At 58.0% G+C, this 57,321-nt stretch carries 54 protein-coding genes and 6 pseudogenes (2 of these 60 only partly in view); 41 read left to right on the forward strand and 19 right to left on the reverse strand.

The genetic code is table 11. From position 1 onward, the window contains the following. Positions 1-367: pseudogene (locus CBP34_RS20405) on the forward strand (aldolase/citrate lyase family protein) (its annotated part extends 25 nt beyond the left edge of the window); the annotation flags it as partial. Positions 368-440: 73 nt separating this feature from the next. On the opposite strand, the gene CBP34_RS05050 reads toward CBP34_RS20405, so the two are convergent. After that, entirely contained in the window at positions 441-1,820 is a 1,380-nt protein-coding gene (locus CBP34_RS05050) for an IS4 family transposase (RefSeq protein ID WP_086911694.1), read from the reverse strand. A 158-nt stretch (positions 1,821-1,978) separates the two neighbouring features. Then, a complete protein-coding gene (locus CBP34_RS05055; RefSeq protein WP_086911695.1) occupies positions 1,979-2,887 on the reverse strand; it encodes a LysR substrate-binding domain-containing protein in 909 nt (302 codons plus the stop codon). Positions 2,888-3,023: 136 nt separating this feature from the next. On the opposite strand from CBP34_RS05055, the gene CBP34_RS05060 reads away from it, so the two are divergent. From CBP34_RS05060 to CBP34_RS05095, 8 genes are all read left to right on the forward strand, one after another. Further along, entirely contained in the window at positions 3,024-4,148 is a 1,125-nt protein-coding gene (locus CBP34_RS05060) for a 4-oxalomesaconate tautomerase (protein WP_086913975.1), read from the forward strand. A gap of 70 nt (positions 4,149-4,218) precedes the next feature. Next, on the forward strand, positions 4,219-5,250 hold the full coding sequence (locus CBP34_RS05065) for an amidohydrolase family protein (RefSeq protein WP_086911696.1): 1,032 nt from the start codon (positions 4,219-4,221) through the stop codon (positions 5,248-5,250). Continuing rightward, entirely contained in the window at positions 5,247-5,930 is a 684-nt protein-coding gene (gene ligK / locus CBP34_RS05070) for a 4-carboxy-4-hydroxy-2-oxoadipate aldolase/oxaloacetate decarboxylase (protein ID WP_086911697.1), read from the forward strand. Before CBP34_RS05065 ends, ligK begins: the two co-directional genes overlap by 4 nt. Before the next feature lie 118 nt (positions 5,931-6,048). Continuing rightward, entirely contained in the window at positions 6,049-6,975 is a 927-nt protein-coding gene (locus CBP34_RS05075; protein WP_086913976.1) for an NAD(P)-dependent oxidoreductase, read from the forward strand. Positions 6,976-6,978: 3 nt separating this feature from the next. Beyond that, complete coding sequence (locus tag CBP34_RS05080; protein ID WP_086911698.1) at positions 6,979-7,917, forward strand: amidohydrolase family protein; 939 nt, start codon at positions 6,979-6,981, stop codon at positions 7,915-7,917. 63 nt (positions 7,918-7,980) lie between these two features. Then, positions 7,981-8,424 (forward strand): protocatechuate 4,5-dioxygenase subunit alpha, encoded by a 444-nt coding sequence (gene ligA, locus CBP34_RS05085; protein ID WP_086911699.1) that lies wholly within the window; start codon positions 7,981-7,983, stop codon positions 8,422-8,424. A gap of 1 nt (position 8,425) precedes the next feature. Beyond that, entirely contained in the window at positions 8,426-9,292 is an 867-nt protein-coding gene (locus CBP34_RS05090; protein WP_086911700.1) for a class III extradiol dioxygenase subunit beta, read from the forward strand. After that, the gene (locus tag CBP34_RS05095) at positions 9,293-10,249 is read left to right on the forward strand and encodes a Gfo/Idh/MocA family oxidoreductase (RefSeq protein ID WP_086911701.1); all 957 of its coding nucleotides are present in this window, start codon (positions 9,293-9,295) and stop codon (positions 10,247-10,249) included. A 387-nt stretch (positions 10,250-10,636) separates the two neighbouring features. Here the strand turns inward: CBP34_RS05095 and CBP34_RS05100 are convergent. The 5 genes and pseudogenes from CBP34_RS05100 to CBP34_RS05115 form a co-directional block, all read right to left on the reverse strand. Continuing rightward, positions 10,637-11,152: pseudogene (locus CBP34_RS05100) on the reverse strand (hypothetical protein); the annotation flags it as partial. A gap of 260 nt (positions 11,153-11,412) precedes the next feature. Further along, complete coding sequence (locus tag CBP34_RS05105) at positions 11,413-12,186, reverse strand: hypothetical protein (protein ID WP_086911703.1); 774 nt, start codon at positions 12,184-12,186, stop codon at positions 11,413-11,415. 38 nt (positions 12,187-12,224) lie between these two features. Further along, entirely contained in the window at positions 12,225-12,554 is a 330-nt protein-coding gene (locus CBP34_RS19335) for a hypothetical protein (RefSeq protein ID WP_157896430.1), read from the reverse strand. 138 nt (positions 12,555-12,692) lie between these two features. After that, a pseudogene (locus tag CBP34_RS05110) lies at positions 12,693-13,544 on the reverse strand (IS5 family transposase); the annotation flags it as partial. Beyond that, positions 13,516-13,812: pseudogene (locus tag CBP34_RS05115) on the reverse strand (IS110 family transposase); the annotation flags it as partial. The pseudogenes CBP34_RS05110 and CBP34_RS05115, both read right to left, overlap by 29 nt. A gap of 78 nt (positions 13,813-13,890) precedes the next feature. On the opposite strand from CBP34_RS05115, the gene CBP34_RS19945 reads away from it, so the two are divergent. Together CBP34_RS19945 and CBP34_RS05125 are read left to right on the forward strand one after the other, a co-directional pair. After that, on the forward strand, positions 13,891-14,235 hold the full coding sequence (locus CBP34_RS19945; RefSeq protein WP_236748516.1) for an FAD-dependent monooxygenase: 345 nt from the start codon (positions 13,891-13,893) through the stop codon (positions 14,233-14,235). Between the two features lie 140 nt (positions 14,236-14,375). Continuing rightward, the gene (locus tag CBP34_RS05125) at positions 14,376-15,395 is read left to right on the forward strand and encodes a universal stress protein (protein WP_086911705.1); all 1,020 of its coding nucleotides are present in this window, start codon (positions 14,376-14,378) and stop codon (positions 15,393-15,395) included. On the opposite strand, the gene CBP34_RS19340 is transcribed toward CBP34_RS05125, so the two are convergent. Further along, a complete protein-coding gene (locus CBP34_RS19340) occupies positions 15,364-15,570 on the reverse strand; it encodes a hypothetical protein (RefSeq protein WP_157896431.1) in 207 nt (68 codons plus the stop codon). The two genes, CBP34_RS05125 and CBP34_RS19340, sit on opposite strands and share 32 nt — an antisense overlap. A 183-nt stretch (positions 15,571-15,753) precedes the next feature. Here CBP34_RS19340 and istA point away from each other — a divergent pair. The 14 genes and pseudogenes from istA to CBP34_RS05190 all read left to right on the forward strand — a co-directional run bounded on the left by istA (position 15,754) and on the right by CBP34_RS05190 (position 28,460). After that, a pseudogene (gene istA, locus CBP34_RS05130) lies at positions 15,754-17,284 on the forward strand (IS21 family transposase). Next, positions 17,274-17,618, forward strand: coding sequence for a hypothetical protein (locus CBP34_RS19720; protein ID WP_007179249.1), 345 nt, complete (start codon positions 17,274-17,276; stop codon positions 17,616-17,618). Before istA ends, CBP34_RS19720 begins: the two are co-directional and overlap by 11 nt. Before the next feature lie 274 nt (positions 17,619-17,892). Continuing rightward, positions 17,893-18,018 (forward strand): annotated as a pseudogene (locus tag CBP34_RS19350) (IS4 family transposase); the annotation flags it as partial. Positions 18,019-18,251: 233 nt separating this feature from the next. Continuing rightward, on the forward strand, positions 18,252-18,593 hold the full coding sequence (locus tag CBP34_RS05140; protein ID WP_086926838.1) for a non-heme iron oxygenase ferredoxin subunit: 342 nt from the start codon (positions 18,252-18,254) through the stop codon (positions 18,591-18,593). Positions 18,594-18,616: 23 nt separating this feature from the next. Next, the gene (locus tag CBP34_RS05145) at positions 18,617-19,645 is read left to right on the forward strand and encodes a 2Fe-2S iron-sulfur cluster-binding protein (protein WP_236748517.1); all 1,029 of its coding nucleotides are present in this window, start codon (positions 18,617-18,619) and stop codon (positions 19,643-19,645) included. Between the two features lie 98 nt (positions 19,646-19,743). Further along, positions 19,744-20,577, forward strand: a complete 834-nt coding sequence (gene hcaB / locus CBP34_RS05150; RefSeq protein WP_086926839.1) for a 3-(cis-5,6-dihydroxycyclohexa-1,3-dien-1-yl)propanoate dehydrogenase — start codon at positions 19,744-19,746, stop codon at positions 20,575-20,577. Between the two features lie 56 nt (positions 20,578-20,633). Further along, positions 20,634-21,992, forward strand: coding sequence for an aromatic ring-hydroxylating oxygenase subunit alpha (locus CBP34_RS05155; RefSeq protein ID WP_086928642.1), 1,359 nt, complete (start codon positions 20,634-20,636; stop codon positions 21,990-21,992). A 29-nt stretch (positions 21,993-22,021) separates the two neighbouring features. Further along, complete coding sequence (locus tag CBP34_RS05160) at positions 22,022-22,540, forward strand: aromatic-ring-hydroxylating dioxygenase subunit beta (RefSeq protein ID WP_086928643.1); 519 nt, start codon at positions 22,022-22,024, stop codon at positions 22,538-22,540. A 158-nt stretch (positions 22,541-22,698) separates the two neighbouring features. Further along, entirely contained in the window at positions 22,699-23,289 is a 591-nt protein-coding gene (locus CBP34_RS05165) for a 2-hydroxychromene-2-carboxylate isomerase (protein ID WP_086926840.1), read from the forward strand. A gap of 227 nt (positions 23,290-23,516) precedes the next feature. Further along, on the forward strand, positions 23,517-24,173 hold the full coding sequence (locus tag CBP34_RS05170; RefSeq protein ID WP_236748518.1) for a TetR/AcrR family transcriptional regulator: 657 nt from the start codon (positions 23,517-23,519) through the stop codon (positions 24,171-24,173). A 78-nt stretch (positions 24,174-24,251) separates the two neighbouring features. Continuing rightward, positions 24,252-24,866: a glutathione transferase GstA gene (gstA, locus tag CBP34_RS05175; RefSeq protein ID WP_086926842.1), complete on the forward strand. Its 615-nt coding sequence runs from the start codon at positions 24,252-24,254 to the stop codon at positions 24,864-24,866. Positions 24,867-24,943: 77 nt separating this feature from the next. Then, positions 24,944-25,906: a dihydrodipicolinate synthase family protein gene (locus CBP34_RS05180; protein WP_167372723.1), complete on the forward strand. Its 963-nt coding sequence runs from the start codon at positions 24,944-24,946 to the stop codon at positions 25,904-25,906. A gap of 45 nt (positions 25,907-25,951) precedes the next feature. Then, positions 25,952-26,995 (forward strand): cupin domain-containing protein, encoded by a 1,044-nt coding sequence (locus CBP34_RS05185; protein WP_013801312.1) that lies wholly within the window; start codon positions 25,952-25,954, stop codon positions 26,993-26,995. A gap of 4 nt (positions 26,996-26,999) precedes the next feature. Next, positions 27,000-28,460, forward strand: coding sequence for an aldehyde dehydrogenase family protein (locus CBP34_RS05190; protein ID WP_086911712.1), 1,461 nt, complete (start codon positions 27,000-27,002; stop codon positions 28,458-28,460). Between the two features lie 30 nt (positions 28,461-28,490). On the opposite strand, the gene CBP34_RS05195 is transcribed toward CBP34_RS05190, so the two are convergent. Continuing rightward, positions 28,491-29,081, reverse strand: a complete 591-nt coding sequence (locus tag CBP34_RS05195; protein ID WP_086911713.1) for a MarR family winged helix-turn-helix transcriptional regulator — start codon at positions 29,079-29,081, stop codon at positions 28,491-28,493. Positions 29,082-29,341: 260 nt separating this feature from the next. Between CBP34_RS05195 and CBP34_RS05200 the strand changes: the two genes are divergently transcribed. From CBP34_RS05200 to CBP34_RS20410, 10 genes are all read left to right on the forward strand, one after another. Then, positions 29,342-30,250 (forward strand): VOC family protein, encoded by a 909-nt coding sequence (locus CBP34_RS05200; RefSeq protein WP_086926843.1) that lies wholly within the window; start codon positions 29,342-29,344, stop codon positions 30,248-30,250. A 75-nt stretch (positions 30,251-30,325) separates the two neighbouring features. After that, entirely contained in the window at positions 30,326-31,861 is a 1,536-nt protein-coding gene (locus CBP34_RS05205; RefSeq protein ID WP_086926844.1) for an aldehyde dehydrogenase family protein, read from the forward strand. Between the two features lie 63 nt (positions 31,862-31,924). Continuing rightward, positions 31,925-33,637, forward strand: coding sequence for a DUF1302 domain-containing protein (locus CBP34_RS05210; RefSeq protein WP_236748519.1), 1,713 nt, complete (start codon positions 31,925-31,927; stop codon positions 33,635-33,637). A gap of 10 nt (positions 33,638-33,647) precedes the next feature. Further along, the gene (locus tag CBP34_RS05215; RefSeq protein WP_094097490.1) at positions 33,648-35,009 is read left to right on the forward strand and encodes a DUF1329 domain-containing protein; all 1,362 of its coding nucleotides are present in this window, start codon (positions 33,648-33,650) and stop codon (positions 35,007-35,009) included. A 135-nt stretch (positions 35,010-35,144) separates the two neighbouring features. Next, the gene (locus CBP34_RS05220; RefSeq protein WP_094097491.1) at positions 35,145-36,233 is read left to right on the forward strand and encodes a YCF48-related protein; all 1,089 of its coding nucleotides are present in this window, start codon (positions 35,145-35,147) and stop codon (positions 36,231-36,233) included. A gap of 5 nt (positions 36,234-36,238) precedes the next feature. Then, positions 36,239-38,632 (forward strand): efflux RND transporter permease subunit, encoded by a 2,394-nt coding sequence (locus CBP34_RS05225; RefSeq protein WP_094099072.1) that lies wholly within the window; start codon positions 36,239-36,241, stop codon positions 38,630-38,632. Between the two features lie 212 nt (positions 38,633-38,844). Further along, positions 38,845-39,843, forward strand: a complete 999-nt coding sequence (locus CBP34_RS05230; RefSeq protein WP_013801321.1) for a dihydrodipicolinate synthase family protein — start codon at positions 38,845-38,847, stop codon at positions 39,841-39,843. Positions 39,844-40,060: 217 nt separating this feature from the next. After that, complete coding sequence (locus CBP34_RS05235; protein WP_086913979.1) at positions 40,061-40,876, forward strand: sulfite exporter TauE/SafE family protein; 816 nt, start codon at positions 40,061-40,063, stop codon at positions 40,874-40,876. Between the two features lie 90 nt (positions 40,877-40,966). Then, positions 40,967-42,085, forward strand: a complete 1,119-nt coding sequence (locus tag CBP34_RS19355; protein ID WP_157896432.1) for an IS630 family transposase — start codon at positions 40,967-40,969, stop codon at positions 42,083-42,085. A gap of 94 nt (positions 42,086-42,179) precedes the next feature. Further along, entirely contained in the window at positions 42,180-42,422 is a 243-nt protein-coding gene (locus CBP34_RS20410) for a hypothetical protein (protein ID WP_418134717.1), read from the forward strand. Here the strand turns inward: CBP34_RS20410 and CBP34_RS05250 are convergent. The 10 genes from CBP34_RS05250 to CBP34_RS05295 form a co-directional block, all read right to left on the reverse strand. Further along, positions 42,317-43,909, reverse strand: coding sequence for a methyl-accepting chemotaxis protein (locus CBP34_RS05250; RefSeq protein WP_162290785.1), 1,593 nt, complete (start codon positions 43,907-43,909; stop codon positions 42,317-42,319). The genes CBP34_RS20410 and CBP34_RS05250 overlap by 106 nt on opposite strands. Before the next feature lie 5 nt (positions 43,910-43,914). Then, on the reverse strand, positions 43,915-44,256 hold the full coding sequence (locus CBP34_RS05255) for a DUF4405 domain-containing protein (protein ID WP_086911721.1): 342 nt from the start codon (positions 44,254-44,256) through the stop codon (positions 43,915-43,917). Between the two features lie 109 nt (positions 44,257-44,365). Continuing rightward, positions 44,366-45,421, reverse strand: a complete 1,056-nt coding sequence (gene dmpG, locus CBP34_RS05260) for a 4-hydroxy-2-oxovalerate aldolase (protein ID WP_086911722.1) — start codon at positions 45,419-45,421, stop codon at positions 44,366-44,368. Positions 45,422-45,434: 13 nt separating this feature from the next. Beyond that, positions 45,435-46,376, reverse strand: a complete 942-nt coding sequence (locus CBP34_RS05265; protein ID WP_086911723.1) for an acetaldehyde dehydrogenase (acetylating) — start codon at positions 46,374-46,376, stop codon at positions 45,435-45,437. Positions 46,377-46,387: 11 nt separating this feature from the next. Next, positions 46,388-47,179, reverse strand: coding sequence for a 2-keto-4-pentenoate hydratase (locus CBP34_RS05270; protein WP_086926850.1), 792 nt, complete (start codon positions 47,177-47,179; stop codon positions 46,388-46,390). Between the two features lie 38 nt (positions 47,180-47,217). Further along, positions 47,218-48,258: an amidohydrolase family protein gene (locus CBP34_RS05275; RefSeq protein WP_204247614.1), complete on the reverse strand. Its 1,041-nt coding sequence runs from the start codon at positions 48,256-48,258 to the stop codon at positions 47,218-47,220. Then, a complete protein-coding gene (locus CBP34_RS05280; protein WP_086926851.1) occupies positions 48,243-48,578 on the reverse strand; it encodes a non-heme iron oxygenase ferredoxin subunit in 336 nt (111 codons plus the stop codon). Before CBP34_RS05280 ends, CBP34_RS05275 begins: the two co-directional genes overlap by 16 nt. A gap of 23 nt (positions 48,579-48,601) precedes the next feature. Continuing rightward, entirely contained in the window at positions 48,602-49,822 is a 1,221-nt protein-coding gene (locus tag CBP34_RS05285; RefSeq protein ID WP_162290897.1) for an NAD(P)/FAD-dependent oxidoreductase, read from the reverse strand. An 8-nt stretch (positions 49,823-49,830) separates the two neighbouring features. Continuing rightward, on the reverse strand, positions 49,831-50,901 hold the full coding sequence (locus tag CBP34_RS05290) for a DODA-type extradiol aromatic ring-opening family dioxygenase (RefSeq protein WP_086926853.1): 1,071 nt from the start codon (positions 50,899-50,901) through the stop codon (positions 49,831-49,833). Positions 50,902-50,932: 31 nt separating this feature from the next. Then, positions 50,933-51,559 carry a MarR family winged helix-turn-helix transcriptional regulator gene (locus CBP34_RS05295; RefSeq protein WP_086926854.1) on the reverse strand — a complete coding sequence of 209 codons (627 nt, stop codon included), beginning with the start codon at positions 51,557-51,559 and terminating at the stop codon, positions 50,933-50,935. Positions 51,560-51,689: 130 nt separating this feature from the next. Here CBP34_RS05295 and CBP34_RS05300 point away from each other — a divergent pair, with 130 nt between their 5' ends. From CBP34_RS05300 to CBP34_RS05325, 6 genes are all read left to right on the forward strand, one after another. After that, positions 51,690-53,006 (forward strand): aromatic ring-hydroxylating oxygenase subunit alpha, encoded by a 1,317-nt coding sequence (locus tag CBP34_RS05300; protein WP_094097494.1) that lies wholly within the window; start codon positions 51,690-51,692, stop codon positions 53,004-53,006. An 11-nt stretch (positions 53,007-53,017) separates the two neighbouring features. Next, positions 53,018-53,515: an aromatic-ring-hydroxylating dioxygenase subunit beta gene (locus CBP34_RS05305; RefSeq protein WP_157896433.1), complete on the forward strand. Its 498-nt coding sequence runs from the start codon at positions 53,018-53,020 to the stop codon at positions 53,513-53,515. Between the two features lie 30 nt (positions 53,516-53,545). Then, positions 53,546-54,376: an alpha/beta fold hydrolase gene (locus tag CBP34_RS05310; protein WP_086911732.1), complete on the forward strand. Its 831-nt coding sequence runs from the start codon at positions 53,546-53,548 to the stop codon at positions 54,374-54,376. Between the two features lie 16 nt (positions 54,377-54,392). Beyond that, positions 54,393-55,376 (forward strand): PdxA family dehydrogenase, encoded by a 984-nt coding sequence (locus tag CBP34_RS05315; RefSeq protein WP_157896434.1) that lies wholly within the window; start codon positions 54,393-54,395, stop codon positions 55,374-55,376. A 106-nt stretch (positions 55,377-55,482) separates the two neighbouring features. Further along, entirely contained in the window at positions 55,483-56,820 is a 1,338-nt protein-coding gene (locus CBP34_RS05320; RefSeq protein WP_086910894.1) for an IS1182 family transposase, read from the forward strand. Between the two features lie 174 nt (positions 56,821-56,994). Next, positions 56,995-57,321 carry the 5' portion of a Bug family tripartite tricarboxylate transporter substrate binding protein gene (locus tag CBP34_RS05325; RefSeq protein ID WP_086911734.1) on the forward strand. It continues 687 nt past the right edge of the window, so only the first 327 of its 1,014 coding nucleotides appear in the window; its start codon is at positions 56,995-56,997; its stop codon lies beyond the right edge, outside the window.

Raw genomic sequence — 57,321 nt, forward strand, 5'->3', positions numbered from 1 at the left:
TCCTCTCGGCCCTGCTGTTGCGCGCCAAGACCGGGCGGGGCAGCCATATTGACGTGTCGATGCTCGAAGCCCTGGCGGAGTGGATGAGTTAGCCGATGTATTACGCCTTTGATGGTGCCGCCCCGCCGCCGCGTACCGCCGCTGCGCACGCCAGCATCTACCCTACGGGCCGTTCCAGGCCGGTGACCCCAACCGGAGCGAGCGCTTTGCCAAAGCACTGGTTTCTGGTGCCGATGCGGTCATCATCGACCTGGAAGATGCGGTGGGGCTCGATGCCAAGGAAGATGCACAGGCGCAACTGGTGCAAGCATCTTCAAAGATGACGCCGGCCCAGCGCGCCCGGGTAGTGGTTCGCATCAGTGCCGCCAGCACCGTCTGGCATGCCGACGATCTGGCACTCCTGCAACCCCTTGTGGCGCAAGGCTTAAGCGGAATGGCACTTACTTTGGATCCCAGTCGTGACCATGCATCTTGATTTTCCGGCGAGCATGGGCACGCGGGACCTTTAACCATGAGTAGGGTTTGGGTCGTCGCTTTCGCATTCGCGGCTCGATACGTCCGGATCGATTGCCCACTCTGCACTGGGCGATCAATGTGAACAGCCGCCCGCCATCCTTCGCTGCCGACAGACCGCGCGAGACCCACTCGGTCCACAATTGCACCGTGTGCTTGAAGCTCAGCTCGCGCGGGTCGACACCGGCATTGCAGGCGGCCTGCGCCATGAGCAGCCGGATCACGTTGTAGGCCAGTAGATGGACCCACAGCTGTTTCTCGTTCATCTGCGGCGTCTGGCAGCTCAGCACATCCATGCCCGTGGTGGTCTTGAGGTTGCGCAGGTCAAGCTCGACGTTCCAGCGACGCGCATACAGCGCCGAGAGATCGTCCTTGCTGACCTTGCGATGATCGAGCATCGTGGTGACCAGCACCTGGTGGGCGACTTTGACTTCACGGACCATGAGTTCGTCGGGGAAGTGAGCGTACTGCTCGGGCGTCATCCACTCTGGGCGCGCCGCAGGCTTGGGCCAGTGCACCAAGTGATCGCGCGTGCCCAGCGACTGGCCACGGCGAAAGTCGGTGATACGCGAGCCGTTTTGCTCGAACAACACATCCACGCCTGTGGCCATCAGAGTGGCGATCAAGAAATAATTGCAGTACAGGGCATCGGCCAGCATCACATCGCCTGGGGAGAAGCCTTCGAGCAGGCCGCGCACCAGTCCGAGTTCGCCGCTGCCCTTGCCGCTGTGGGGTCCTACCGCCATATCAAGCGCCGCGCCGCTGGCCAGGCAAATCACCATGACAAGTCGCGCCAGAGGAAAACCCACTCCGGGCGCCTGGGTGTTGGGCTGGGGATACAAGGCTTGGTTCTCCGGAGTATCGGGCATCGAGATCCCGGTGCCATCGACCAGTTTGACCGAACGCCCGCGCCACAGCCATGGCGCCAGCGCCTTCTGGCTGAGCAAGCGCCCTGTTTCGCGCGTGAGCGTACTGACCATCTCCAGCGGCAGGCGCTGGCGCGCCCGGCAGTATCCGCCGGTGCGAACGCTGCACGGGCTCAGACCATCGGCTGCGCGTTGCGCTGCCCAGCCGTTGACCGCCTTCTGGCACGAGCCATCGGCCTCCAGCACCTGACGCATGAACATGGACAGCGCAACCGTGGGCGGATAGAGCCGCTCGCGATGCTCAGGCAGCAGCGCTTCGGTTGTCGCCAGCAATTCCGGGCTGGTCAGCACGTTGAAGAACTCCACCGCCGGGGTTGCCCGTGCCCGGCGTCCGATCCTGCTTCGACGTTGATGCAAAGCGCTTCGTGCATTACGATTCATGGTGGCTGGCCTTTCGAAAGATGGTTTGGAAGCTTCGTAACAACCATCCTATCAATCCCTTGGTCAGCCACCTCCTTTTTTCTTCAAATTCAAATGCTTACGCCCGTGACTTCAAGGTTGTGAGGCTTAAGTAAGTGCCATTCGGATTAACGTGAAAGTTAGCACTTGAACACTTGCTCTACCGTGCGCTGCAGCAGCGCCAGCGTGGCCTGCTGTGTCAGTGTGCTGGGCCGCAGGGCGCTGGTGGCCATGCAAATTTTGGTGCGCAGCACCGGGGCTGTGATGGTGCGCACGCAAAACGCCGACGGCCGGATCGAGCTGGCCACGGCGTTACGTGACAACACGGCGCTGCCGGCCCCGTCCGCCACCAGATCCAGAATGGCCGAAACCCCATCAATTTCCAGTGCCATGTTCAGGCGGCAACCCAGGTTGGCCAGTTCAGACTCCACCTGCATGCGGATGGCGTTGGGCCGGGTCGGGATCACCAGTGGCAATTTGGCCAGTTCGCGCAGGGTGATGGGGCCTGGAGCCGGGTCTTCGGCCAAGCCGGGCGGTCGCCGTTGCACCAGCAGCAGGTCTTCTTCCAGCAGCGGGGTGATGTCGATGTCGGCGCTGGGTTGGGCGTTGTAGAGCACCGCAATGTCGAGCCGCCCGGCGATCAGCGACTCCTGCATGGGCACCGACAAACCTTCGCTGATGGCCAGGCTGGCATCGGGCAACTCGGACTGATGGGCACGGATCAAGGGCACGGTCAGCACCCGCGCCAGGCTGGTGGGCAGGCCCACGGCGACTCTGCCCGCCAGCGAACCGCGCACCCGGCCCAGCTCTTCACGTGCTCGCGCCACCTGGTGCAGGATGCCGCGGCCGTGCGCCAGCAACAGTTTGCCGGCCTCGGTGGGTAGGGCGCCGCGGCCGTTGCGCGTCAGCAGGGTTTGCCGCAGCTCCACTTCCAGCAGGCGCACCTGGCGGCTGAGCGCGGGTTGCGCGATGTCGAGGGCGATGGCGGCCCGGGTAAAACTGCCGAGCTCGGCCACGCACACAAAGTATTCGAGTTGTTTCAGGTCCATGGCTGCAGGTGGTGAATTGTCTGTATTGCGGGTCTAAGGGTTAACCATAACAAGCTGCCAATTATGCCAAGTTGTTATATCTGCTAGTGGCCTTTTTGGCTTTTGAAGACCGGTGGATGCGGCCAAAATCCGGCCCATGCAAATTCCCATTCCCTGTTATTTCATGCGCGGCGGAACCTCACGCGGGCCATTCTTTCTGGCCTCGGATTTGCCCGCTGACGTGGCCACGCGGGACCGGGTGTTGCTGGCGGTGATGGGCTCGCCCGATCGGCGCCAGATCGACGGGCTCGGTGGCGCGCATCCGCTGACCAGCAAGGTCGGCATCGTCAGCCCCAGCCAGACGCCCGGCGTCGCGGTGGATTTCTTGTTTGCCCAGTTGCAGCCCGAGCGCAACACGGTGGACACCACGCCCAACTGCGGCAACATGCTGGCGGCGGTGCTGCCCTTTGCCATCGAGCGCGGCCTCGTACCCGTGCAGGGTGACACCACGACAGCACGCGTGCTCACACTTAACACCGGCATGCAGTGCGACATCACGGTGGTCACGCAGGGCGGCCGCGTGAATTACGGTGGCGACGCCCGCATTGACGGCGTGCCCGGCACCGCTGCGCCGGTGACCATCAATTTTCTGGATACGGCCGGCTCGGTGTGCTCCGGCTTGCTGCCCACCGGGCAGGTGCGTGACCGTATCACGGTCACCGGTGACGGTTTTGTGCCGTTCACGATCGATGTGACCTGTATTGACAACGGCATGCCGCTGGTGCTCATCGAAGCCACTGACCTGGGCCGTACCGGCTACGAGACGGTGGCCGAGCTCAATGCCGACGACGACTTGAAGCGCCGCCTGGAAGCGCTGCGGCTGCAGATTTCGCTCAGGATGGGCCTGGGCGATGTGTCACAAAAAAACTACCCAAAAATGACGCTGATCGCAGCGCCGCGCGCCGGTGGCAGCATCAGCACCCGCAGTTTTATTCCCCATGTGTGCCATGACGCCATTGGTGTGCTGGCCGCGGTCACGGTGGGCACCGCGTGTGTGCTCAAGGGCTCGGTCTGCGACGGCGTGGCCGTGATGCCGCCGGGCAATGCGCCGACCGTCTCGGTCGAGCACCCCACCGGCGAATTCAGTGTGGCCTTGGGGCTGGACCCGAAAGACCCGCAAAAAGTGACCCGGGCGGCCCTGCTGCGCACCGCGCGCCTGATCATGCGTGGCGAGGTCATGGTGCCTGCCAGGATCTGGCCAGGACAGGCATCGGCGAGTTGAAAGACCCGCTACCACTCGACTTCGCCGACCCCCGGGCTTGATTCACCCCTGATTTTTAGAAAGCATTACCATGATAATCGACTGCCACGGCCACTACACCACCGCGCCCAAGGCGCTGGAAACCTGGCGCAACCAGCAAATTGCTGGCATCAAGGATCCTGCCCTGATGCCCAAAGCCTCTGACCTGCACATCAGCGACGATGAACTGCGCGAGTCGATCGAGAGCAACCAGTTGCGCCTCATGCGCGAGCGCGGTTCCGACCTCACGCTGTTCAGCCCGCGCGCCAGCTTCATGGCGCACCACATCGGCGATTTCCAAGTATCGAGCACCTGGGCGGCCATCTGCAATGAACTCTGTTACCGCGTCAGCCAGCTTTTCCCCGATCACTTTGTGCCGGTGGCGATGCTGCCGCAAAGCCCGGGTGTTGACCCGGCCACCTGCATCCCCGAACTGGAAAAGTGCGTGCGTGAATACGGCAACGTCGGCATCAACCTCAACCCCGATCCCAGCGGCGGCCACTGGACCTCGCCGCCTTTGAGCGACAAGGCCTGGTACCCGATCTACGAGAAGATGGTGGAGTACGACATTCCCGCCATGATTCACGTCAGCACCAGCTGCAACGCCTGCTTCCACACCACCGGCGCGCATTACCTGAATGCCGACACCACGGCTTTCATGCAGTGCCTGACCAGCGATTTGTTCAAGGATTTTCCGACGCTCAAGTTTTTGATCCCGCATGGCGGCGGCGCCGTGCCCTACCACTGGGGCCGTTTCCGTGGCCTGGCGCAGGAGCTGAAAAAACCACTGTTGTCAGAGCATCTGCTCAACAACATCTTCTTCGACACCTGCGTCTACCACCAGCCGGGCATCGATCTGCTCAACACCGTGATTCCCGTCAAGAACGTGCTGTTCGCCAGTGAAATGATCGGTGCGGTGCGCGGTATCGACCCCGAGACCGGTCACTACTACGACGACACCAAGCGCTACATCGAAGCCAGCAATATCCTGAGTGCTGCCGACCGCCAGCAGATTTATGAGGGCAACGCCCGGCGGGTTTTCCCGCGTCTCGACACTCTTTTGAAAGGAACGGAAGCGAAATGAATAATCTAGGCATTGTTAAACGCACAATCACCCGCGCCGACAAAGCAACGGTAGAAAAGCTCTCGCGCTTTGGCGTTGCCACCATCCACGAGGCCATGGGCCGTGTCGGCCTCATGAAACCCTACCTGCGTCCGATTTACAACGAGGCCAAAATTTGCGGTACCGCCGTCACTGTGCTGCTGCAGCCGGGGGACAACTGGATGATGCACGTGGCCGCCGAGCAATTGCAGCCCGGCGACGTGGTGGTTGCGGCCTGCACCACCGACAATGCCGACGGCTTTTTTGGTGACCTGCTGGCGACGTCGTTCAAGGCGCGTGGCGCGGTCGGCCTGGTCATTGACGGCGGCGTGCGCGATGTGAAAGATCTGACCGAGATGGACTTTCCCGTGTTCAGCAAGGCCATCCACGCAAAAGGAACCATCAAGGCCACGCTGGGCTCGGTCAACGTGCCCGTGGTGTGCGCGGGCGCCCAGGTCAACCCGGGTGATGTGGTGATTGCCGACATCGACGGTGTGGTGGTGGTGCCCGCCGCGTTCGCGCAACAGGTCGCCGATGCGGCCGAGGCGCGTGAGGCCAACGAAGGTGCCAAGCGTGCCATCTTTGCCTCAGGCGTGCTCGGGCTGGACTACTACAAGATGCGTGAAGGCCTGGAAAAAGCTGGTCTGAAATACATTGACTAATTTGAAGTTCGCCGTCATTGCGAGGCGCTTGGTGCCGTGGCAATCCATGGTTGCCTGAGTCCTGGATTGCCGCGCTGCGCTCGCAATGAAACCATGCTTCATGTTGACAGAAAAAACGATGAAAACAAACCCCAAACAATGGCGCGTCGGACTGGTCGGTTATGGCGAGGTGGGCCGCATCCTGGCCGAAGACCTGCGCGCCCAGGGCATGGCCGTCAGTGCCTATGACCTCAAGTTGGTCAACGCGTCCACCGCCGGGCCCCTGCAGACCCACGCGGCACAGCATGGTGTGGGTTTTCTCGGCTCCAGCGGTGAACTGGCTGCGGGCGCTGACCTGATCATCAGCGCGGTCACGGCCAGCCAGACCGTGCGGGTGGCAGAGGCCTGCGCCGGTTCGGTTCAGCCAGGCAGCTTCTTCCTTGACTTCAACTCGGCGTCTCCCGGCGCCAAGCAGCGTGCTGCCGCCTTGATCGACGCAGCTGGTGGCCGTTATGTGGAAGGCGCCGTCATGACCAGCATCCCGCCGTACCGCATCAAGGTGCCGCTGCTGCTGGGGGGAGCGCACGCCAATGCCTTATGCACGCTGCTCAACACGCTGGGCTTCGCCAGCAAGGTGGCCAGCGACACACTCGGCGTGGCCAGTGCCACCAAGATGTGCCGCAGCGTCATGATCAAGGGATTGGAAGCCATGGTGATCGAGAGCTTCACCACAGCCCGCCACTACGGCGTGGAAGACGCGGTGGTGGCGTCCCTGTACGAGACCTTCCCCGGCATCGGCTGGGAAAAACAGGCGGCCTATTTCTTTCAACGCGTCATCGAGCACGGCCGACGCCGCAGCGAGGAAGTGCGCGAAGTTGCCGAGACCGTGCGTGATGCCGGTCTGACGCCCTGGTCGGCGTCGGGAACCGCCGAGCGCCAGGCCTGGGTGGCCGATCTGGCCGACAGCGGTGTGTTCGGAACCAAAGGCACGCCTGAATTCGCCCGCAGCACCGACTGGCGCGTGGAAGCGGACCGTATGTTGGCGCAGGTCAATCAAAAGAAATAAACCATGAACCAAAGCACTCCCGGTGATTTCACCAAAACCCCCGGCTGGCTGGACTGGTACGCCGGTCCTGCCAAACCCACGTTCAAATTGCCCGCCGGCGCGGTCGATGCGCATTGCCATGTGTTCGGTCCGGGCGCCGAGTTTCCCTACGCGCCTGAGCGCAAGTACACACCCTGCGACGCCTCCAAGGCCCAGTTGTTTGCGCTGCGCGACCACCTGGGGTTTGACAAAAACGTGATCGTGCAAGCCACCTGCCACGGAGCCGACAACCGCGCCCTGGTCGACGCGCTGCTGCACGCCAACGGCAGGGCGCGCGGCGTGGCCACGGTCAAGCGCAACGTGAGTGACGCCGAATTGCAGGCCATGCACGAGGCCGGTGTGCGTGGCGTGCGTTTCAACTTCGTCAAGCGCCTGGTGGACTTCACGCCCAAGGACGAGTTGCTGGAAATTGCAGCGCGCATCAAAGCCTGGGGCTGGCATGTGGTGATCTATTTCGAAGCGGTGGACCTGCCCGAACTGTGGGACTTTTTTACCGCCTTGCCCACCACCGTGGTGGTCGATCACATGGGCCGCCCCGATGTGTCACTGCCCGTCAACGGACCGCAGTTTGAATTGTTCCGACGCTTCATGCGCGAGCACCCCAACGTCTGGAGCAAGGTGAGCTGCCCGGAGCGCTTGAGCCTGACCGGTCCGAAGGCCCTGAACGGCGAGCAAAACGCCTACCGCGACGTGGTGCCATTTGCCAAAACCATCGTTGAAGAGTTCCCGGACCGCGTGCTCTGGGGCACCGACTGGCCACATCCCAACCTGAAAGACCACATGCCCGACGACGGCCTGCTGGTGGACTTTATTCCACACATCGCCACCACCGCAGCGCTGCAGCACAAGCTGCTGGTGGACAACCCGATGCGCTTGTACTGGCCAGAACTGTCTCCGCCTTGATGTGTCATTGCGAGCGTAGCGTGGCAATCCAGGTTTTTATTTGATTCGATCTGAAGGAAATTTATGGCACTCGACAAACCTTACCTCGACGTCCCAGGTACCACCATCTTCGATGCCGAGCAAAGCCGCAAGGGTTACCACCTGAACCAGTTTTGCGTCTCACTGATGAAGCCCGAGAATCGCGCGCGTTTCAAGCAGGACGAGCGGGCCTACCTCGACGAATGGCCGATGACCGAAGAGCAGAAACTGGCCGTGATGGCGCGCGACCTGAACCGCTGCATGGCGCTGGGCGGCAATATCTACTTTTTGGCCCGTATTGGCGCCACCGATGGCCTGAGCTTTCAGCAAATGGCCGGTTCCATGACCGGCATGACCGAGGCCGAGTACCGCGACATGATGTTGCACGGCGGTCGCAGCATTGAAGGTAATCGCTTTGTCGGCGAAGACGGCGACGCCCAGCCCCAACATCAACCCCAGGGCCGTGCTGGCCAGAAAGTGCAGGCCTGACATGGCGCGTATCACCGCTTCCGTTTACACCTCGCATGTGCCCGCCATTGGCGCGGCGCTCGACCTCGGCAAGGACAAGGAGCCTTATTGGCAGCCGGTTTTTGCCGGCTACGAGTATTCCAAACAATGGATGAAAGACAATAAGCCGGACGTGATCTTTTTGGTCTACAACGACCACGCCACCGCGTTCAGCCTCGACATGATTCCCACCTTTGCCATTGGCACGGCGCCCCAATTTCCGGTGGCCGACGAAGGCTGGGGCCCGCGCCCGGTGCCACCCGTCATCGGTCACCCTGAGCTGGCCGCGCACATTGCCCAGTCGGTGATCCAGCAGGACTTTGACCTGACCATTGTCAACAAGATGCCGGTGGACCATGGCCTGACGGTGCCGCTGAGCCTGATGTGCGGCCAACCACCCGCGGATGCGTTTCAATGGCCGTGTCCGGTGATTCCGTTTGCGGTGAACGTGGTGCAGTACCCGGTGCCATCGGGCCAGCGCTGCTTTCAACTGGGACAGGCCATTCGCAAGGCGGTGGAGAGTTATGACCAGGACCTGAATGTGCACATCTGGGGCACCGGCGGCATGAGTCATCAGCTGCAGGGCCCGCGCGCCGGCCTGATCAATCGTGAGTGGGACAACGCCTGGCTCGATCAAATGATTGCCGACCCCGCCGCTTGTGCCCAAGTGCCGCACATCGACTACGTGCGCGAAGCCGGCAGCGAGGGCATCGAGCTGGTGATGTGGCTCATCGCACGCGGCGCCATGGCCGACGTGACCGGCGGCAAGCCGCCCGCAGTCAAGCACCGCTTTTACCATGTGCCCGCGAGCAACACCGCCGTGGGCCACCTGATCATGGAGAATACCTAAATGACAAAACCTATCAAAGTCGCCCTGGCGGGCGCAGGTGCCTTCGGCATCAAACACCTCGACGGCATCAAGAACATTGAAGGCGTTGAAGTGGTCTCACTGGTCAGCCGTGAGCTGGAAAAAACCCGAGAGATCGCGGCCAAATACGGCATTGGCCATGTCACCACCGAGCTGGCCGAGAGCCTGGCGCTGAAAGCGGTGGACGCCGTCATTTTGTGTACCCCCACGCAGATGCACGCCGCGCAAACACTGGCCTGTCTGCGCGCCGGCAAACATGTGCAGGTGGAGATTCCGCTGTGCGACGTGCTCAACGACGGCGAAGAGGTGGCGCAGCTGGCGGCGCAATCGGGCCTGGTCGCCATGTGCGGCCACACCCGGCGCTTTAACCCCAGCCACCAGTACGTGCACAAGGAGGTTACGGCGGGCCGCTTCAACATCCAGCAAATGGACGTGCAGACCTACTTTTTCCGGCGCAGCAACATGAACGCGCTGGGCCAGCCGCGCAGCTGGACCGACCATTTGCTGTGGCACCACGCGGCCCACACGGTGGACTTGTTTGCTTATCAGTGCGGCAGCCCCATCGTCAAGGCCAATGCGATCCAGGGGCCGATTCACCCCACGTTGGGCATTGCCATGGACATGAGCCTCCAGCTCAAAAGTGCCAATGGCGCCATTTGCACGCTGAGCCTGAGCTTCAACAACGACGGCCCGTTGGGCACTTTCTTTCGCTACATCGGCGACACCGCCACCTACATCGCCCGCTACGACGACCTGTTCAATGGCAAGGAAGAAAAGATCGACGTGTCCCAGGTGGCCGTCAGCATGAATGGCATTGAGTTGCAAGACCGTGAGTTCTTTGCCGCCATCCGCGAGGGTCGCCAGCCCGACTCCAGCGTCGCCAGCGTGTTGCCGTGTTACCGGGTGCTGCATGCGCTGGAGCAGCAGTTGGGTGGGTGAGGTAACTCATGTCGGACTGCGGTCAAGTCAAATATACGTCCAGACGCTGGGCGCGCAGGGTATCCGGATGGTGCTCATGTCTCCCGGCCCGGGCTTGCGCCCAGGCCTCCTCCTATAATGAGTTCGCAAGCTCTTTGTCGCTACGCTCGATGATTAATAAATATCGAGATAACGCTGATAATAAGTTTTTTACACTCTGCATTGACCCCATTAACCTCATTCATTATTTGGTTACAAAGGTGTTCAACGGCTATTCTCGAAGCCTTCAGCTTCGGGCTTCGCCCTAAGCAGCTTTCCCCGTTGAAGATCAATTCAAGAATTCCAATTCAAAGAGGGAGGAAACGCAGACTACCCGCTATAGTTAGTCGGCCCTGCAAAATTCATTTTTCAAAATCCAGCCCATGCGGTCTGGCCAAAATTCGGTTTTTCGACCGCCCCGGCGCCGTTGCTCAAACACCAAGTCCCAACGCAAGCATGAGAGCGCTGTAATGTTCCCTTCGTCCATGGCGGTGACAACGCAGCCTGCAACAGGCGCAAAAAAACCGCCCCTATGCCCCGACGGGCAATGGCGCGCAGCAACCAGCGCAGGTTGTAGCCAGCAGCACAACTGATGGAGTGCAAAGCGTCGCCCAGCGCGCCTTGCAGCCAGCAGCGATCCATGCGGTGATCAGACTTCAAGTGGCCTATGGCTGGCTCGATGGCCGGGCGCCGTCTGAGCCAGCCCTTTTGCTTGGTGCTCAGGCGCTTGTACTTGCCCCGGTGAATGATCTCTTTGTCCGGGTTGTCGGCGTCCACGCCGCGAAAGCCCAGATCGACCACGATGTGCTTGAGCTTGACAGGCAAGTCTTGCATCAAGTTCGTTGCCTGTTCCAGGACTGCGCTCAGGATGTGGCCGTCGTAGGGTGCGATTCAAACTGATGTGGTGAGTTGATCATGCTGGTTGTTTGAAATTCGCTGCCAATAGCTGTCCCACTGACGGTTTGCGCGATTGAGCCGCAATGCCAGCATGTGCTCGGCATTGTGCGCACGCCACCAAGCGCCCGGGCGTTTCATGCGCTGTTGAACAATGCATGCCTATCCGGTTGGCACCCAAGGACACTATAGGTGGTAGCTTGACCCGGCGCCAGACGCTACCTGTAGTGGCCGCACCGAGCTTTTGGGCGTTAACCGGATAGGCATGGAACAATGTAGCGGTGGGCGCTTTCAATTTCCCCCGAACCAATGGGTAAATCGCGCTTGATTGCGTCTTGGTAATTGAGTTGGTCTGGTCTGTTGAACAGGTAGCGGTGGCACTGCCTTACCGGGGCCTCGCTGTCCTGAACCTGTGGCGATTCAAGATGCGTTTGCAGCTCGTGCAATACGTCGTTTGCCTGGTTTGTTTTGAGTCGCGTTTTTTGCTTGTCCATCCACGTTTTGTGTTCCTGCCCTGAGCTGATGATGGCCTTGCCGGCTGCACTGAGGTAGTCACACGCATGAAAGAAATCAACCAGGTAGCGGCCCTGTGCACCAAATTTCTTTTCAACCTGATCGGCTATCCATGGCGCTCCATCGCCTACGCCATGAATTGGCGTGCCGGTACCAAAGCCGGCCTGAACAGCACACTCAAAGAGGCATTGCCCGGCTGTGTCAACGTCTCCCAGCAGCGTGCCGGCGAAGGCCAGTGTCTTGCTCCCCTGCGGGTGTGCAAGGCATATTTTTGCCTCTCTCCACTGAAGCTTCTTTCCTTTGCGCTTGTCTGCACTGTTGACATCAGGCTCCATGATGGGCACCATGCCCCCGTCTGTCTGCACAATGACTGCGGTGCTGGTGCCCGGTTGTGTGGGCCAGCCTTGGGGTGGCGGGGCCGACTCAAATATCTTTTTGGCATGGCCCTCGGTGATGCGGGCAATGGTGCTTTCACTCAACACGACGCCATAGTGCTCAACGAGTTTGTCCATGGCTTGGGCAAAGGGTTGGTCAGCACCGAAGTCGGTGACTACGCGCTGTAGCGGGCGTGAGCAGCCGCGGTTGCTGACTTGGGCGCTTTGCGCAAACGGGCGGACTCTTTTGGTGGCGTTGCGGTATTGAGGCTCGTCAATGCAGATGTCACCAAAGGTGGTGTGCCAGCAGAGTTTTTTTTACCCTCGCTCCATACGCCAGCGGTTTGCTTGAGCTCTTGCGAGGTCTGCATTACCTGGCGTGTCGCCCATGATTGAAGCGCAACTTGGCCGGTGCGTCGCATTTCCTCGATTACCCGCATTTCAGCCGCATCGGCAGTCTTGAGCTCTCCCGTCTCATCTTCGACGGCCAGCAGCAGGGACTCCATTCGGCTTCGCAGATCAGGATGCGCCCCTAATCTTCTTACCAACTCCGCGTCACTCATTAATGGCTCAGTCATGTCGTCGCCCCTTGGTTGGATGGATAGATGGCCGAGAATAACGCCACATCAGTTTGAATCGCACCCGCCGTCGTAGGGGTTGCCGGGGAAGGTGCGTGCACCCAGCATCAGGCCATGCTGGTGTGAGACCACCACCGCACTCTTGACACCGAACTCGTAGGGCTTGCGTGCCTTGCCCTTGCCAATGCACTCGACCTCCGGCGCGTGCAGCGCGTAGAGCTTGTTCTTGCTGTGACGCTGTTGCGTGCGGATGCGTTCAGCTCGCGCAAGCCACATCGACAAGTCACTTGCGGCCTTGGGGTGCTCAGGTGCGAAGCCCTCGCCTTGCATTTTGCGTTGCACCTCGCGAATGACGATGCCAAGAATCGTGCGCTGGCGTTTGAGTACGCGTCTGAGACGCCGGAACTGCTTGGCGTGGGCGTAGCCGCCGGCCTTCCAGCGCAAGGCCTTGCCTTCCTTGGCAAAGGTCTGTTTGAGCCCGATGCCTGCGCGCTTGGCGGCACTGACCACCTTATGGCGAGCGATCTCCAGCAAGCGGCTGTCCACCGGATGGGCGATGGCCTTCTCCTGCACAGTGGTGTCAACAATCACGCGCTCCAGGTCTTGAGGTTTGACGGCCTCCATGGCAACGGCCGTGTCGATGGTGGCCTTGAGCAGCAGCTCCAAGCCCTCCTCGCCCAGGTCGCGGCGAAAGCGTCCAATCTGCGTGGCGTCGCAGGGCAGGCGATGCTCGTAGTAATCCATGCCGCTGAAGAACTGCCACAGGATGTTCTCGCTCCAGCGCACAACGAGTTCTTCGTCGCTGAGGTTGAAGCTGTGCTTGAGGTACAGCAGGCTGGCCATCAGGCGAATGGGCAGCTTGGGGCGTCCGGCATTGCTGCGGCGACACGCAGATGGCTGTTGCATCGTTGGCATCATTTTTTCCGCGTTTGCCAGACATCCGATACGGCGCCACGAATTTGGGGGCCATCAGGCGAACTATGTGCCCGTGCTTCTCGAACTCGCGCGCCCAGTGATGGGCACCAGAACACGTTTCCATTCCGATCAGGCATGGCGGCAAGGACGCCACAAGCTCCAGCAGCTTGCTGCGGCGAACTTCAGGGCGGACAAATTCAGGTTTCCCTGAGGGTCCAACGCCGTGGACCGCAAAGACGTTCTTTGCCAAATCAATACAAATAGTCCGTATGTAAGGTTGCAACCCCTTGAATTTTCACACCGCTGACTCTTGCATTCCTAGAGATGTCCATGTAATGCGCGATTAGGTGTGCGGTCGGAACTCGCCGATCAGGGTTTGTACTATGTAGCCATTCTGGCTCTAGCCATACACTACATAGGTTCCTATACATATTCGCCTTGTAATGGGCGCTCATTCGCCCGCAGGAGAGCACCGTTGAAGTCGATCGCCGTAGATGTATTCGTCGTTGGCGCCGGGCCCACAGGTCTGGCCTGTGCTGCGTTGCTGGCCCGCCAGGGCGTTGACATCCTGGTCATTAAAGGCTTTGGGGGAACTCGGATGACGTGCCCGTTGGGCAAAATCGTCCGACGCTCTCAGATCAGACAAGTCCTGCAAAAGATACTTTATAAATTCAAAATATCGAGATTATCATGATAAATGATGATACAAATTAACAAGTTACAGGCGATTTTCTACCTTGGCTCACTAAAGCTCGGTGCATTGGACTGACATCTCAGCTAACTCATATTTCTTACGCATGTAAACGATAACGACACGAATAGATAAGGAACACGATGTACTCACATATCTTAGTACCCGTAGATGAATCAATGCTGTCCGCTGCAAACGTAAGCTCGGCTGTGCGTTTGGCATCTCAACTCGGCGCAAAAATTACATTTTTCCATGCAACTCCAGATCTTTCTGCAACTGGTGAGGGTGCATTGCTAAGAACCATGGCACCCAGCGAGTTCCTTGATGCGGCGATCGGGGATACCAACGCGGTATTGTCAAAGGCCAAGATCATTGCACTGGTCGCAGGGGTTTCGTGTGAAACTGAGCACAAGGTATGTGACCATCCAGCAGAAGCCATTTTGGAAGCAGTCAAACTGCACGGCTGCGATCTAATTGTCATGGCTTCGCGCGGTGTACGCGGGCTTGCGAGTTGGTTGCACAGCTCACAAACAGAACGCGTGCTGAAGAAATCTCCAGTGGCGTTACTGATTACACGTGTAGCTGCCAGTGATCCGATCAAAGCAAGTGAGCGAGCACTTTCTGTCATACAGGATGAACATCGTTCAATTGCTGTGGTGGTGCGGGGCATGCTAGATTTGGTCCAACAAGCCTATGAGCCCGAAGGCAGTTTGGATATTCGCAGCCTTGAAGCCATGTTGGCCTACCTGCAGGCATTTCCGCTACAGAAGCACCATCCCAAGGAAGAGCTCTTTATTCACCGCCGTCTGCGTCAACGTGCACCTGAGAGCGAGAAATTGTTGCTTGAGCTTGAAGCCCAGCATGTCCGTGAACATTCCTTGGTCAACGAGGTCGTTCGTTTGGCGAATGATGTTAAGTCAGGAGACTCTGCGTCTGATCAAGTACTGAAGGATCAAATCCGCACACTGGGAGATGCAGTGTGGGCGCACATGCAGCTTGAGGAGACTGTAGTATTGCCATTGGCGAAAGATCGTTTCCAAGAGTCTGATTGGGATGAGATCGCAGTTGCTTTCGAAGGCAATAACGATCCAAGTTTTGGTGACTTACCCTCTGCGGAGTTCAGTCGATTGTTTACGCGGATAGCGAATTTGTTACCAGCGTAGTAATAATAACTGATACTGGATCGAGAACCAGATTCGCCCGATTGCCATCGGCCGCAATAATGTGCATTCCCGTTTTATGCGAATTCGAGTCCAAACGTTCTGCAAGCAGCAAATCCTCCAGCAACTCAGCCACCGCCACCACCTGCTCGGTGCTCCAGTCATCGTCAATCACCATCGGCAGACCCGATTGCAGACCTGAAGGCAATTGCTAATGGCGTGCTTCATGATTTGACCCGTTTGCGTGTTGCCGCCGACCGAAAACTGAGCCACTTTTTAGAGGTTGTGCCGACCCAAAACTGAGCCAGGTGTTTTACTCGCTCTGCCTACTTTTTGGGCAGGAGCAAACAAGGTGATCACCATGGAAATGTTTGGAAAAGTCAGACGGATGTACAAGCGCGACAAGAGGTCGCTGCGTGAGATAGCCAAAGGCACGGGGCTATCGAGAAACACGATCCGTAAATGGGTGCGCGATGCAAAAGAGGGCGATGAGCCCGAGTACCGGCGCAAGGCGGCACCAGGCAAGCTCACGGCGTTTCACGCGGCGCTGGAGATGGCACTCAAGGCTGATGCATTGCGCACCAAGCAATACCGTCGCACAGCCCGGGCATTGTTTGTCGAAATCAAAAAGCAGGGCTACAGCGGCGGTTACAGCCGCGTCACCGACTTTGTGCGAGAGTGGCGAGGCAACGCTGGCAAAGCACCCCGCGCCTTCGTGCCTTTGAGCTTTGCGTTGGGTGAAGCGTTCCAGTTTGACTGGAGCACCGAGGGTCTGCTGGTGGGAGGCATCTACTACAACAAGGTCCAACTCTCGCACATGAAACTGTGCGCCAGCAGGGGCTTCTGGCTGGTGGCCTACCCCAGCCAGGGCCATGAAATGCTGTTTGATGCCCACACCCGCTCGTTTGCGGCGCTGGGAGGCATCCCTGGGCGGGGCATCTACGACAACATGAAGACGGCTGTCGATAAAGTCCAAAAGGGCAAGCAGCGTGTGGTCAATGCCCGCTTCACGGCCATGTGTGCGCACTACCTGTTTGATGCCGACTTCTGCAATGTTGCCAGTGGTTGGGAGAAAGGCGTGGTCGAGAAGAACGTCCAAGACAGCCGCAGGCGCATCTGGCTGGATGCCCAAAAGCGCAAGTGGAGCTCTTTCGATGAACTCAATGCCTGGTTGGGCCAGCGCTGTCGCGATTGTTGGAGCGAACTGCGCCACCCTGAGTTTGGCCATTTCAGCGTGCTGGAAATGCTGGAACAGGAACGCCTGGCGATGATGCTCATGCCCACCCCCTTTGACGGCTATGTGGAGAAGTCTGCCAAGGTCTCAAGCACCTGCCTGGTCAGTGTGGATCGCAACCGTTACTCGGTACCCTGTGAATGGGCCAACCACAGGGTCAGCACCCGGCTCTATCCCAGCCGAGTCTACGTCGTCGCTGGTGACTTGGTGGTGGCCAGCCACGAGCGGGCCTCAGACCGGGGTCATACCTGCTACGACTGGCAGCACTACATCGCGCTGGTGCAGCGTAAACCGGGAGCGCTGAGAAACGGTGCGCCGTGCCGACATGCCTGAATCTCTGCAACGACTGCGCCTTGGGCTGATGAAACACGCCGGAGGTGACCGGAGCATGGCGCAGGTATTGGCCGCTGTGCCTACAGCCGGATTGGAGGCCGTGTTGGTGGCAGTGGACTTGGTTGTTGAATCTGGCGCACTCAGTGCCGAGCATGTTCTCAACGTGTTGGCCCGCCTCAATGCCAAGCCTGTGCCAGATTCTGTTGAAACCACCCTGGCGCTTAAGGCACCACCGCTGGCCAATACCCAACGCTACGACAGTCTCAGAGAACTGGGCGCTGATGTACAGGTCGTACAGACCCAGGAGATCAGCCATGCGTTGTGATGTCAGCACTGAACTCAAAGAGCTGCGCCTGCACGGCATGGCGCATGCGTGGGATGAATTGACAACACACGAGGGCAAACCAAATGATGTGGGCATAGGGGGTTTTGCCCACCGCAACGACCACACGCTTTTCTACCGGATAAGGATTCGCAGGCAAGGCCAGCAGGCATGGCTTCTCTTGTTCAAAGGCCTGTCCCACCGTCAGGGTTTTGTCTTCCGGGCAAGGTCGCTCATCGGCGGGGCCAGCGAGAAGCGCAAGAAGATGTGCCGTGACCAGGACAAGACGGCCACGAACGCCATCAGGGGGCGTTTGGCTTTACCGATTTGCAGGTGACCAAAGTGGCCCAAGTCAATTTGGCCTTGTTCACCGGTGAGGGTGACCAGTCGCAGATACGCCTCAGGGATGGGGCGGGGTCGATGGTGGGCGATGAGGTGGCGAAAGTGGTCAGGTCCGCCTTGGTAGCCGCGCACTTTGACCATGGCGTACAAGCGGCTGGCCCTGAGGTCAGGGAACTTCTTCAAGGTCTCCAGAATGAACGGCAGGTACCTGTCTATAACGTTTGACTCCTGTCGCGGTTGGCAAATTCTGCGAATAAATCTGCGTTTCCCTAGCACCCACGGGCGATGGCGAGCCGGGCGTGAAAACCATCTGGCTGGGCATGCAGCGCATCCTGGACTTCGCCGCTGGCCTCAGGTTCTCACGTGAGCTTCAGGCGGCACGGCGTTGTGTATAACGAAATGAGTTGAGCCTCCTCAAAACCCGGGGCCGTTCAAAATGACTATCTAGTGCATCTTTAGCCTTATTGGGGTATTCCCTATGGAAATATTCTTGTGCTTCGGGTTAACATCTGTATAGGTTCCTAACCACTAATGATGTTAGGTGGATGAGATGAAGATATGCAACTGCGAATGCGGTGATTGCCAAGCATCAGTTCTAGAGATGCTAATTGAAAGGAAATAAGTGAACATGACTAAGAGCAACGCCACAGCAGGTGATATACAGACCCTGGTACCAATTTGCGCGGCAGATTCGTTGGCGCCCGGCCAGATGAGGGCGTGTGACGTTGCCAATCTTCCGCCGCTGGCGATATATAACCTTGACGGCGAATACCTGGCGACCAGCAATATTTGCACGCACGAGGTCGCACTGCTGACCGATGGTTACTTCGAGGGTGAACTTGTTGAGTGCGCGATGCATGGTGGCAGCTTCAATGTGCGCACTGGCGAGGCGAAAAGCCTCCCATGCAAAGAGCGTCTGCAGGTTTTTTCTGTGGTCGTCAAAGATGGCCAGGTGTTTGTCAAAATATGATGCGCCCTCAAGCAAAGACGGCTATGAGTCCACAAAGCTTTCAAGTCAGAATTGGCGCCGGTGACACGCCCGTCTTTCAGTGTTCCACTGATGAAACGCTACTCGCTGCGGCGCTCAAGGCTGGGCTTGGATTTCCCTATGAATGTCAATCCGGATCGTGCAGCAGTTGCCGCTTTCAGTTGCTGGAGGGCGATGTCAAGGATTTGTGGTCGAATGCGCCGGGTTTGAATGCCGAAGCTCGTGAATGCGGCATGCACCTCGGCTGCCAGAGCACACCAGGTAGTGACTGTCGAATCAAGCTGCGCTTGAAGCCGGGCTATGTCCCGCAGGTGATTCCGACGCGTCAGCATGCGGCGTTGGTCGATGTCGTGCCACTGACGCAAGACATGTTCGAGTTCCAGTTTCGTACGGAGGCTCCAGCTGAGTTTTTGCCTGGCCAGTATGCGCTGCTTCGCTTGCCTGGCGTGGTCGGCACAAGGGCGTACTCGATGAGCAACCTGCCCAATGGCATTGGCGAATGGCATTTCATCGTCAAACGCAAACCGGGTGGTTGTGGAACCGCGGTGCTGTTCGATGTGCTGAAGCGAGGTGATGCTATTGAGTTGGAGGGTCCTTACGGGACGGCTTATCTGCGTACCGAAACCGGTAGAGATGTCGTCTGCATTGGTGGCGGCTCCGGACTTTCTCCGATGTTGTCAATCCTGCGCGGCGCAGTGTGCAATCCGGCAATGACCGAACGGCGCCTGCTGATGTTCTATGGTGGCCGAACGCCGCTGGATCATTGCGTTGCAGACGTGTTTGCGGGTGAGCCTGAGTTGAAGCGACGTGTCGAATTATTTAGCGCGATCTCCGATGTAAACGCTGAGAGTGCCAATTGGGATGGTGAGCGCGGATTGATCCATGAGGTGCTAGCGAAGCACATCGGCCCGAACCCAGGGCAATACGACTTTTATTTCTGCGGCCCGCCACCTATGACGGATGCGGTGCACAAGCTGTTGGTTCTAAATTACCGTGTGCCATCTGAACAACTACATTTCGATCGCTTTGTTTGAGTCGTATGTTTTTCGCCGAAATAAATCTAGTAGGTAATCCCCCGGTTTTGCCGGGGAGGCAAACCGCAATTTAATTTTTAACTAAAGGATAAGTGAACATGGCATGGCTTGAAGGACAAAGCGTTTTTTTGACGGGTGGTGTTGCAGGTCTCGGTCGAGCGCTCGTAAAAAGACTTGTAGAAGAAGGTGCCAACGTCACTGTGTTGGATCGAAATGCACGGGGGCTTGATGAGCTCGTTGAAAGTTTTAAGGGACGGGTCGCGGGCTCGCCCGGCGATGTGCGCAACTTGGCCGATAACCGCAAGGCCGTCGAACTGGCTGTGGAGCGTTTCGGCAAGCTGGATACTTTCATCGGCAACGCCGGCATCTGGGATTATTGTGTCCCCCTTGTCGACCTGCCGGACGATGCCATCAGCGAAGCCTTTGATGAGGTCATTGGAATCAATCTAATGGGCTACGTGATGGGCATCAAAGCCGCAGCGCCGGCGTTGGTGCGCTCCCGAGGGTCAGTTATCTTGACCCTGTCAAGCTCCGCTTTCTATGCAGGTGGCGGCGGCGTGCTCTATACCGTAGCCAAGCACGCGGCAGTGGGACTGATTAAGCAGGCGGCGCATGAGTTGGCCCCCTATGTGCGCGTCAACGGTGTGGCACCTGGCGGGATTGCTTCTGATCTGCGTGGACCGAAGTCGCTTGGGATGGGTGAGCAGTCGATAACCTCTGTACCCTTGGCCGACCTCGTCAAAGACATTGCCCCGATCGGCAGGCTGTCTGACACAGAGGAGTACACCGGTAGCTATGTCTACCTGGCTTCTGCCCGCAACTCAGCACCAGCAACCGGCGTGATCATCAACTGCGATGGTGGCATGGGTGTGCGAAGCGTCCTTGGCCCTGCCAGCGGTGGCAAGGGCTTACTAGAAAAATTCGGCGGCTGAGGGACAACTTCTCGGCATGCCAGTGTTAAGTGGTTGACTTATTACAGGAGAAGCAGATGAGTACCAATCGTACCCAGGTCGACGTGGAATCTCTCGTTGACGTTAAAAACGGCATACAAGCCAAGAGAATTTTTTGGGATCAACAGATCTACGATCTTGAAATTGAACAGATTTTTGGAAAGTGCTGGCAATTCCTCACGCATGACAGCTTGATTCCGAATCCTGGCGATTTCACCACTGGCTACATGGCCGAAGATGAAGTGATAGTCACGCGGCAAGACGATGGATCCGTAAAGGCCTTTCTGAATGTTTGCACTCACCGTGGCGCTCGGCTTGTCGCGGCGGAAGCCGGCAATGCGCGTGCGTTCAGTTGCACCTATCACGGCTGGTCTTTCGGCATGGATGGCGCCTTGAAGGTGGTGCCGATGGAAGAAGAGCTCTATCGTGGGTCTTTGGATAAATCGAAATTCGGCCTTCGGGAAATCCGCGTTGAAAGCTACAGAGGTCTTTATTACGGCAACTTCGACGCTCAAGCGCCCAGCTTGAATGACTATCTTGGTGACGTGAAGTTCTACCTGGATATTTGGATGGATATCAATGGCGGCATTGAGTTGGTCGGGCCGCCAAGTCGATCATTATTGAACTGCAACTGGAAGACTCCCGCCGAAAATTTCGTAGGCGATGCCTACCACGTGGGGTGGACTCACCTCGCATCCCTGATGGCGCTTGGCGGCGAACTTGCGGCAATTGGTGGAAATGAGGCCCCGCCCAACGAAGGTCTTGGTATGCAGGTGACATCGCGATTTGGGCATGGCTTTGGCGTCCTTTGGGATGCTGCCCCAGCGGTACATGCTATTAATTCCAAGGCGGGCACTCTCTACCGGGAGTGGTTTGCCAGCAGGAAGCCCAAGATGGTGGAGAAGCTTGGAGCGAAAGTCGGTCGCATTTATGGCTCGCATCTCAATGGCACGGTTTTTCCGAATAATTCCTACCTTTTAGGTACCAACACGTTCAAGTTGTGGGTGCCACGTGGTCCTCACCAAATTGAGGTCTTCACGTGGGCGATAGTGGAAAAAGAGATGCCAGCCGAACTGAAAAATGCCGTGGTATCAGGCATGAATTCGACGTTCGGAAGTGCTGGCATGCTTGAAGCCGACGACAGTGACAACATGGAAACCATGACGCAAAACAACCGGGGGCGAATGACCCGTGAAGGGAAGTTGAACTCACAACTGGGGCTCGGTTTCGACAAGTTGGATCCTGACTTTCCTGGGGTGATCGGGCAATCTGCCATTGGTGAAACCTCTTACAGAGGGTTTTACCGGGCCTATAAGGAAATTATGGGCGCCGACAACTGGAAGGCGATCTTGAAATTAGATCCGGATGCCTGGAAGCATGAACTCATAGGTCAATAACAGGTAAATCAGCAATCTAGGAGATGAATATGAACGAACTCATACCAGTGCGTGGATCTGAAAGCGAAGAAGTCGTCAGCACGCTGTATCGAGAAGCTCGGCTGCTCGACCATGAAGAATATCGAGAGTGGATGAAAATGGTTCATCCAGATATCCAATACCAAGCGTACTTTCAACAACTTCGGTACCGAAAGGACAAAAGATACAAGCTTCCTGACAAAGTTTATACGATTGATGAGCGCCATGATTTTTTGGATGCGCGCATCAGGCAATTTGAAACGGGCATGCAATGGTCCGTTGACCCACCGGAGCGGTTTCGGAGGTCCTTGTCAAACATCGAGGTTTTCAAGGCCTCAAGTACTGGCAACTATCAGGTTTTCCTCAATGTCTTCGTTGTGCGTAACCGCCGTGTTCATGATGAAACCACCTATTCCTATGGTCGTGAGGAAGAATGGGTCAGAGGCGAAGCAGGATTGCAGTTACTCAAGAGAGTCGTGAGTCTCGATGAGCGGTTTCTTCTTGGTAAGAATGTGAACTTCTTCTTGTGATCAATTGAAGACACTGAAAGCATGAACAGCTTTTTAACTTCGTAAGAAAAGCGGATGGTCTACCGTCAACCTCCGCTGGTTCCTGGCTGACCTTCATTTACTCAAAATGCATTATGGCAGCTTGTGGCATGGCCGTTTTACTTCCAGGAAATGCTTCTATGCTTTCCTTCTATTTTGACTTTGTGAGTCCGTTCTCCTATCTCGCCAGCATTCGGTTGCCTGAGATTGTGCAACGCTATGGCATTTCGGTTTCTTACAAGCCGATTGATATTGCATGTGCCAAGCGTGCGATTGGCAACGTGGGGCCGTCTAACCGGGATATGCCGGTCAAGCTCACCCACCTTTCCAGGGATCTGCAACGCTGGGCACAACGATATGGCACACCGCTGAAGTTCCCCCCAAGCTTCGACTCCCGACGTTTGAATACAGGTTTCTTCTATGCTGCAGGGGAAGGTCGCGAGGCCGAGTATGTACGCCGCGCTTTTCACCTGACCTGGGGTATGGGGCAAGCGTTTAGCGATGAAACGGTATTGCGAGGGATTGCCTCAGAGATGGGTTGGAATGTCGATGACTTTATGCAGTTCACGGATTCCGTGAATGGCGCAAATGAATACAAGCAGTCGATCGACGAAGGGATTGCACGCAGCGTCTTCGGCGTCCCAATGGTGGTGATCGGAGACGAAATGTGGTGGGGAAATGACCGCCTCGATTTCGTCGACGAATACTTGCAATCGCGCGCCTCGAATTGAGATGCGTATCACACCCTCGATCCAACTGTGGCGAGAATCTGGCATTCTTTCTACAAGCGATAACGATGCACCAAAATCTATTTCAGGCGATGGCGAGATCATGCGGTGCAATGCGTCAGCGGCAAAGTCGGCTACGACGAGGATTGATTTTTTTTTGCTATCAAGTCACATATGAATCACATCCAGTCATGACATCCTCCTGTTTAACGCTTTCCATCCCGATGAAAATGCGCAAGTCTCTCACTCGCAAGGCCTTAGTGGGAGCTGCTATACGGATGATTTCTGATGGCCGCATGGATAGCGCGACGATCGACGACATCGTCGGCGAAGCGGATGTTGCAAAGGGAAGTTTTTACAAGCATTTTCCGAATCGCGATGCACTCAAGGCGCATGCTCATGAGGCCGTTCGGGCCGAATTGTTTGCGATCATCAGTGCGATAAGCGCCGAGGTCGAGGATCCCGCAACATATCTCACGCTGGGTTTGCTGGCTGCGTTTCGTTTTGGGCTGGAGAACAAGATCACGGCACGGGTGCTGCTGCACATGCCCGCAGATGTTGTTAATCCGGCGCGGGCAGACAACGCGCCTATCTTGGCCATGTTTCACCGAGGGATTCAACAGGGCATTTTCAAGCTATCCAACCTGGACGCCGGTCTGGTTTTGCTGATGGGTTTGACTGATCTTGGTCTTGCTCGTTTGCTGGAAGTGCAAAACGAATACCTACAACTGCGCGAGGTGATGCAAGGCATCTGCATGGCATTGCTGCGTGGTTTGGGGGTGAACAATCGGCGTGCCGAACGAATCGTCAAGGACGCGATGAAAAAGGTGATCGATTCGCAAGCTATCGTCGCAACGATTCAAAATCAGCACCGTAACGCGCTCTAGAACCGATTGTCCCATGTCCCAATTTTTCAAACCATCTGGTTTTAACAGCAGACTTATAAACTCACATAGGAGACTCAAATGATTAAGAAACTCTACGGTGCCCCTGGCGCCTGCTCACTGGCCGCACATATCGCGTTGCATGAGGCTGGTTTGACTTTCAATTACGTCCCTGTCGACCTTCGAACCCGCCAGGCCTCGGACGGCCGTAACCTGGCTGACTTGAACAGCAAGGGATACGTGCCAGTGCTTGAGTTGGAGGACGGGCAGATTCTGACTGAAGTGCCGGTTGTTCTGCAGTACATTGCTGACCTCGCGCCGGAAAAAGGACTGGCACCACCAGCGGGCGTGCTGCCGCGCTATCGACTGCAGGAGTGGCTCTCTTTCATTAACAGCGAACTTCACAAGGCATTCGGTCCGTTGTTCATGCCGGGGGCCAGCGAAGAAGTCAAGGCACAAAGTCGTGCGAGAGTGCTACAGCGGCTGACTTGGGTCGATGCGCAACTTGCCGGGCGGACCTATCTTGTTGGCGAGCAGTTCACGGTTGCTGATGTCTATCTGTTCGTCGTTGCTGGCTGGACGAAGTTCACCGGCATCGATGTTCAGGAACTGACGCGGCTGGGTTCTTACCTTGGGCGCATTGCACAACGGCCAGCCGTTGAAGCAGCCATGCGTGCAGAAGGGCTGGTCAAGTAGCGCAAATTGCCTTGCACTTTGGATGCAACCCACGCATGAAGCATTTTATAACTCAACTAACTCAACTACAGAACCCGATGAAAATTACCCCCGCTGATTTCCGCGGTGTCTTCGGCATCATGCCGACGCCCGCTACCGAGGATGCCAGTAGGTGGCAAACGCAGCAATCCGTGAACCTCTCGGAAACCGAAAAGATGGTTCGGTTTTTGAACACGGCCAAGATTGACATCTTGGCGACAACCGGTACGTTCGGTGAAGGTGCCACGCTGACTTGGCCTGAAACGCAGCTCTTTGTAGACTGTGTCGTACAAACCAACAAACGTTCGCGTCCCTTGTTTGCCGGTGTGACGACCCTGAATACGCGCGACACGATTGAGCGTGCTCGTGTGTTGGTGGACATCGGTGTCGATGGCCTGTTCGTTGGACGCCCGATGTGGTTGGCTATGGATGACAAGTCTATCGTCCGCTATTACCAAGACATTGCTGCTGCGCTACCTGGCGTACCGATGGTGGCCTACGACAACCCGGTGGCGTTCAAAGGCAAGATTTCCACCGAGGCCTACCTGGAACTGGCAAAGATCCCAGAGGTGGTTGCTTCCAAGCACACCGGTGGGCCTGCACTGGCCAAAGACATGCGTGCTGTGGGTGAGAAGATGCGGATATTGCCCTTGGCTACTGCGTGGCTGGCTGCAGCCCAAGAATTGCCAGAACTTGCCCTCGCTGCTTGGTCTGGCAGCGTGGCCTGCGCACCTACTGTGAACATGGCGCTGTCGCAAGCCATACTGGCAGGTGACTGGCAGCGCGCCAAGGAGCTTTCAGAAAAGTGCAACTGGGCGGAGTCGGCCATGTTTGTGGGCGGAGATTTGGCGGCCTTTATGGACTACAGCATCCAGATCGCTCATTTGCGTTTTGCAGCAGCCGGCCTTGTAAATCCGGGTCCTCCGCGACCGCCTTACCTTGAGTTGCCGGACAACTACCGCGACGGTGCCATCGAGTGCGGTCGCCGATGGAAGCAGCTTGAGAGCGAATTCTCGGCCTGATCTCAACCCCCTATCTCTTTCAATCCAACAGAAAGGTTTATGACCATGAGTGACCATTCGAAACCAGTGACAGAAGACGTCGTTCCGCCGGAACTCCGTCAGTCCTACAAAGACAACAGTATTGTTCCCCTTTGGGAGAGTGTTCCGGCGACAAGCTTTGGAAAGCAGATCGAGGAGGCGCAGATCTGGCGCTGGTCTACCATGTTACCGATCATCCAAGAGACCGCCAAGATGCGCGCCACACACGTACTGGATCGACGCGTGTTGCTGATGACGAATCCGAAGCGACTCCATGTTTGGGATGAGGCAGGCACAGGCCCGCTCATGTTCGACTTTCAGTGTGTGATGCCTGGTGAGCGGGCTGGTGCCCATCGTCATCCGATGAACGCCTTGCGCTTTGTCGTGCAATGCACCGGGGGCGTCAAGTCCATCGTGGATGGCAAGGACTGCGTAATGGAGCCCGGTGATCTCATTCTTACACCTGGTTGGTGCTGGCATGAACATGTCAACGAAGGAAAGGATCCCATCATCTGGCTTGATGTTTTGGATGTGATGCTGCATCACTTTCTGGGCACCACGGGCTTCCAGCCTGGCCCTGCACGCGATGTGCGACCCCAGTTGGCGGACTCGGCATTCACGGCAGCAGGCATCGTGCCTAAGCTCGATGGCAGCGACCATGCAAGCCGTAGCTATTCACCCATCTTCCGCTATCCGTGGGTAGATGCGGTGCGTGCGCTCGTTGCCTCACCTGCGGCACCAGATGGTTCCCGGGAGGTGCGCTACGGCAACCCGCTAACTGGCGGTCCCTCCATGGACCTGATCGACAGCACCTTGCTTCAGTTGGAATCCGGGAAATCGACGCGCAAGTACAAGAGCTCCGCAGCGGCAATGTGCTTCGTCGTCGAAGGCCATGGGGTCAGCCAAATCGGTGAAAAAACTATCGAGTGGTCGCCTCATGATGTCTTCACGATGCCGGCCAACCTGTGGGCCAGCCATCAGGCCAAGGGCGGCACAGCACGCATTTTCCAGGTTTCAACCCGCGAGATTTACCGTCGCCTGGGCCTTTTCACAGAAGCGTTTGGGGAGTGAACCGATGCACACTGAACACGCCTACGCGTTGCCGGAGTGCCGCAATCTGTTCTACGGCGGACGCTTTCATGTGCCGCAAGGAGGCTACGGTCGAACTCTGAACCCCGCGACCCAGGAGGATCTGGGGCCCGTCTCCAACGCCAACGCAGCAGATGTGGATGCCGCTGTACAGGCGGCTCATTTGGCATTTCAGTCATGGCGCCATACGAAGCCAGCGGTTCGTGCTGCGGCGCTGCGGGAGTTCGGTAACAGGCTGCGGACCCACGCTGAGGAGCTGGGTTTTCTGGATGCCATCAACTGCGGCAACCCCGTGCGCGAGATGGCAGCGGACGTGCATTTTGCCGCAACGCAGGTCGACTACTTCGCGGGCTTGGTTCATGAAGCCAAAGGCGACACCCTTCCAATGGGGGATGGCGTGCTCAATTACTCGGTGCGCGAGCCCTACGGTGTGGTCGCGCGTATCGTGGCTTACAACCATCCGCTCATGTTTCTCGCGGCCAAGTTGGCAGCGGCCGTCGCGGCAGGTAACACCGTCATCCTGAAGGCTGCGACGCAAGCCCCCTTGTCCGCTTACCGCCTGGCTACATTGTTGCAGGATGTCTTTCCTCCCGGCGTAGTCAATGTGCTTAGTGGCGACACACCGTGCGGACAAGCGCTCGTCGACCATCCTTTGGTCAAGAAGGTGTCGTTGATTGGCTCCACCGCCACGGGCAAATCAATTTTGCGCTCAGCAGCCGAGAAGGTGATGCCCGTAAGCCTGGAGCTGGGTGGAAAAAATCCTCTGATCATCTGTCCAGAGGCGGACATGGACAAAGCCATTGAGGGTGCGGTCAAAGGGATGAACTTCACTTGGGCGGGGCAGAGTTGCGGCTCGACATCTCGCTGCTTCGTTCATCGATCAGTATACGACCGAGTCATTAAAGAGATGGTGCAGAAAATTTCACAACTTTATCGTTGTGGACTGCCAACGGATCCCGCGACCACGATGGGCTGCCTGGTGTCCAAGGCGCAGTACGAAAAGGTCATGTCCTTCATTGATTCCGCTCATAAAGAGGGCGCTCGTCTTGTGTGCGGTGGCGTTCGTCCGAGCGACAAAGCGTTGGACAACGGCTGGTTTGTAACGGCTACCGTGTTTGCTGATGTCACCCCTGCCATGCGTTTGTTCCGCGAAGAGGTGTTCGGCCCGGTCTTGGCTGTGATTCCATGGGACGAAGAGGAAGATCTGCTGCGCATGGTCAATGGGCTGGATTTCGGCTTGACCGCTTCAATATGGACAAAGGATCTGGCCCGCGCCCATCGCCTGGCATCTCGCGTTGAGTCCGGCTATGTATGGATCAATCACGTCAGTGCCCACTTTATCGGGGCAGACTTTGGTGGCTACAAGCAATCAGGTCTTGGGCGTGAGGAGGGTGTATCTGAATTGCTTGCATGGACCCAGACCAAGAATGTTCATGTGGTGTTGTGAAGCGACAACTAGCTTGACATTCACCGCGTGTCAGGCTTTGCGCTTTCTGATCGATGAGGCTATTTGTTGCGCTTCTATGCGAGGTCCTCTACCGTCGACGGCAGTCCGTTTGGTTTCCGTGGCCTGCCTTTCTTCCTCCCGAAGATGGAGCTTGGTCGGAGATTCTTTGACTGCAGATTGCAACTCAAACTGCGCGATTGCATCGGCGGCGGCGCTGCGCACTGTGCCCAACATAGTCTTCAGCAATATCTCCTGCGCTTGCGTGAGTCCGCCCAGCAGGATCGAGTTGGCCTCGCCTGCGGCACGCAACAGAGGCGTTTTCAACTTGAGTGCTTTATCGGTGAGGTAGATGCGCAGCTTGCGTCGGTCAAGCGTATCCCTCTGGAAGTGGACAAGGCCCTCTTTCTCCATAGAACGCAGCATTTCAAGCGTCGAAGGCTGCGTTGTGCCAAGTCGGTTCGCCAGTTCTCTCTGTGTCACGCCGTCCGCCTCAAAGAGTGCACGCAGCACGTACCAGCTACCACCACGAATACCGAGTTGGGCAATGCCAGGGTAGAGCAGCCGCTTGACGTGGCGAGCCGTGTCAGAGATAAGAAAACCGAGGCTGCTGTCCAAGTTCATTGGAAAAACTCGTTCTGCGGGGGGGGCAACTTTGAGGGGATGCGTTTATTTGTCACTTGAGGGGCGTGCTAGTGAAGTAAGAAGCAGGATCATATGACGATTCTTTGCTCTCTAATCGCTAGGGAAAATACCAATAGGAACCTAACTAATTTTAGGCTCTAATAACAGAAATCATATTCGTAGCCGTGGCTGAGTTGCACATAAGTGTTCATATCTATGCTGCTGGGTCTGTATCTTTAATCTTTGTAAAAGGAGTTTTTATGGCAAGCGTAACTGAACTGGGTTACTTGGGGATTTCCGTGAGCGATGCTGCTGCATGGAAGAACTACGCGACCGAGGTGATGGGTATGCAACTGGTCGACGAAGGTGAGGCTGATCGTTTCTATCTGCGCATGGACCTCTGGCATCACCGCATTGTGGTGCATACCGGTGGTGACGATGACCTTGCCTATGTCGGCTGGCGAGTAGCGGGTGCTCAAGAACTGGAGCAGATGGCTGCCAAATTGACGGCTGCAGGTATTGAGGTTCGTCGCGGCACCGAGGCAGAAGCTGCAGAGCGCCGTGTTCTGGGTCTGCTGAAGTTGCAGGATCCTGCTGGCAATGCGCACGAAATTTTTTACTCGCCACTGGTGGATGGGCACAAGCCATTCCACCCAGGACGTCCGATGTTTGGGGGCTTCAAAACGGGTGATCAGGGTGTTGGTCACATCATTCTGCGATCCGTAGACCCGGAGGCGACGATGCGCTTCTTTGCGGTGCTTGGGGTTACTGGAAGCTCTGACTACCTTTTGAAGTTGACAGATGGCACCCCGGTTCGGATTCCTTTCTTGAAATGCAATAACCGTGAGCATTCCGTGGCCTTGATGTTCGGTCCGATGCCCAAGCGTGCGAATCACCTGATGGTTGAATACCAGGACATGCGGGACTTGGGGCAGACGTTGGACAAGGTGCATAAGCATGGTATCGACATTGCTGTGCAATTGGGCGTGCATAGCAATGACGGAGCGCTGAGTTTCTATGCGGCCAATCCGTCTGGTTGGTTGTGGGAGCCCGGTTGGAGTGGGGTATGCGCACCGGCTCAGCAGGAGCACTTTCGCTGTGACGTTTTTGGGCATGACCTCGATAAAGCGCAATACGTCGGTGGCGTTAATTTTCGCAGCGAAGATTGACACGAATTTACTCACTTCCAGCGGGAGTGAGTTTCAGGGAATAAGGTCATTAAGGATCGAAGTAAGGAGATTGCTATGGGTGAAGAAATGAAGACTGAATCGAAAAAACCGGATTCTGCTCGCAGTGAGCTTGCTATGAAGTACTTCCAGGCGGAGTATGGCCATTTCATCAATGGTGAATGGGTCGGTGGATCCAGCAGCGAAAAAATCGCGATGATTAACCCTGCCAATCTGGAGGTGCTGTCCTATATCCAGTCAGGCAACGCTGAGGATGTAAACCGTGCCGTGGAGGCCGCCACACAGGCTTTCCCGAAATGGTCTCGCAGCACACCCAGTGAGCGTCAGGCTGCGCTCTATGAAATGGCGCGTCGCCTGCGCGCACGGGCCAATGATTACGCCGCGATGTTGTCGCTCGACAATGGCAAGCCTATCATGGAGGCGCTGCATATCGATATCCCAGCCACGATTGGGCAGTTTGAGTTGTTTGCTGGTGCTGCATTTGGTTTGCATGGGCAGACCATAGACGCGACACAAGGTGTGGCGATTATTCACCGCGAGCCGCTTGGTGTCGTGGCACAGATCATTCCCTGGAACGTGCCCCTTGTCATGATGGCGACAAAGATTGCGCCTGCTCTCGCTGCGGGCAATACCATTGTGCTGAAGCCGGCCGAGTCGGTCTGTTTGGCGGTCATGGAGTTCATCCGTGAGATGGCTGACCTGCTGCCGCCAGGCGTGCTGAACGTCATTACCGGCTACGGGCCAAATGTCGGTGAAGCGCTTGTGACCCACCCGAATGTCCGCAAGGTAGCGTTCACCGGCTCACGCCCGACCGCGCAAAAACTGATGCAATATGCCTCCGTCAATGTGATTCCTCAAACGCTGGAGTTGGGTGGAAAATCGGCCAACATTATTTGCGCGGACGCTGACATGGATGCAGCGGCAGAGTCCGCAGCCATGAGCATCGTGGTGAACAAGGGCGAAATTTGCTTTGCCGCGACACGCCACTTCGTCCATGAGTCAGTGATGGATGCATTTGTGGAGAAGGTTCAAAACATTCTTCGCAAGATTCGTGTTGGCGACCCTATGATCCCTTCGACGCAAATGGGGCCTCAGGCCTCCAGGATGCAGTTCGACAAGGTTCTTGGTTACCTCGATATCGGGCGCAATGAGGGTGCGACAACGGCGATGGGGGGTAAGCGCGCAACGGTGAGCGGATTTGAGCAAGGCTACTTTATTGAGCCGACCTTGTTTACTGATGTGCGCAACAAAATGCGCATCGCTCAAGAGGAGATTTTTGGGCCGGTCGGTGTGGTCATTCCATGGAAAGACGAGGCTCAAGTCATACGCGAGGCTAACGACACTGAATTTGGTTTGGCGGCTGGTCTCTGGACCAAAAACATCACGCAAGCCCATCGCATGGCGCGCGAGATCGAAGCGGGGACCGTGTGGGTCAACCGCTACTTCAACACGATCCCCAATGTACCGTTCGGTGGCTACAAGCAAAGTGGTTTCGGTCGCGAATTTTCACTCGACGTTCTGAGCCACTACACCCAACTCAAGAGTGTGATCGTTTCCCTGCAAGAAGGACCCATTGGGCTGTTTGACCATTAAAACCTTGGTTATTTTCATTTAGTAGGAAAAAGAATCGCTGCGTTACCGCTGTTTACAAGCAATGTGGCGATCATTCATAACCAAAGAAAGAGAGACGGCAATATGAAGTTCCTAAAATCACGGCGAAAGTACTTGATGCCGTCGGCCCACATTCGTGGCATTGCCGCATTGTGTGGTGGACTCTCCATCGGAGCGACACCTGCCTTGGCTGTTGTGCTTGACACAGGAAATCCTGACTTGAATCTCCGCTGGGACAATACCATCAAGTACAGCGCTGCGCGGCGTCTTGACGAGCCATCATCTGTTCTGATCTCGAATCCAAACAACGACGACGGCGACCGAAATTTTGGCAAAGGACTCATTTCCAGTCGCTTTGACTTGCTGTCGGAATTGGACTTCGTCTATAAGAAGAACATGGGTTTTCGCATCAGTGCGGCTGCTTGGAACGATTCTGTTTATGGCCGTTCCAACGCCAACCCGGGTTTTCCCGGTGGCGCGTTCCCGAGCCAGACCTCGGTTCCCTACAACCAATTCACTGCCGGCACGCGAGATGTTCATGGCAGTGGCAGTGAGGTACTGGATGCTTTCGTCTTTGGTAAATTTGACCTGTTCGAGCGGAGCGCCTCGGTTCGTGCCGGTCGGCACTCGCTGCTTTGGGGCGAAAGCCTGTTTTTTGGTGCCAATGCCATTGCCGGTGCCCAAATGCCGGTGGATGTGGTCAAGCTTGTTTCCGTACCCGGTACGCCTTTTAAGGAAGCGATTCGTCCCGTCCCTATGGTTTCGGGGCAAGTACAGATCACCCCAGATGTCTCGGTTGGGGCCTACATACAGGTAGCTTCATCCAGAAGTCGTCTGCCCGCTGCAGGTAGCTATTTCTCCAACACGGATTACGCTGTCGATGGCGCTGAAAACATCTTTTTTGGGCCTGGTGCACCCAGCCCACGATTTTCCGATATGAAGGCCAAGGATTCTGGACAGGGGGGGGTGCAGCTGAAGGTGAAAGGTGGTGATATCGACTATGGTTTCTATCTGATTCAGTTTCACAACAAATTGCCACAAGTCGTGCCGAAGCTTGGAATGACTCCGGTCGGGCCGGCTCCGGTGGGCCATTACATCGCGTATCAAGAAAAAATTAAGGCTTTTGGTGCCAGTGCCAGCAAGACCTTTGGCGATTACAACGTTGCAGCTGAGCTGTCTTTTCGCGATAACCAAGACTTGGCGAGTACGCAGGGTTTCGACACGAGCGCGCTCGCGCCGGTCGCAAACAATAACTCAAGCAATCCAGCCTATGCAGTCGGCCGCACGGCCCACTTGAATATCTCGGTGTTAGGCTCCGTGCCGCGTACTCCTCTCTGGGGAGAAGCTACGATTGCTGGCGAAATTGCTTGGAACCGTGTGCTGAAAATCACCAAAAACGCGACCGCCGCGGATCCAAATGCAACACGCGATGGTGTCGCGATGCGAGTCGTCTTTGAGCCGAAGTACCGGCAAGTCCTGCCAGGATTGGATCTAGGTGTGCCTATCGGCATCGGCTACGCGCCAAAAGGCTCCCGACCAATGGCAATGACACCCAACGCCTGGATCCCTGAAGGGGGAGGGGATATCAGCATAGGACTAAATGGGACTTACCTGGATTCTTGGAACTTCGGTTTGAACTACACCCACTATTACGGTACAGCCCGCACGTTTAACACGGGAGCTAACCAGGCGTTCGGCTGGGGTCAAACCCTTCGGGATCGAGATTTCATCTCGTTCACCGCTCGTTACACATTCTGATTGGAAAAAAATGAAATTTATGATCAAACCCATTTCCACGATCATTGCTTACGCTTTTTTGGCTGGAGTAGCTCTTGCTGAGGTTTCAGCCGATGAAGCCGCTGCGCTGAAATCCACTTTGACACCCATGGGTGCTGAAAAAGCTGGCAATAAAGACGGTTCGATTCCCGCATGGACTGGTGGCTACACCACACCGACGCCCGGCTACAAAAAAGGTGGCCGCCGTCCAGACCCTTTCGCTTCCGACAAGCCTTTGTACAGTATCACTGTAAAGAATATGGCGCAATATGCAGACAAATTGACGGATGGCACAAAGGCGATGCTGCAGAAATACCCGGACACTTTCAGGGTTGATGTATATCCTTCAAAGCGCACTTATGTCGCGCCGCAATGGTTTTATGACAAGACGTTTGAAAACGCCACAAAGGTAAAGCTGTCGGGTCTCGATAATCCCTATGCTGTGGGGGCCTTGGGTGGCATTCCGTTCCCCATTCCGAAGAATGGTGCTGAGGTGATGGTGAACCATCAGCTTTCCTATAAGCTCGAACAAGTTTACGAAAGGGCGAAGAACTTCACTGTGAACAGCAGCGGTCAGGCTGTCTTGGTTTCACATTATGAAAATTACTTTACTTTTCCTTACAACACCAAGGGTGTAAATGTTGAGGATGGTCAGTGGTGGTACAAAGTCCGTTCGACCAATATCGGTCCGGCCATCCGAGCCGGTGAAGCGGTCATGCAGCACTTCAATGTCAATGAAGATAAAACACTGGGGTGGATTTACCTCACAGGGCAACGTCGCGTGCGCAAGCTGCCGAACGTCTGCTGTGATACGCAGCTCTCGTTTTCAGCTGGTATCCTCACTTTTGATGAGCTAACCGTGTTTGAAGGCGACATGAGCCGCTTTGACTGGAAACTGGTCGGCAAGAAAGAAATACTGGTGCCTTACAACAGCAACCGCACAATGGTGCCAAGCAAGACTGCGGATGTGATCACGGGAGCCCACCTCAACCCTGATCATGTGCGTTGGGAATTGCATAGGGTTTGGGTTGTAGACGCCACATTGAAGCCAGGTAAGCGTCATGTGTCACCTAAAAGTCGTTACTACATTGATGAAGACAGTTGGTATGCCTTGCTTGGAGATCGCTGGGATGCGCAAGGAAAATTGGCGCGCACAACGTATCTCTTGCCCATTGTGGCGCCGGATGTACCCGCTTTCATACGCAGCAGTTTCGGTCTCAATGATCTGATAGGTGGCAACTCTTACTTGGGTAGCCTGTACAACGATGAGTCGGTGCAGATTCGCGTTGAGGAGAAACCATTCCCCGCATCAACCTATTCGCCAGATTCGATGGCTAGTGAAGGTATTCGGTAAAGCTAAAAAGCTTAAGGGCGACGTGTTACATCTGGTGGATCGACCTTCGGTTGGTCGCTCCACTGTTGGCAATGGTGAGCCCGTGAGGCTGATGGAATCCGGATTTGGTTGAGTTGTTTATGTGGTGGAATTCTGATGAAAAAATTTAAGAAAGAGCGCTTTGACATCGGGCGACGCCGCGCCCTGTGCTTTGTAGCTACTGTGCCGCTGGTCAGCATGGAGGCGGTCTGGGCTAACCCCGTGCTTGATGCCTTGCGTCGTCCTGCGTTTGTAGCGCCGCACGTGAGGGGGGGCGTCTTGCTTGATGTTGCCAAGTCTGGCAAACGCATTGTCGCGGTCGGGGAGCGCGGTGTTGTTTTGTTCTCGGATGATGTTGGTGCCACATGGCAGCAGGCGAGTGTGCCAGTCAGTGTCACGCTGACCGCCGTCAACTTTGTAGACGAAAAGTATGGTTGGGTCACAGGTCACTCAGGTGTTGTGCTCGCAACCTCAGACGGCGGTGGAACCTGGCGGCTTCAGCTGGAAGGAAAGAGAGCCGCGGATCTATGGCGTGCAGAAGCGTCGGCAGGATCAAAGAACGACGATGACAGCGACAAGCGTTTGCAGGAGGCTCAACGCTTGGTGTCGGACGGCCCTGATAAGCCCTTCCTGGACGTGCACTTTTTCGATCGAAAGCGAGGTTTTGTGATTGGGGCCTATGGGCTTATTTTTGCAACCGCAGACGGTGGTGAAACCTGGTCGCCCTGGATGGATCGCTTGGACAATCCGAAGGCCCTGCACTTTAACGCGCTTGCGGTGCAGGGACAGCGCATTCTGATAGTCGGCGAGCAAGGGTTGCTGTTGCAATCCGTCGATGGAGGAAAAACCTTCGTCCGACTGAGCTCCCCTTACCCGGGCAGCTGGTTCGCCGTGGCTGCGTTGCCCGACGGCAAGTGGTTGCTGGCTGGTCTGAAGGGCAATATCTATACGTATAGCCCTGCCGGTTTCAGCCAGTGCGAGGTGCCCATTCCTGTCACGATTGGCTGTCTCTCGCTGATGCATGACGGTAGTGTGCTCGCCCTTAACCAGGCCGGGCAGGCATTGATCAGTCGTGATTCAGGGGGAAGATGGACGTCTGTTTCATGGCCGCCAGGCCCACCGTTGACTGCCGTTGTCGAACTTGATGGCAGTCGTCTGCTTGCCAGCAGCTTGCGTGGTGTTCGTGAACTTCCTTTTCCTAAGTGACCCTCATGTCAGTCGTTAACCAAACAGTCTCAAAGGATGAGCGAACACCTTTGACCGACTTCGATCCACGGTCAGGTTCAGCTATTGAACGGGCTCTTTTCAATCACCGCCAGCTGATCCTCCTTTTCTGCGCGGTGCTGACGGTCGTGCTCGGCTGGAGTGCCAGTAATCTGCGTGTCAACGCGAGCTTTGAGAAGATCATCCCCAGGAGCCATCCCTACATCCAAAACTTCTTCGCTCATCGTCAAGAGCTGGGAGGTCTTGGCAACGCTGTGCGCATCGCCGTCGCCACAACAGGTGAGTCCATCTATGACCCAAACTATCTAAAGGTACTTCAGCAGTTAAGCGACGAGGCCTTTTTGCTCCCTGGCGTTGACAGGCGCAATATGAAGTCGCTGTGGACTCCGAATACGCGATGGGTCGGCGTCACCGAGGAGGGCATGGATGGCGGTCCAGTCATCCCGGATGGCTACGACGGGTCGCCTACAAGCCTTGCCACGGTGCGTTTGAACATCGAGCGCAGCAACGAGATCGGTCAACTGGTCGCGTTGGATCAACGTTCTTCAATCGTCTATCTGCCCTTGTTGTCAAAAGACGCGAACGGTGTTCCGCTGGATTACGCTGATGTTTCTGATGCGCTGGAGACGCTCAGGGTCAAATATCAGAGTGATGGGATCAGTATTCACATCACCGGATTCGCGAAGGTCATGGGTGACCTGATTGAGGGTATTTGGCAGATGCTAGGATTCTTCGTCGCTGCCGTGCTCATCACGACGGCCATGCTCTATGCCTACACGCGTTGCGTGCGCAGTGCAGTGCTGGTTGTCAGTTGTTCGCTGGTTGCCGTGCTGTGGCAACTGGGGTTGATGCCCTTGTTGGGCTACGAGTTGGACCCCTACTCCGTGCTGGTTCCGTTCCTTGTCTTTGCGATCGGCATGAGTCATGGTGCTCAGAAAATGAATGGCATCATGCAGGATATAGGGCGTGGTGCGAATAGCTTGGTTGCTGCGCGCTACACTTTCAGGCGCCTTTTTCTTGCGGGACTGACTGCGCTGCTGTGCGATGCCGTTGGCTTCGGCGTCTTGATGGTGATCGATATTGAGGCGATCCGAGATCTGGCTTTCATTGCCAGCCTTGGCGTTGCAGTATTGGTCTTCACCAACCTGATACTGTTGCCGATACTGCTGAGTTATGTGGGCGTAAGTCCAGGAGCTGCTCAACTCAGTCTGACGGAAGAGTTGGCGAACCAGCGGAGCGGGGCACGACATCCGTTATGGAGACTGTTGGACTTGTTCACCCAGCGACGCTGGGCGGCAGGCGCCGTTGCGGTCTCACTGCTCGTTGGTACAGGTGGACTCGTGGTTGCGCAGCGCTTGAAGATCGGTGATTTGGAGTCTGGTGCACCTGAGTTGCGTGCCGACAGTCGCTATAACCGTGACAACACTTACATGACCGCACACTATGGAGCCAGCAGCGATGCCTTTGCAGTGATGGTCAAGACGCCAGACGGCGAGTGCAGCCAATATGACACCTTGATGAGGGTTGATGCGCTGGAGTGGAAAATGCGTGCTTTGCCGGGGGTGGAGGACACGAACTCTTTGGCATTACTGAGTCGGCGTGTGTTAGCAGGGTTGAATGAAGGCAGTACCAAGTGGTATGAGTTGATCAACAGCCAGTCGATGCTCAACACGATCACTTCCGGGGCACCCCGCGGCCTTTACAACGATACCTGCAGCTTGTTGACGCTGACGGCCTACCTGAAGGACCATAAAGCCGACACACTAACTTCCCTCGTCAACGAGGTGGAGGGCTTTGCCAAAGAAAACAACACTGAGCAAGTCCAGTTTCTTCTCGCCGCCGGCAATTCCGGCATTGATGCGGCGACGAACATTGTCGTCAGGGATGCGAACCGCGAGATGCTGTTTTGGGTCTACGGCGCGGTGATCGTTCTGTGTGCTATCACCTTCCGCTCTTGGCGTGCGGTGCTGTGTGCTGTGTTGCCGCTGATTCTGACCTCGGTGCTGTGCGAGGCTTTGATGGTAGCGCTGAACATTGGTGTGAAAGTGGCTACATTGCCCGTGATCGCATTGGGGGTGGGCATCGGGGTGGACTATGCGCTCTACGTCATGAGCATTCTTCTGGCGAGATTGAAGGTTGGCGATAGCCTCTCCGAGGCTTACTACCAATCGTTGCTCTTCACGGGAAAGGTTGTACTCCTGACTGGTGTCACGCTTGCCTTGTGCGTTGTCACCTGGGTGGTTAGTCCCATCAAGTTTCAGGCTGATATGGGACTCTTGCTCGCCTTTATGTTTGTGGGCAACATGATCGGAGCACTGGTGTTGCTGCCCGCGCTCGCACATTTTTTATTAAAACCAATGGTTTTGAAGCCCATCAATTGACGTAAGGCGTTGAAGTTTAACGAGGCGGGCTTGGAAGTGTCCGCCTCACGTCAAGCCAAATCCCGGATGGTTCATTGAGTTGGGGTAAAACGACCGTCAGTCGGTCGGGCAAGATGAGTATGTGATGATTGATGTCTTTGGGCTTTCGCAAGATGCCTGAGAATATTATTTGTGGCGGTTTTTAGAATTTTCTTAAATACAAAGGATAAGTTATGGGTAAGTCAGGACTGTTGAATGCATCGGATATTCATGGAGTATGGTCAATTCTTCCGACACCATCCAAACCGGATGCGAGTGACTGGCGTGCGACTAACACCGTTGATCTGGATGAGACTGCCCGCGCCGTTGAAGGCCTTATCGCGGCTGGCGCGAACGGGATTCTGAGCATGGGTACTTTGGGTGAGTGTGAATCGCTAACCTGGGAGGAAAAGAAAGTCTTCATGCAAACCATCGTGGAGACCGCGAGAGGAAGGGTTCCAGTGTTCGTTGGCACCACAACGCTTAATACCCGCGACACGATCGAGCAGACAAGGTACGCCCACTCCATTGGGGCCGACGGAACAATGTTGGGAATACCAATGTGGTGCAATCCCTGCGTTGATATGGCTGTTCAGTACTACAAAGATGTCGCCGAAGCTGTTCCAGAGATGAATATCGCTATCTACGCGAATACCGAGGCTTTCAAATTTGATTTTCCCCGCGCGTTCTGGGCTCGGGTTTCAGAGATTCGGCAAGTCGTTGCAGCGAAATATATCGGTATCGAGTTCCTGCTGCAGGATCTACATCTGACCAAGCACCGCATGAAGCTGCTGCCGCTCGACTACCAATACTATGCTGCGGCACGTATGGATGACTTCGTTGATGCCTTCTGGTCCAGCGGTACCGTGTGCGGGCCATTGGTTTCGACGACGCTTCGCGACAAGGTCATCGCAGCTCGGCGAACCAAAGACTGGACCGATGCCCACGCATTTCAGGGTCGACTTGTGAAAACAGCTGCGCCATTTCCCGAAGATAGCTTCAAGACCTTTTCTATTTACAACGTTGCGCTGGAAAAAGGCCGAATCGATGCTGCAGGCTGGATGAACGCCGGCCCCGTTCGCCCACCTTATAACGACATCTGCCCAGCCAGCTATCTTGACTCCTGGAAAGCCTCAGGGCAACGGTGGGCCGAATTGCACAAGCAACTTGAAACGGAATCTTCGGGGAAATAGTCGAATGCTTGAGAGAAAGGGCAAAGACGATCGACTTTCACTTCGATTTCATGAGTCCTTTCAGCCACCAGGCTAACTGTAACGGCGGTTTATGTCTATGTCGGCCATGAATCCTTCAGGTTCGAGTGTCTTCGGTCTTTCCGGCTTCGAACAGCACCCGGGTCACCCCTTTTTAATGGGCTGCAGCGGCGAGTCCTACCAAACACGTCAACCACAAATGAATCTCGAATCTCTGCTAATCCTTGAACTTGCCGCACTGGGCATCGGTACCGGTTTTCTTGCGGGCTTGCTGGGCATTGGTGGCGGTATGACGCTGGTGCCGTTCATCACCATCATCTTGTCAAGCCGCGGTGTGTCGCCCGATTTGGCGGTGAAAATGGCCATCGCAACCTCCATGGCCATCATCATTTTTACATCCCTTTCGAGCGTTCGGGCCCACAATAAACGGGGTGCCGTGCGCTGGGACATCGTCAAACGGCTGGCTCCCGGCATTGTCGTAGGTAGCCTCATTGGCAGCTTGGGGGTGTTCGCGCTGCTCAAAGGCGCTTACCTGGCCATTTTCTTCGGCCTGTTCGTGATTTTTTCGGCAACACAGATGTTGCTTGACAAAAAAACCAAACCCAGACGCCAAATGCCTGGTACGGCGGGTCAGTTGGCGGCGGGCGGAGCTATTGGCTTTATTTCGGGCTTGGTTGGTGTAGGCGGCGGCACTATCAGCGTGCCCTTCATGACTCGGTGCAACGTGGCGATTCACAGCGCCGTGGCCACTTCTGCAGCGCTTGGAATTCCGATTGCCGTTACAAACGTGCTGGGCTACGTGATCGGCGGGCGAAACGTGCAGGACTTGCCGGTGGGCTCGTTCGGCTACATCTGGTTGCCGGCGTTGGGCATAATTGCCGTGTGCAGCTTCCTCGCCGCGCCGCTGGGCGCCCGGGTGGTACACAGCATTCCCGTAGACAAGCTCAAATTGGTGTTTGCCGGCAGTTTTTACTTACTCGCGGCCTATATGCTCTACAAGGGTCTCAGCACCTGAGTGAGGCTGAGCCTCCTAGTACATTGACACGAAAATAACGGCACATGATTACACTACGAATGTCGCCATTCGGCATAACGAGGAGTGGTCATGCGTCAGACGGAGCTGAACTTGAGCGAGGAGGATCGCTCGACGATCGAAGCCATTCGCAGCAAAGAGGTGCATCAGGCGCGCGAGGTCAATCGAGCCCATGTGCTGTCATGCCTGGACCGCGACATTCCCGAATCTGAGATCATGGCAGTGCTTGGCATTGGCCGCACCGCCGTGTGGCGTGCTCGCGCCGCCTACTTGCAAGGCGGGGTGGAGCTGGCGGTGTTCGACGTGCAGCGCTCAGGACGCCCGCGCCAATACGACACCAACGCCGAGGCGAGTGTGATCGCCTTGGCCTGCTCAGCCCCGCCCAAGGGACGCCAGCGCTGGACCATGGTCGAGCTCGAACGGTGCCGCCCGCCAGGAGCCTGGCATGCAATCCGTGAGCCGGGAAACCGTTCGACGCATGCTCAAAAAAACTATTTCTCTTGTTCCTGGCACCGGGTAATGTGGTGCATTGGGGCGTTGACCGAGGAGTACCGTGCTCGGATGTATGTCCCGCTCGAACTGTACGCGCGACCAATATCCAAAGCCGAGCCGGTCATTTGCATCGACGAGAAAAGCCTGCAACTTATCGCCCATAGCCGACCTCCATTGGCCATGGCGGCGAGCAGCCCAACCAAGCATGGCTACGAGTACGTACGCAACGGTACCACCAATCTGTTCGTGGCTGTCGAGCCCAAGGCGGGACAGCGAATCGTATCTGTCACCGAGCGTCGAGGAAAGGTTGACTTCGTCGCCTTCATCAAAGAATTGCTCACTGGCGTATACGCCAAGGCACGACGAATTCACTTGGTGCTCGATAACCTGAACACGCACTTCAGAAAGTGCTTTGACGACGTGCTGGGCAGTCGTGCGGCCGCCAAGCTCCTGCATCGGGTGGAGTTTCACTACACCCCAAAGCACGCGAGCTGGCTGAACATGGCAGAAATCGAGATTGGCATTCTCAGTCGCCAATGCCTGGATCGGCGCATTGCCAATCGTGAATTACTCGAATCCGAGGTTGCTGCCTGGCAGCAAGCCCGCAACGAGAAAGAGCGAACTATCGAGTGGCACTTTACTCGACAGGATGCGGACAAAAAGATGGGTCGAAATTATGTTTCTCAACTTTCGTGTTGATGTACTAGAGCGGCTAATATTTCAATGCAAGACCTGACCCCAACACCCGGATAAGTTCTAAATGGACCGCAAAACAGGACCCAAGCATTTCGGCATGAAAGCGCCTATTGGCGTGGATAAGGACTCAGGGCTGGTACACGCTTTGACAACGACGGCGGCCAACGGCAGCGACATCAGCCAGACACCGGAGTTGATGCGCGGACAAGTATGCGCTGTCTGGTCAAATGCGGGCTACGTTAGCCGGAAGGTGCCACTCAGTGCATTCATACGCGAGGCCTGTTCCGACAGCAGACCCGCCGCTGCGGCACTCTGCTCCACCAGCGCGACATTTTGCTGAGTCAGTGTTTCCACCTGTTCGAGTGCCAAACTCACATCGCGGATATCGTCGTTCTGCTGCCGCGTCGCATCGGTGATCTGACTGATCACGACAGCCACACGCTGTACCGAACCGACGATGTCCGCCATCGTCGCGCCAGCGCTATTCACTAATTTGCTGCCAGACTCGACCTTCTCGACACTGGCGCCGATCAGTGCATTGATCTCTTTGGCTGCGACGGCCGAACGGTGCGCCAACGAGCGCACTTCAGCGGCCACTACCGCAAAGCCTCTGCCTTGCTCGCCAGCCCGTGCCGCCTCGACGGCTGCGTTCAATGCCAGCAGGTTGGTCTGGAAGGCGATGCTGTCGATGACGCCAGTAATGTTGGCGATCTTGCGGCTTGAATCGGCGATGGCCTCCATGTTACCGACCACTTGCTGAATGACTGCGCCACCACGCTGCGCAGCCTGCGCTGCGGCGCTCGCAAGGTCGTCTGCGGACAAGGCTGCTTGCTCGCTTTGTAACACTGCGCTTGTCAACTGCTGCATTGAAGCCGTGGCTTGTTGCAGTCGTGTGGCGGTCAGCTCGGCTCGGTGCGATAGGTCGGAATTGCCTCCTGCCATCTCACTACTAGCCAAGTGGATGCTGTCGGCCGTCATCTGGATGTCACTGACGATGCTCCGCAGACCCCGCTGCATGTCAGTCAAGGCATCGAGCAAGGCACCAACCTCGTCGCGCCGGGTGGTCACCATCGATGCCGATAGGTCGCCTTGTGCTACTGCGCGTGCGAGTACTACCGCCTGGGCCAGTGGTTGGGCAATACTGCGTGAAATGAGTCCCGCTGCCAGCAAGCCGACTACCAGCGCGGCCCCTACCGCCACAGCCATGACGGTCCGCACCTGCCGAGCCGTGGTCTTCGATTCGAGGGCCGCTTCATGCATCGTGGAATTTACGCTTTGCTTGAGCTTGTCGAGCGTGAGGAACCACGCGTCCTGTGACGGACGGAGTTGGTTGATCGTGAACTGGGCCAACTGCTCACGACTGATACCGGCCGTGGCTTTCAAGGAGATTTGGTTCATCACTGTCAGGGCCTCGCTGCTTGTCTCATTCAGCGTCTTGATCTGCGTTGCAAGTCCCATAGTCTGGTCGCCTTCACGGATCGACGCATCGAGTTCCTTGACGCGTTCCTCGTAAATTTTGGATGATTGCTCCAAACGCTTTACTTCGTAGGCAATATCCTCAGGATCGTCGTTCAGCGACATGGAGGTCACTGACAAGGCCATGTCCGATACTGCCTTCTCCATCGTGCTCACGATTTCCGCACGTCGGTAGTCGAGGTCAACGACATTCTGTGTGCGGGCCGCCAGCGCGCCCGTATAGAACCAGCCGAGCATGCCGATGACGGCCAACAGCAACAGCACCAGTGCGAAGCCGATATGGAGGCGCATGGCAATGCTGAGATGGTTCAGGGCCGAAAATTTCGGCCAAACAAGGCGGGGATGTTGCATTGGAATCATTTTTTCTGTTCGGCTGCCGCTGCAGCTGAGTCCATTTGCTGTGCCAGGTCGTCCGGTAGTTTGTTGTTGATGGCAACGGCGTAGAGCAGCACCAAGGCAACCACCAGCACGCCGCCGAAGATCGCCGCTTTGTGATTTTGCAAGTGAGCCTTTAAACCGCGAAAATTGAACCAGATATGAATGGAGGCGGCCACCACCATGACCAGGCCGAACAGCTTATGTACAGGGTGCATCTGGATGGTGAAAGAGGGTTTTTCAATGACAAACATCAATAGCCCGGATGTTGCCATGGCCAGGAAAGATACAGCCAGTGCGATAGCGGATAGTTTTCTTAACATGTGAAAGTCCTCTGGGGTTAACAGTAAACACGAGGGTAACACGGTGGCTACTAGCTGTCGTAGAGGATGCGGTTGGCGTAGACCAGCGTTTCCACCAGGGCCTCAGTCTTCATCCCGCCTGGCTCATCACCGGCTGGGCATGCTGGCGCTCATGCTCCTGCGCCTTGAGCAGGTCCAATGCGACGTCGACGATCATGTCTTCCTGGCCGCCCACCATGCGGCGCCGGCCCAGTTCCACCAAGATGTCGACCGCCTTCAGACCGTACTTCTTCGCTGCCACTTCTGAGTGGCGCAGGAAGCTGCTGTAGACCCCCGCATAACCCAGCGCCAGTGTCTCGCGGTCCACGCGCACAGGGCGGTCCTGCAGCGGTCGCACGGTGTCGTCGGCCGCATCCATCAGTTTGTACAAGTCACAGCCATGGTTCCAACCCAAGCGGGTGGCGGCGGCAATGAACACTTCCAGCGGGGCGTTGCCCGCTCCTGCGCCCATGCCGGCCAAGCTGGCGTCCACGCGGTCACAGCCTTCTTCGACGGCGACGATGGAGTTGGCCACACCCAGGCTCAGGTTGTGGTGGGCGTGCATACCGGTCTGGGTTTCGGGCTTCAAGGTGTCCTTGAAGGCGCGGAAACGGTCGCGCACGTCGTTCATGCTCAGAGCGCCGCCGGAGTCGACAACGTAGCAGACGGTGGCGCCGTAGCTCTCCATCAGCTTGGCCTGTTCGGCCAGGCCCTTGGGGGTCTGCATGTGGCTCATCATCAGGAAGCCAACGGCTTCCATACCCAGGTGGCGGGCATATTCGATGTGCTGTCTGGAGACATCGGCCTCCGTACAGTGGGTTGCCACACGCACGATGCGGGCGCCGGCGTCATAGGCCGCCTTCAGGTCGTGGACGGTGCCGATGCCGGGAAGCAGCAGGGTGGCGATTTTGGCATGCTTGACGACGCTGGCCACGGCTTCGATCCACTCGACGTCGGAGTGGGCACCGAAGCCGTAGTTGAAGCTGCCGCCTTGCAGGCCATCGCCGTGGGCGACTTCAATGGAGTCCACCTTGGCGTCGTCCAGAGCTTTGGCGATTTGCTTGGCTTGCTCGACGCTGTACTGGTGGCGGATGGCGTGGCTGCCGTCGCGCAGGGTGACGTCGGAGATGTAGATTTTTTTGTCCATGTCAGTTTCTCCTTCAGGCGGCGAGCATGCGAAGAGCCATGTGCTCGGCGGTGCGCAGGCCGGCGCTGGTCATGATGTCCAGGTTGCCGGCGTAGGCGGGCAGGTAGTGGGCAGCACCTTCGACTTCCAGGAAGATGGAGGTCTTCAAGCCGCTCATGCGGGGGCCGACACCGGGGATGTTGATGGGGTGGCTGGGCTCGATGCGGTCGAACTGCACCTTTTGTTTCAGGCGGTAGCCGGGCACGTAGGCCTGGACGGCGGCGGCCATGCGCTCGACCGATTCGGCGATAGCGTCTTCTGAAGCGAAGTCACTTAGGGTGTAGACGGTGTCGCGCATGATGAGCGGCGGCTCAGCGGGGTTCAGCACGATGATGGCCTTGCCTTTGGACGCGCCACCCACTACTTCAATCGCCTTGGAGGTGGTTTCGGTGAATTCGTCGATGTTGGCGCGCGTGCCGGGGCCGGCGCTCTTGCTGGAGATGGAGGCGACGATTTCGCCGTAGTGCACTTTGGCAACACGGTTGACAGCTGCCACCATCGGAATGGTGGCCTGGCCGCCGCAGGTGACCATGTTGACGTTCAATGCGTCGAGGTGGTCTTCACCATTGACGATCGGGATGCAATACGGGCCGATGGCTGCGGGCGTCAGGTCGATCATGCGGATGCCGGGCTTGAGGCTGCGCAAGAAAGCGTCGTTCTTGATATGGGCACCGGCGCTGGTGGCGTCGAACACGAAGTCGATGTCGGCAAAGATGGGCAGGCGCGTCAGACCTTCTACGCCTTCGTGGGTGGTGGCCACACCCATGCGGGCGGCGCGTGCCAGACCATCGGAGGTCGGATCAATACCGACCATGGCTCCCATTTCAATGTTAATGCCGTGGCGCAGGATCTTGATCATCAAGTCCGTGCCGATGTTGCCACTGCCGATGATGGCAGCCTTGAGTTTCTTGCTCATATTTTCTACCTTCAAACCATGCGGCACGAAACACTGCCCAGCGCGCCGATCTGCGCCCGGACCACGTCGCCTGCGACCACGGGCACCATGGGGCCCAAAGCGCCAGAGAGAATGACCTGACCGACCTTGAGGCTCTGGCCCCGTTCAGCCATGGTGCAGGCGAGCCAGTAAGCCGCGCGCAGCGGGTGGCCCAGGCAGGCCGCACCGGTACCCACCGACACGGTCTGGCCGTTCTTGGTCATGGTCATGCCTAGCTCGCCCAGCGAGACTTGGCCCATAGGAAGCGGCTGGTCTCCCAGTACGTACAAGCCGCAGGATGCGTTGTCGGCGACGGTGTCAACGAGCGTGATCTTCCAGTCGGCAATTGCGCTGTCGACGATCTCGATGGCGGGCAGCGCGTAGGCCACGGCGGCCAAGAATTCAGCGTAGCTCGGTGCCGGGCCGGTGAGGTCGCGGCCCATGACAAAAGCCACTTCTGCTTCGACCTTGGGTTGCAGCAGGCGCGCCATGGGCACGTCCTGGCCACTCAAGACTTCCATGTCGCCGAACAGCACGCCGAAGTCGGGTTGATCGACGCCCAGCTGCTGCTGCACGGCCTTGGAGGTCAGGCCAACCTTCATGCCGACAATGCGCCGGCCTGCGGCCAGCTGCGCCTGGGTATTGAGTTCGGCCACGGCGTAGGCGACGTCCAGTCCGGCAATGCCGTGGCTGGTGCTGATGGGGGCGATGGGCGTGCGCGTGACTCTGGCCTGCAGCAGTGCTGACGCCGCTGCTGTGATCGCAGGGTTGTTGTGTGTACTCATGTCATCCTTTTAAAACGGTGCGTTGGAATACGTGGCGGTCACTCTGCCCAGGGCTTGACGATGCTCAGCCAGCGCAGTGCGTTGTCACGCCGGAGTTGGCGTTGCGTGGCTTCATCCAGCCCCAGCGCGGCAATGCGCGTGGCAGGCTCGCGGTCCATGATGGCAAAGGGGTAGTCCGAACCGGCCATCACCTGCGTGGGGCCGTAGACGTCCAACAGGTAGTCGATGGCCGCGCCGTCGTACACCAGGTCGTCGTAGAACATCTGCCGCGCGAGGTCGCGTGGCGACTGAGCCATGCACTGATGCACAGGAGCCATGTGCTCCCAGGCGTGTTGCAGGCGGGGCAGTATCATGGGCAAGGCGCCACCGCCATGACTGAAGGCCACGCGCAGGCGGGGATGGCGCAGCAAGGTGCCCGATGTCATCAGCGAGGCCGCGGCCAGGCCCACCTCGCCGGGAAAGGCCAGCACCTGCTCAAGCAGCGGCGGCCCGACCAAACGGTCCATGCCGCAGGGGCGCAGGGCATGCACGAAAATGGCCGCGCCCAGCGATTCGGCAGCCGCAAAGAAAGGTTCGAAATCGGGATGCCCGATCGGTTTGCCATTGATATTGCTGCCCACCTCCACCCCGGCCAAGCCGAGGTCGCACACCAGGCGATCGAGTTCCCGCATGGCCAGATCCACATCCTGCAATGGCACCGCGCCCAACCCGGTGAAGCGTTGCGGCCGCGACTGCACCAGCAGCGCGAGCTCATCGTTCATGAACCGCGTCAGCGCCAGCGCATCGTCGGCGTGCAGCCAATACGACAGAAGCTCGGGCATGGGCGAAACCACCTGATGCGCTACGGCGGTGCGGGCCATGTCGGCCTCGCGGCGTTCCGCGTCCCAAGAAGAATCGGGCACGGTTCGATAGACGCGTCCATCGATCATCACATGCCGCTGGCAAGCCGACTCGGCCGGCACCATGGAGGGCCAAGGCACGCCCTTTCGTCGACCCAGAAACGCCGGAAAATGGCCTGGAACCCAGTGGGTATGGGCGTCGATCAGCCCACAGGCACACGCGCTCACGTGGCGTCGCACGCGGCTGCTTCGGCCGACAGCCAGACTTGGCCGTCGCGCACTTCCACCGGGTAGGTCTTGATTGCATGCACGCAGGGCGCAGAGGTGGCCGCGCCGGTCCTCACATCGAAGGCGCCCAGGTGTAGGCCGCACTCCACCGTATGGCCCTCCAGGCTGCCTTCATCGGCCAGCGAGGCGTCGCCATGGGTGCAGCGGTCATCGGTGGCATAGACATTGCCGTCGACATGATAGATGGCAATGCGGCGACCGTTTTCCAGGAAAGCGCTACCTATGGTGCCATTGCACAGATCGTTGAGCGGGCAAAGGGCGGTGGCGTGCATGGGGTTTCTCCTTCGGGCCGGCTTCAGGCCGACTGGGCTTGTTGAACGAGTTGCTTGAGGTTGGCATCGGGTGCGGCTAGCACCTCGGGTGTCAGGGTGCTGCCGGCCGCAAGCAGGCGGCGCAGCAGGTTGAAGTCGCGTGCGGCGTTGATGGCACTAACACCGCACAAGCGGCCCGCCTTCCATTGCAGCAGCACGAAGCTGCCGCTGGCGGGGTCGCCACGCAGGGCATGGGTGTCACCCTCTGTCAGGCCAGCACACTGTAGGCGCAGACTGCCCTGATCGGACCAGTACCAAGGCGTTTCGTCGTAGGGCTTGGCAGTTGCAGGCTCGACCAGCGCAGCGGCCAATGCCGCAGCCTGGCCCTGGGCGTTGGACCAGGTCTCCATGCGCTCCAGCCGCCCACTCAGCGGATGGACCTGACGCGTGACATCGCCCACGGCAAACACGCCAGCCACATTGGTGCGACACCAGCCATCGACAAAGATGCCGTCGTCAGCGTCGATGCCAGCAGCCACGGCCAAACCGTCGTTAGCCAACACGCCTATACCTACTACCACGACATCGGCCTGCAGGACTTTGCCATCGTCCAGCAGCGCGAGGCCGTTGTCTTCCACCGATACGACGGTGCGGCCGAGGTGGATGTCAACCCCCTGGCTGCGATGGTGCTGCAGCAGGTGCTCGGCAATCAGCGCGGGCGCACTGCGCCCCATCAGACGCGGACCTGCCTCCACTACGGTGGCGTGACAGCCCAGTTGCTGCGCCATGGCGGCCAACTCCAACCCAATGGGACCACCACCCACCACCAGCAGACGTGTGGCGGCGCCCAGGCGCTGGCGCAACGCGCGCGCATCATCCAGGGTCCGCAGACTCATCACCCGTGGCGAAGTGGCCAACGCGGGCAGCATGCGTGGCCGCGTGCCGGTGGCAAGCACCAGACGGTCCCAGGGCAGACGCCGGCCGTCCTGCAGTTGCACCATGCGCTGCTCTAGGTCCAGCGCCACGGCCGGGCAGCCGCTGAGCAATTGCACCTCTGGCAAGGGCTCGGGCGAGAGGCGCAATGCAGCCTCATCGCCGTCGATCTGGAATTGCTTGGACAGCGGCGGCCGGTCGTAGGGCGCATGGGCCTCTTCGCCAAGCAGCGTGACAGGCCCGACATGGCCGAGCTTGCGCAGGCCACTGGCCACACCGAAGCCGGCCAGCCCTGCGCCCACAATCACCACCCGGTCGTTATGTGTTTCCATGGCACTCATCAGGCAGGCTGGTAAATGGCAAATACCTTGTTGGAGTTGAACACGTGGGTCTCCACGAAGTTGCTCCACGACAAGGAGGCGCCAAGTTCGCCCATGGCGCCCAGCAACGGGCACCAATTGAGCAATTCCTGCTGGCCAGCGTTCTCGAAGTCTTCGGTGGTGTTGCCACGCCAGACACCGTGGTTCTGCTCCACCAGCGCACGGTAAAGCACGCGGTCGCTGGGCGTGTCGGGACACAGACGTGACGTGCGGTCGCACAAGAAGGCGTGGGACCAGCTCGACGAAGCGATCAATGCCACACGCCAAGGGGAGTCACGCAAGATGCGTGCGGTGGCCGCGCCCATGTCCATGCAGCGCGCGGGCGATGGACCCGGAGGGTCAAGGTCGAGCTTGTCATCGACGTTGGTGAGGAAGCCGCGGGCCGAAATAACCTTGCGACCGTAGCAATTGATGGGCACAGTGAGGGTCGGGTAGTCCCAGCCTTTGCGGTCGTAATCGAGATAGAGGATGGCGTTGGCGAAGGCGTGAGCCAGGCTCTCGTGGTGCAGCGGCTTGTAGGCATAAGCCATGTCGAAGCCGGCGTCAAGCAGGCCGCAGGTCAGGTACTTTCCGATGTCGCGCCGGCCCTTGAGCCGGTAGTGCATGTCTTGCCCTTCACCCCAGGCATTGGCCTTGCCGTTGGCCATCATTGACGAGCCCTGCGCATGGCGCCAGGGGTAGAGATCCATGTCGTCGTACGCACAGACCGTGAACGGCGGAATGATGTCTTCCTTGAAGTTCTCGTACTGGTCGTCGCCCCAGATCAACACCACATCGGGCTTGAAATCGTCGAGCGCTGCACGCACACGTCTGAACTGCTCGACCAACGCCGCACGGTGAACCGCGGCTGCCGCCACGCCCTGATCGTCGCCCCATTCGGCCTGCATCGCCGGTGCCCAGTTCTGGGCCAGCTTGCGCTCGGCCGGTATGCCGGGGTCTTTGAGCGTCATGCGCAGTATGCCGGCCATCTGCGCGTCGGGTGTGGATAAAGGGGGGTAGTGGGACAACCCCAGTCCCAGGATTTCTGCCATGTGTTATCTCCAGTCGTTAATCTTGTGTGATCTACCTGTGAGGTGCCTGCGCGCCCGATATAGCCCGCTCAGGTGATCTTTTGGCTTTCTTGCCTGCGCGCTCGCGAACGCTCGTCGGCTGCTGCGCGGCATCAATGGACAGCACCATCTGCTTGAGCAAGGCCACGAGTTGCAGACGCTGCTCACGCGACAGGCCACCCATGAGGTGCTCAATGCGACGCCAGTGGGCGGGCAGGTGCTCGGCCAGAAACGCTTCGCCCTCGGGGGTGAGCACCGCTAGCAGCGAGCGCTGGTCCGACACGTTGAGCTCCCTCCGCACCAAGCCGCGCTCGGCCAGCGTGTTGATGTTGCCCGACAGGTTGTTGGGCTTGACCACCAGCATGGACGCCAAAGCCCCCATGGTGGCAGGCTGCTTCACTCGCTGCAGCGTGGTGAGGATGTTGAACTGCAGCGGTGACACGCCCATGGAGTCGAGCTCATCGGACTGATCGCGATCGAGCACCGCAAACGCCCGGTAAACCGCCAGCAAGACCCACAGCGCCGAGCCATCAAGCTGCTTGTCCAGCGCCGCACTAACAGCGACCTGTTCACTGAGGTAAGGCAAGGGAATCCCCTCCTTCTCGGCTTGCCGCGTCAAGCTCTTGGTTGCTGGTTTCATGAATCACCTTCAAAATTTATTTACTTCATTTTGTGAATAGTTCAAATTATGACATAATTTCTTCTAAGTTGACGCAAGCAAGAGCCACTGTCTGCGACCGACCCACTCACACATTCAGGAGACAGCCGAGATGACACAGACCATTCAATTTCACCCCAGCCGCGCCAGCGGCTCCGAGGTGGGCGCCCTGGTGCAGGATGGCCGCGTCCATTCGAGCGCCTTCACCGATGCAGAAATTTTTAAGCTTGAACAAGAACGCATCTTCGAGGGCACCTGGGTCTATATAGGCCACACCTCCGAAGTGCCCAAGCACGGTGACTACCGCGCGCGCCGCATGGGTCGCCAACCGGTTTTGATGATCCGCAACGGCGAAGGCGAAGTGCAGGTGTTGATGAACCGTTGCCGCCACCGTGGCGCGATGGTGTGCGAGGGCGAGGCGGGCAACACCAAGCACCTGCGTTGCTGGTTTCACGGTTGGGTCTACGACGCCAGCGGCAACCTGATGCAGGTGCCGGGCCAGGGCGCCTACGGCCCCGAGTTCGACCAGAAGGCCATGGGCCTGAACAAGCCACCGCGCGTGGAAACCTATCGTGGCTTCGTTTTTGCCAGCCTAAACGCGGATGTTCCCAGCTTGAGCGATCACTTGGGTCCAGCCAAGGCCGTGATCGACCTGATGGTGGACGCCTCCCCCGTGGGCGAACTGCGCGTGGACGCCGGCGTGCACAAGACCGTCTACAAGGGCAACTGGAAACTGGTCGGCATGGACGGCTACCACGTGCACTATGTACATGCGTCGGTGATTGCAGCCTGGAACCGCGACCCGGACTCCGGCATTGCTGCCACCCACCGCGGCGACCCCTTCGATGACGAGTCCGCCAGCCGCACGCGCGACTTGGGACATGGCCATGTGATGCTGGACCTGACCCAGCACCGCATGGGCCACTACGACCAATTCACCGCCATGCTGGAAAAACTGCCCGGTGGCACCGACTACATCGAGACCATGAAGGCCAAGCACGGCGAGGAGCGTTCGCGCCTGCTGATCTCGCTCGCAGGCGATCCGCATGTGGGCATCTACCCCAACCTGCAGCTCATCAACAACCAGATCCGCATCCTCAACCCGATTTCGCCGGAGGAATGCGAAGTGATCATGTTCCCCGTGCTGTTCGAGGGCGTGAGCCCCGAGATCAACGCCTTGCGACTGCGCCAGCACGAGTCCTTCTACGGCCCTGCGGGCTCTGGCTCGCCCGACGATGCCGAGATCTTCGAGCGCGTGCAGAAAGGGATGATGGCCCAGGTCAACCCCTGGCTGGAAATCTCGCGCGGCCTGCACCGCGAAGAACACGGGGCCGATGGCGTTATCACCGGACGCATCTCGGACGAAGTCACGCAACGTGGTCAGATGCGCCAATGGCGCGAACTCATGACCGCCCAAACCGCCCAGTAAGGATCCCAGCAATGAACGCCACCACCACGCACTCGCTCGAATTGGTACACGACATCGAGCATTTCCTCTACCAAGAAGCCGCCTTGGCCGATGAGCACGCCTACAACGACTGGCTGGCGCTGTGGACACCCGAGCTGCTGTACTGGGTACCCTGCAACGCCGACAACATTGACCCGACCAAGAAGGTCTCGCTGATCTTTGACGACCGCCCCCGACTCGAAGAACGCCTGTTCCGCTTGGGCACCAAGCACGCGCACTCGCAGAACCCCCGCTCGCGCCTTTCGCGCATCGTCGGCAATGTGCGGCTGCACAACTTCGACCCCGCCACCGGTGGCGAAGTGAGCTCGCGCTTCAACCTTACCGAGGTGCGCACCGACCGCATCACCGTGTGGGCTGGACGCCAGCACCATGTGCTCGAACGCCACAGCGACACCTGGCTAATGCGCGAGAAGCGGGTCTATCTGGTCAACAATGACAGCGTGCTCGGCAACATGACTTTCATTATCTGAACGCGCAACGACACAAGGAACGAGACCTCCATGACACAAAACAATAACCCCGAGATCGGCCACAGCGTTGAAGCGGCTGGCATACGTACCAACTACCTCGAAGCAGGCAGCGGCGCGCCGCTGGTTCTGCTGCATGGTTCAGGGCCAGGGGTCACGGCCTGGGCCAACTGGCGTCTGGCCATTCCCGAATTCGCCAAGACCCACCGTGTGCTGGCACCTGATTTGGCTGGCTTCGGCTACACCGAGCGCAAGGCCGGCGTGGTCTACAACCTCGACTACTGGGTGCGCCACATCATTGGTTTTCTCGATGCACTGAAGATAGAACAAGCCGATTTTGTTGGCAACTCCTTCGGCGGAGCCCTCACGCTTGCCGTGGCTACGCGCCACCCGGACCGCGTGCGCAAGGTCGTGCTCATGGGCTCTGCGGGCACCGAGTTCACGCTCACCCACGAACTTGACGCAGTGTGGGGATATGAGCCCTCGGTCGAGAACATGCGCACAATCGTGCAGATGTTCGCCTACGACAAGTCGCTGCTGACCGAGGCACTGGTGGCTTCGCGCTACGATGCCAGCATCCGCCCTGGCTTTCACGAGTCGTATTCCAGCCTCTTCCCGGCACCGCGTCAGCGCCACATCGCCGCGCTGGCCACGCCCGAGGACAAGTTGCGTGCGCTGGACAAACCAGTGCTGCTGGTGCATGGCCGCGAGGATCGCGTGATCCCGCTGGACAGCAGCCTGCGCCTGCACCAGTTGCTGCAACGCTCCGAACTGCATGTCTTTGGCCAGTGTGGCCACTGGACGCAGATCGAGAAAAAGGACCGCTTCGTGGGAGTGGTTGAGAACTTTCTGGCTGCCGCCTGAGCGCGCCACGCCAACCATGTCAAAGACATCGAACAAGCCCCTGATCGCCGCCATGATCGGCGACCCAGCGGGCATAGGTCCTGAAGTCTGCGCCAAAGCGCTGGCCAGCGCTGAACTTGACGGCCTTTGTGACAACGTGCTGATCGGCGAGATTGGCGCGGTGCAGCGGGCAGTGCAGGTCTGTGGCATCACCCGCGAGGTACGCCACGTGAGCGCGCCCGAAGAAGCGCGCGGCCAGCGTTTCATCGCCGTGCTCGACCCCGGCGATGTAGTCCCCACCGACTACGCAGTGGGTTCGCCTTCGGCGGCAGCCGGCAAGGCGGTGGTGAACTGGATCGGCCTGGGCCAGCAGCTTGGCCAAATCGGACGCATAGACGGTCTGGTGCTGGCCCCGGTGGACAGCGTCTCGCTCAAGCTCGGTGGCCTGGTGAAGGACATTGATGAACTGCAGCCGCCGGACACCCACATGCTTCGTCTGAACGGCTCGTTGCGAGTGGTCCCCATCACCGAGCACATACGCGTGCGCGATATCGCCGCCACCGTGAAGCAGGCCACCGTGCTCGAACTCATCCGCCGGCTCGACCACCATCTCAGGCGCTGGGGCATGACCGCACCACGCATTGCGGTGGCCGGGCTCAACCCGCATGCCATGTTCGAGGAAGACCGCGAAGAGATCGCGCCCGCCGTCGAGCAGGCCCGCGCCGCCGGCATCGACGCCAGCGGCCCGATCTCGCCCGATGCGGTGTTCCGTCTCAACCTCGAGGGCCGCTACGACGCCGTGGTGACCATGTACCACGACCAGGGCCAGATCGCGGTGAAGACCGCCGCCTTCGCGGGCGCCTGCACGATCTACATGGGCCTGCCCTACGTGATGATCAACGTGCCGCACGGCAGCGCGTTTGACATTGCCGGCCAGGGCAAGGCCCAGCACGACAGCTTGCTGGCCGGCCTGCGAACGGCCGCCGCACTGGCCTCGGGAAGCGCATTCCTGACGACCTGATTACCAGCGTTCACTGACCCGCAACAACAACAGGGGACTAGGAGTCTGGGCGGCAGAAACCCGCCTCGGGGGATGAAAGCTGGCACGAAGCCTGCTGTGTTCAAGAATGAGCACCAGCTACGTCGCCTACCACCCCGAACAACAGCAACTGCTGCCGCCAGCCCTGCAAGACTGGCTCCCGCAGGGCCACCTAGCCTATTTCATCAGCGACACCGTAGACAGCCTGGATCTGAGCGCCTTTCACGCACGCTACGCCAGCGGTGGCTCCCGCAACCAGCCCCTGCACCCGGCCATGATGGTCAAAGTTCTGGTCTACGCTTACGCCACAGGGTGCTTTAGCTCACGCAAGATCGCCCGCAGGTTGCATGAAGACATCGCCTTTCGGGTGCTGGCAGCGCACAACTTCCCCGCCCACCGCACAATCCGGGACTTTCGGGCCCAACACCTGGGTGAGTTCACCGAACTCTTCACCCAAGTCGTGCGCCTGGCCCGGGAGATGGGTCTGGTCAAACTAGGCACCATCGCTGTAGACGGCACCAAGATCAAAGCCAACGCCAGCCGCCACAAAGCCATGAGCTACGCGCGCATGCAAACCGCCGAGACTGAACTCAAAGCCCAGATAGCCGCATTGCTGCATAAGGCGGCCCACACCGATGAGGCCGAGAAGAACGAGCCCGAGCTGGACATCCCCGCAGAGCTAGAGCGCAGGCAAGCTCGGCTGGCCGCCATTGAAGCAGCCAAGGCCCGGCTGGAGGCACGCCAAGCCCAAGCCGATACACAGCGCGGCCGCAGCCACGGCGATGGGCGCAATCCCCGCGACAAAGACGGCAAGCCCAAAGCAGGCCGCCCCTACCAACGCGACTTCGGCATCCCCGAGTCCAAAGCCCAGGACAGCTTCACCGACCCCGACAGCCGCATCATGAAGCGCGCAGGTGGCGGCTTTGACTACAGCTACAACGCCCAGACCGCAGTGGACGAGACAGCCCACATCATTGTGGCCGCCGAGGTGGTGAACACCAGCGCAGATGTACAGCAACTGCCCATGGTGCTGGATGCGGTCCAGACCCACACGGGTGTACAGCCAGCACAAGTCCTGGCCGATGCCGGCTACCGCAGTGAAGCCGTAATGGCCAAGCTGGCCCAGGTCTATCCGGATACCGAACTGGTGATTGCATTGGGACGCGAAGGCAAGGCACGGGCTACGCCCAAAGACGCAAACCGCTACCCGTACACGGTGGCCATGGCGGCCAAGTTGCAAACCGAACAAGGCCAGAAGGACTACCGCAAGCGCAAGTGGATCGCCGAGCCGCCCAACGGCTGGATCAAGAACGTGCTGGGGTTCCGCCAGTTCAGCATGCGCGGTTTGGAGAAGGCAAAAGCCGAGTTCAAGCTCGTGTGCATGGCGCTGAACCTGCGCAGAATGGGGGCCATTCAGGTGGGGTGAGGCGGGAAATGCGAGGCAAAGTGCCGGCTGCGACTTCTGAGCGTGGTTGGGCTGCTTCAACCGCGCCATAGAGATCGGCTGCGGTGAGTGCGTTCACCACAGCCTACGTCGCTGCCAGCCGCTGGGAGGCGATTGGAGTTGGCTCAAAATGTTCTGCTGCCCAGACTCCTAGCAATGAAATTATCTCCCACTTTCAAGATCGCCCGCATGCGCCTGGCCATCGCTGCGGCCCTCGGCACCCTGCTGGTGGCACCTACCGCCTGGGCCCAGGCGAACGGCTACCCCAACAAGCCCGTCAAGCTGATCGTGTCGTTTCCGCCCGGTGGCTTTGCCGACCTGGTGGGCCGTTCACTGGCACAGGCACTCAACCAGGCCTGGGGCCAACCAGTGATCATCGACAACCGACCCGGTGGCGCCGGCATCCTGGCCAGCGAACTGGCAGCCAAGGCCGTGCCCGACGGCTACACGCTGTACCTGGCCACTGACGGCCCGTTCGTCATT

This window comes from Acidovorax carolinensis, assembly GCF_002157145.1.
Taxonomy (GTDB): domain Bacteria; phylum Pseudomonadota; class Gammaproteobacteria; order Burkholderiales; family Burkholderiaceae_C; genus Acidovorax; species Acidovorax carolinensis.

Coding starts and splice junctions, on each gene's coding strand:
- CBP34_RS05050 (WP_086911694.1), bottom strand. CDS start 1,820: ATGAATCGTAATGCACGAAGCGCTTTGCATCAACGTCGAAGCAGGATC.
- CBP34_RS05055 (WP_086911695.1), bottom strand. CDS start 2,887: ATGGACCTGAAACAACTCGAATACTTTGTGTGCGTGGCCGAGCTCGGC.
- CBP34_RS05060 (WP_086913975.1), top strand. CDS start 3,024: ATGCAAATTCCCATTCCCTGTTATTTCATGCGCGGCGGAACCTCACGC.
- CBP34_RS05065 (WP_086911696.1), top strand. CDS start 4,219: ATGATAATCGACTGCCACGGCCACTACACCACCGCGCCCAAGGCGCTG.
- ligK (WP_086911697.1), top strand. CDS start 5,247: ATGAATAATCTAGGCATTGTTAAACGCACAATCACCCGCGCCGACAAA.
- CBP34_RS05075 (WP_086913976.1), top strand. CDS start 6,049: ATGAAAACAAACCCCAAACAATGGCGCGTCGGACTGGTCGGTTATGGC.
- CBP34_RS05080 (WP_086911698.1), top strand. CDS start 6,979: ATGAACCAAAGCACTCCCGGTGATTTCACCAAAACCCCCGGCTGGCTG.
- ligA (WP_086911699.1), top strand. CDS start 7,981: ATGGCACTCGACAAACCTTACCTCGACGTCCCAGGTACCACCATCTTC.
- CBP34_RS05090 (WP_086911700.1), top strand. CDS start 8,426: ATGGCGCGTATCACCGCTTCCGTTTACACCTCGCATGTGCCCGCCATT.
- CBP34_RS05095 (WP_086911701.1), top strand. CDS start 9,293: ATGACAAAACCTATCAAAGTCGCCCTGGCGGGCGCAGGTGCCTTCGGC.
- CBP34_RS05105 (WP_086911703.1), bottom strand. CDS start 12,186: ATGGACAAACTCGTTGAGCACTATGGCGTCGTGTTGAGTGAAAGCACC.
- CBP34_RS19335 (WP_157896430.1), bottom strand. CDS start 12,554: ATGGAGTCCCTGCTGCTGGCCGTCGAAGATGAGACGGGAGAGCTCAAG.
- CBP34_RS05125 (WP_086911705.1), top strand. CDS start 14,376: ATGTACTCACATATCTTAGTACCCGTAGATGAATCAATGCTGTCCGCT.
- CBP34_RS19340 (WP_157896431.1), bottom strand. CDS start 15,570: ATGGTGATTGACGATGACTGGAGCACCGAGCAGGTGGTGGCGGTGGCT.
- CBP34_RS19720 (WP_007179249.1), top strand. CDS start 17,274: ATGCGTTGTGATGTCAGCACTGAACTCAAAGAGCTGCGCCTGCACGGC.
- CBP34_RS05140 (WP_086926838.1), top strand. CDS start 18,252: ATGACTAAGAGCAACGCCACAGCAGGTGATATACAGACCCTGGTACCA.
- CBP34_RS05145 (WP_236748517.1), top strand. CDS start 18,617: ATGAGTCCACAAAGCTTTCAAGTCAGAATTGGCGCCGGTGACACGCCC.
- hcaB (WP_086926839.1), top strand. CDS start 19,744: ATGGCATGGCTTGAAGGACAAAGCGTTTTTTTGACGGGTGGTGTTGCA.
- CBP34_RS05155 (WP_086928642.1), top strand. CDS start 20,634: ATGAGTACCAATCGTACCCAGGTCGACGTGGAATCTCTCGTTGACGTT.
- CBP34_RS05160 (WP_086928643.1), top strand. CDS start 22,022: ATGAACGAACTCATACCAGTGCGTGGATCTGAAAGCGAAGAAGTCGTC.
- CBP34_RS05165 (WP_086926840.1), top strand. CDS start 22,699: ATGCTTTCCTTCTATTTTGACTTTGTGAGTCCGTTCTCCTATCTCGCC.
- CBP34_RS05170 (WP_236748518.1), top strand. CDS start 23,517: ATGCGCAAGTCTCTCACTCGCAAGGCCTTAGTGGGAGCTGCTATACGG.
- gstA (WP_086926842.1), top strand. CDS start 24,252: ATGATTAAGAAACTCTACGGTGCCCCTGGCGCCTGCTCACTGGCCGCA.
- CBP34_RS05180 (WP_167372723.1), top strand. CDS start 24,944: ATGAAAATTACCCCCGCTGATTTCCGCGGTGTCTTCGGCATCATGCCG.
- CBP34_RS05185 (WP_013801312.1), top strand. CDS start 25,952: ATGAGTGACCATTCGAAACCAGTGACAGAAGACGTCGTTCCGCCGGAA.
- CBP34_RS05190 (WP_086911712.1), top strand. CDS start 27,000: ATGCACACTGAACACGCCTACGCGTTGCCGGAGTGCCGCAATCTGTTC.
- CBP34_RS05195 (WP_086911713.1), bottom strand. CDS start 29,081: ATGAACTTGGACAGCAGCCTCGGTTTTCTTATCTCTGACACGGCTCGC.
- CBP34_RS05200 (WP_086926843.1), top strand. CDS start 29,342: ATGGCAAGCGTAACTGAACTGGGTTACTTGGGGATTTCCGTGAGCGAT.
- CBP34_RS05205 (WP_086926844.1), top strand. CDS start 30,326: ATGGGTGAAGAAATGAAGACTGAATCGAAAAAACCGGATTCTGCTCGC.
- CBP34_RS05215 (WP_094097490.1), top strand. CDS start 33,648: ATGAAATTTATGATCAAACCCATTTCCACGATCATTGCTTACGCTTTT.
- CBP34_RS05220 (WP_094097491.1), top strand. CDS start 35,145: ATGAAAAAATTTAAGAAAGAGCGCTTTGACATCGGGCGACGCCGCGCC.
- CBP34_RS05225 (WP_094099072.1), top strand. CDS start 36,239: ATGTCAGTCGTTAACCAAACAGTCTCAAAGGATGAGCGAACACCTTTG.
- CBP34_RS05230 (WP_013801321.1), top strand. CDS start 38,845: ATGGGTAAGTCAGGACTGTTGAATGCATCGGATATTCATGGAGTATGG.
- CBP34_RS05235 (WP_086913979.1), top strand. CDS start 40,061: ATGAATCTCGAATCTCTGCTAATCCTTGAACTTGCCGCACTGGGCATC.
- CBP34_RS19355 (WP_157896432.1), top strand. CDS start 40,967: ATGCGTCAGACGGAGCTGAACTTGAGCGAGGAGGATCGCTCGACGATC.
- CBP34_RS20410 (WP_418134717.1), top strand. CDS start 42,180: ATGAAAGCGCCTATTGGCGTGGATAAGGACTCAGGGCTGGTACACGCT.
- CBP34_RS05250 (WP_162290785.1), bottom strand. CDS start 43,909: ATGCAACATCCCCGCCTTGTTTGGCCGAAATTTTCGGCCCTGAACCAT.
- CBP34_RS05255 (WP_086911721.1), bottom strand. CDS start 44,256: ATGTTAAGAAAACTATCCGCTATCGCACTGGCTGTATCTTTCCTGGCC.
- dmpG (WP_086911722.1), bottom strand. CDS start 45,421: ATGGACAAAAAAATCTACATCTCCGACGTCACCCTGCGCGACGGCAGC.
- CBP34_RS05265 (WP_086911723.1), bottom strand. CDS start 46,376: ATGAGCAAGAAACTCAAGGCTGCCATCATCGGCAGTGGCAACATCGGC.
- CBP34_RS05270 (WP_086926850.1), bottom strand. CDS start 47,179: ATGAGTACACACAACAACCCTGCGATCACAGCAGCGGCGTCAGCACTG.
- CBP34_RS05280 (WP_086926851.1), bottom strand. CDS start 48,578: ATGCACGCCACCGCCCTTTGCCCGCTCAACGATCTGTGCAATGGCACC.
- CBP34_RS05285 (WP_162290897.1), bottom strand. CDS start 49,822: ATGGAAACACATAACGACCGGGTGGTGATTGTGGGCGCAGGGCTGGCC.
- CBP34_RS05290 (WP_086926853.1), bottom strand. CDS start 50,901: ATGGCAGAAATCCTGGGACTGGGGTTGTCCCACTACCCCCCTTTATCC.
- CBP34_RS05295 (WP_086926854.1), bottom strand. CDS start 51,559: ATGAAACCAGCAACCAAGAGCTTGACGCGGCAAGCCGAGAAGGAGGGG.
- CBP34_RS05300 (WP_094097494.1), top strand. CDS start 51,690: ATGACACAGACCATTCAATTTCACCCCAGCCGCGCCAGCGGCTCCGAG.
- CBP34_RS05305 (WP_157896433.1), top strand. CDS start 53,018: ATGAACGCCACCACCACGCACTCGCTCGAATTGGTACACGACATCGAG.
- CBP34_RS05310 (WP_086911732.1), top strand. CDS start 53,546: ATGACACAAAACAATAACCCCGAGATCGGCCACAGCGTTGAAGCGGCT.
- CBP34_RS05315 (WP_157896434.1), top strand. CDS start 54,393: ATGTCAAAGACATCGAACAAGCCCCTGATCGCCGCCATGATCGGCGAC.
- CBP34_RS05320 (WP_086910894.1), top strand. CDS start 55,483: ATGAGCACCAGCTACGTCGCCTACCACCCCGAACAACAGCAACTGCTG.